Source organism: Paramylibacter kogurei (genome assembly GCF_002742285.1).
Lineage (GTDB): Bacteria > Pseudomonadota > Alphaproteobacteria > Rhodobacterales > Rhodobacteraceae > Amylibacter > Amylibacter kogurei.
The window spans coordinates 401,546-458,870 of the sequence record NZ_MDGM01000012.1; the positions used below are offsets into that span (position 1 = coordinate 401,546).

Annotated in this window: 62 protein-coding genes (2 of these 62 cut by a window edge); 34 read left to right on the forward strand and 28 right to left on the reverse strand. The window is 50.8% G+C overall.

Annotated features, from left to right (window positions below; translation table 11 throughout):
• Nucleotides 1-465 carry the 5' portion of an aminopeptidase N gene (gene pepN / locus BFP76_RS07410; RefSeq protein WP_099592519.1) on the reverse strand. 2,097 nt of this gene lie to the left of the window's left edge, so 465 of the gene's 2,562 nt are visible here — the first part of the coding sequence; its start codon is at nt 463-465; its stop codon lies beyond the left edge, outside the window.
• Nucleotides 466-662: 197 nt separating this feature from the next.
• On the opposite strand from pepN, the gene BFP76_RS07415 reads away from it, so the two are divergent.
• Nucleotides 663-2,801, forward strand: coding sequence for a malate synthase G (locus BFP76_RS07415; RefSeq protein WP_099592520.1), 2,139 nt, complete (start codon nt 663-665; stop codon nt 2,799-2,801).
• A gap of 31 nt (nt 2,802-2,832) precedes the next feature.
• Here BFP76_RS07415 and BFP76_RS07420 read toward each other — a convergent pair whose 3' ends face one another.
• Nucleotides 2,833-3,573, reverse strand: a complete 741-nt coding sequence (locus BFP76_RS07420; RefSeq protein WP_099592521.1) for a hypothetical protein — start codon at nt 3,571-3,573, stop codon at nt 2,833-2,835.
• A 191-nt stretch (nt 3,574-3,764) separates the two neighbouring features.
• Here BFP76_RS07420 and BFP76_RS07425 point away from each other — a divergent pair, with 191 nt between their 5' ends.
• Nucleotides 3,765-4,622, forward strand: a complete 858-nt coding sequence (locus BFP76_RS07425) for a bile acid:sodium symporter family protein (protein ID WP_099592522.1) — start codon at nt 3,765-3,767, stop codon at nt 4,620-4,622.
• Between the two features lie 16 nt (nt 4,623-4,638).
• Here BFP76_RS07425 and ureG read toward each other — a convergent pair whose 3' ends face one another.
• The 13 genes from ureG to urtA form a co-directional block, all read right to left on the reverse strand.
• Nucleotides 4,639-5,253: an urease accessory protein UreG gene (gene ureG / locus BFP76_RS07430; protein ID WP_099592523.1), complete on the reverse strand. Its 615-nt coding sequence runs from the start codon at nt 5,251-5,253 to the stop codon at nt 4,639-4,641.
• A complete protein-coding gene (locus BFP76_RS07435; protein WP_099592524.1) occupies nt 5,250-5,891 on the reverse strand; it encodes an urease accessory protein UreF in 642 nt (213 codons plus the stop codon). Before BFP76_RS07435 ends, ureG begins: the two co-directional genes overlap by 4 nt.
• Nucleotides 5,881-6,327 carry an urease accessory protein UreE gene (locus BFP76_RS07440; RefSeq protein ID WP_205661391.1) on the reverse strand — a complete coding sequence of 149 codons (447 nt, stop codon included), beginning with the start codon at nt 6,325-6,327 and terminating at the stop codon, nt 5,881-5,883. The genes BFP76_RS07435 and BFP76_RS07440 overlap by 11 nt, the downstream gene beginning before the upstream one ends.
• Before the next feature lies 1 nt (nt 6,328).
• Nucleotides 6,329-6,799 carry a DMP19 family protein gene (locus BFP76_RS07445; RefSeq protein WP_099592526.1) on the reverse strand — a complete coding sequence of 157 codons (471 nt, stop codon included), beginning with the start codon at nt 6,797-6,799 and terminating at the stop codon, nt 6,329-6,331.
• 9 nt (nt 6,800-6,808) lie between these two features.
• Entirely contained in the window at nt 6,809-8,518 is a 1,710-nt protein-coding gene (gene ureC / locus BFP76_RS07450; RefSeq protein WP_099592527.1) for an urease subunit alpha, read from the reverse strand.
• Nucleotides 8,518-8,823, reverse strand: coding sequence for an urease subunit beta (locus tag BFP76_RS07455; protein ID WP_099592529.1), 306 nt, complete (start codon nt 8,821-8,823; stop codon nt 8,518-8,520). Before BFP76_RS07455 ends, ureC begins: the two co-directional genes overlap by 1 nt.
• 65 nt (nt 8,824-8,888) lie before the next feature.
• Nucleotides 8,889-9,191 carry an urease subunit gamma gene (locus tag BFP76_RS07460; RefSeq protein WP_099592530.1) on the reverse strand — a complete coding sequence of 101 codons (303 nt, stop codon included), beginning with the start codon at nt 9,189-9,191 and terminating at the stop codon, nt 8,889-8,891.
• 10 nt (nt 9,192-9,201) lie between these two features.
• Complete coding sequence (locus tag BFP76_RS07465; protein WP_099592532.1) at nt 9,202-10,020, reverse strand: urease accessory protein UreD; 819 nt, start codon at nt 10,018-10,020, stop codon at nt 9,202-9,204.
• 9 nt (nt 10,021-10,029) lie between these two features.
• A complete protein-coding gene (urtE, locus tag BFP76_RS07470) occupies nt 10,030-10,725 on the reverse strand; it encodes an urea ABC transporter ATP-binding subunit UrtE (protein ID WP_099592534.1) in 696 nt (231 codons plus the stop codon).
• A 1-nt stretch (nt 10,726) separates the two neighbouring features.
• Entirely contained in the window at nt 10,727-11,470 is a 744-nt protein-coding gene (gene urtD / locus BFP76_RS07475) for an urea ABC transporter ATP-binding protein UrtD (RefSeq protein ID WP_099592536.1), read from the reverse strand.
• Nucleotides 11,467-12,645, reverse strand: a complete 1,179-nt coding sequence (urtC, locus tag BFP76_RS07480; RefSeq protein WP_099592537.1) for an urea ABC transporter permease subunit UrtC — start codon at nt 12,643-12,645, stop codon at nt 11,467-11,469. Before urtC ends, urtD begins: the two co-directional genes overlap by 4 nt.
• A gap of 3 nt (nt 12,646-12,648) precedes the next feature.
• Entirely contained in the window at nt 12,649-14,601 is a 1,953-nt protein-coding gene (gene urtB, locus BFP76_RS07485) for an urea ABC transporter permease subunit UrtB (RefSeq protein WP_099593984.1), read from the reverse strand.
• 61 nt (nt 14,602-14,662) lie between these two features.
• Entirely contained in the window at nt 14,663-15,928 is a 1,266-nt protein-coding gene (urtA, locus tag BFP76_RS07490) for an urea ABC transporter substrate-binding protein (RefSeq protein ID WP_229802204.1), read from the reverse strand.
• 180 nt (nt 15,929-16,108) lie between these two features.
• On the opposite strand from urtA, the gene BFP76_RS07495 reads away from it, so the two are divergent.
• The 10 genes from BFP76_RS07495 to BFP76_RS07540 all read left to right on the forward strand — a co-directional run bounded on the left by BFP76_RS07495 (nt 16,109) and on the right by BFP76_RS07540 (nt 25,249).
• Entirely contained in the window at nt 16,109-17,011 is a 903-nt protein-coding gene (locus BFP76_RS07495; protein ID WP_165775680.1) for a LysR family transcriptional regulator, read from the forward strand.
• Between the two features lie 109 nt (nt 17,012-17,120).
• Nucleotides 17,121-17,807, forward strand: a complete 687-nt coding sequence (locus tag BFP76_RS07500) for a MotA/TolQ/ExbB proton channel family protein (RefSeq protein WP_099592540.1) — start codon at nt 17,121-17,123, stop codon at nt 17,805-17,807.
• The gene (locus BFP76_RS07505) at nt 17,807-18,190 is read left to right on the forward strand and encodes an ExbD/TolR family protein (RefSeq protein WP_099592542.1); all 384 of its coding nucleotides are present in this window, start codon (nt 17,807-17,809) and stop codon (nt 18,188-18,190) included. Before BFP76_RS07500 ends, BFP76_RS07505 begins: the two co-directional genes overlap by 1 nt.
• The gene (locus tag BFP76_RS07510; RefSeq protein ID WP_099592544.1) at nt 18,191-18,574 is read left to right on the forward strand and encodes an ExbD/TolR family protein; all 384 of its coding nucleotides are present in this window, start codon (nt 18,191-18,193) and stop codon (nt 18,572-18,574) included. It abuts the gene before it with no gap.
• Nucleotides 18,571-19,407 (forward strand): TonB family protein, encoded by an 837-nt coding sequence (locus BFP76_RS07515; protein WP_099592545.1) that lies wholly within the window; start codon nt 18,571-18,573, stop codon nt 19,405-19,407. Before BFP76_RS07510 ends, BFP76_RS07515 begins: the two co-directional genes overlap by 4 nt.
• 101 nt (nt 19,408-19,508) lie before the next feature.
• Complete coding sequence (locus tag BFP76_RS07520; protein WP_165775681.1) at nt 19,509-21,500, forward strand: TonB-dependent receptor domain-containing protein; 1,992 nt, start codon at nt 19,509-19,511, stop codon at nt 21,498-21,500.
• A gap of 12 nt (nt 21,501-21,512) precedes the next feature.
• Nucleotides 21,513-22,568, forward strand: coding sequence for a hemin-degrading factor (locus tag BFP76_RS07525; RefSeq protein WP_099592548.1), 1,056 nt, complete (start codon nt 21,513-21,515; stop codon nt 22,566-22,568).
• Nucleotides 22,565-23,413, forward strand: a complete 849-nt coding sequence (locus BFP76_RS07530; RefSeq protein ID WP_099592549.1) for a heme/hemin ABC transporter substrate-binding protein — start codon at nt 22,565-22,567, stop codon at nt 23,411-23,413. The genes BFP76_RS07525 and BFP76_RS07530 overlap by 4 nt, the downstream gene beginning before the upstream one ends.
• 1 nt (nt 23,414) lies before the next feature.
• Complete coding sequence (locus BFP76_RS07535) at nt 23,415-24,464, forward strand: FecCD family ABC transporter permease (protein WP_099592551.1); 1,050 nt, start codon at nt 23,415-23,417, stop codon at nt 24,462-24,464.
• A complete protein-coding gene (locus BFP76_RS07540; protein WP_099592553.1) occupies nt 24,461-25,249 on the forward strand; it encodes an ATP-binding cassette domain-containing protein in 789 nt (262 codons plus the stop codon). Before BFP76_RS07535 ends, BFP76_RS07540 begins: the two co-directional genes overlap by 4 nt.
• Here the strand turns inward: BFP76_RS07540 and BFP76_RS07545 are convergent.
• The 3 genes from BFP76_RS07545 to BFP76_RS07555 are packed head-to-tail and all read right to left on the reverse strand — an operon-like array spanning nt 25,229 to nt 28,172.
• A complete protein-coding gene (locus BFP76_RS07545; protein WP_099592554.1) occupies nt 25,229-26,002 on the reverse strand; it encodes a maleate cis-trans isomerase family protein in 774 nt (257 codons plus the stop codon). The genes BFP76_RS07540 and BFP76_RS07545 overlap by 21 nt on opposite strands.
• Nucleotides 25,999-27,147 (reverse strand): M24 family metallopeptidase, encoded by a 1,149-nt coding sequence (locus tag BFP76_RS07550; protein ID WP_099592556.1) that lies wholly within the window; start codon nt 27,145-27,147, stop codon nt 25,999-26,001. Before BFP76_RS07550 ends, BFP76_RS07545 begins: the two co-directional genes overlap by 4 nt.
• Nucleotides 27,144-28,172, reverse strand: coding sequence for a pyridoxal-phosphate dependent enzyme (locus BFP76_RS07555; protein ID WP_099592558.1), 1,029 nt, complete (start codon nt 28,170-28,172; stop codon nt 27,144-27,146). Before BFP76_RS07555 ends, BFP76_RS07550 begins: the two co-directional genes overlap by 4 nt.
• 327 nt (nt 28,173-28,499) lie before the next feature.
• On the opposite strand from BFP76_RS07555, the gene BFP76_RS07560 reads away from it, so the two are divergent.
• The 8 genes from BFP76_RS07560 (at nt 28,500) to BFP76_RS07595 (ending at nt 36,603) form a co-directional block, all read left to right on the forward strand.
• Nucleotides 28,500-29,786 carry an ABC transporter substrate-binding protein gene (locus BFP76_RS07560; protein ID WP_099592560.1) on the forward strand — a complete coding sequence of 429 codons (1,287 nt, stop codon included), beginning with the start codon at nt 28,500-28,502 and terminating at the stop codon, nt 29,784-29,786.
• A gap of 109 nt (nt 29,787-29,895) precedes the next feature.
• Nucleotides 29,896-30,756, forward strand: a complete 861-nt coding sequence (locus BFP76_RS07565; protein ID WP_099592562.1) for a carbohydrate ABC transporter permease — start codon at nt 29,896-29,898, stop codon at nt 30,754-30,756.
• Nucleotides 30,757-30,758: 2 nt separating this feature from the next.
• Nucleotides 30,759-31,589 carry a carbohydrate ABC transporter permease gene (locus BFP76_RS07570; RefSeq protein ID WP_099592563.1) on the forward strand — a complete coding sequence of 277 codons (831 nt, stop codon included), beginning with the start codon at nt 30,759-30,761 and terminating at the stop codon, nt 31,587-31,589.
• Nucleotides 31,589-32,359 carry an SDR family oxidoreductase gene (locus BFP76_RS07575; protein ID WP_099592564.1) on the forward strand — a complete coding sequence of 257 codons (771 nt, stop codon included), beginning with the start codon at nt 31,589-31,591 and terminating at the stop codon, nt 32,357-32,359. Before BFP76_RS07570 ends, BFP76_RS07575 begins: the two co-directional genes overlap by 1 nt.
• Nucleotides 32,356-33,258, forward strand: a complete 903-nt coding sequence (locus tag BFP76_RS07580; RefSeq protein ID WP_099592566.1) for a helix-turn-helix domain-containing protein — start codon at nt 32,356-32,358, stop codon at nt 33,256-33,258. The genes BFP76_RS07575 and BFP76_RS07580 overlap by 4 nt, the downstream gene beginning before the upstream one ends.
• A complete protein-coding gene (locus BFP76_RS07585; RefSeq protein WP_099592567.1) occupies nt 33,255-34,676 on the forward strand; it encodes a mannitol dehydrogenase family protein in 1,422 nt (473 codons plus the stop codon). Before BFP76_RS07580 ends, BFP76_RS07585 begins: the two co-directional genes overlap by 4 nt.
• On the forward strand, nt 34,664-35,680 hold the full coding sequence (locus BFP76_RS07590; RefSeq protein WP_099592569.1) for an ABC transporter ATP-binding protein: 1,017 nt from the start codon (nt 34,664-34,666) through the stop codon (nt 35,678-35,680). The genes BFP76_RS07585 and BFP76_RS07590 overlap by 13 nt, the downstream gene beginning before the upstream one ends.
• Complete coding sequence (locus BFP76_RS07595; RefSeq protein ID WP_099592571.1) at nt 35,677-36,603, forward strand: carbohydrate kinase family protein; 927 nt, start codon at nt 35,677-35,679, stop codon at nt 36,601-36,603. The genes BFP76_RS07590 and BFP76_RS07595 overlap by 4 nt, the downstream gene beginning before the upstream one ends.
• Before the next feature lie 317 nt (nt 36,604-36,920).
• On the opposite strand, the gene BFP76_RS07600 is transcribed toward BFP76_RS07595, so the two are convergent.
• Nucleotides 36,921-37,742, reverse strand: a complete 822-nt coding sequence (locus tag BFP76_RS07600) for a sulfite exporter TauE/SafE family protein (protein ID WP_099592572.1) — start codon at nt 37,740-37,742, stop codon at nt 36,921-36,923.
• A gap of 14 nt (nt 37,743-37,756) precedes the next feature.
• A complete protein-coding gene (gene dusA / locus BFP76_RS07605; RefSeq protein WP_099592574.1) occupies nt 37,757-38,788 on the reverse strand; it encodes a tRNA dihydrouridine(20/20a) synthase DusA in 1,032 nt (343 codons plus the stop codon).
• Between the two features lie 182 nt (nt 38,789-38,970).
• Between dusA and BFP76_RS07610 the strand changes: the two genes are divergently transcribed.
• Entirely contained in the window at nt 38,971-39,372 is a 402-nt protein-coding gene (locus tag BFP76_RS07610; RefSeq protein WP_099592575.1) for an ArsR/SmtB family transcription factor, read from the forward strand.
• On the opposite strand, the gene BFP76_RS07615 is transcribed toward BFP76_RS07610, so the two are convergent.
• Nucleotides 39,369-39,599 carry a DUF1289 domain-containing protein gene (locus BFP76_RS07615; protein WP_099592577.1) on the reverse strand — a complete coding sequence of 77 codons (231 nt, stop codon included), beginning with the start codon at nt 39,597-39,599 and terminating at the stop codon, nt 39,369-39,371. The two genes, BFP76_RS07610 and BFP76_RS07615, sit on opposite strands and share 4 nt — an antisense overlap.
• Nucleotides 39,596-40,072, reverse strand: a complete 477-nt coding sequence (gene ruvX, locus BFP76_RS07620) for a Holliday junction resolvase RuvX (RefSeq protein WP_099592578.1) — start codon at nt 40,070-40,072, stop codon at nt 39,596-39,598. The genes BFP76_RS07615 and ruvX overlap by 4 nt, the downstream gene beginning before the upstream one ends.
• Nucleotides 40,073-40,223: 151 nt before the next feature.
• Between ruvX and BFP76_RS07625 the strand changes: the two genes are divergently transcribed.
• From BFP76_RS07625 to BFP76_RS07655, 7 genes are all read left to right on the forward strand, one after another.
• Nucleotides 40,224-41,471: a sarcosine oxidase subunit beta family protein gene (locus BFP76_RS07625; RefSeq protein ID WP_099593988.1), complete on the forward strand. Its 1,248-nt coding sequence runs from the start codon at nt 40,224-40,226 to the stop codon at nt 41,469-41,471.
• Between the two features lie 43 nt (nt 41,472-41,514).
• Entirely contained in the window at nt 41,515-41,841 is a 327-nt protein-coding gene (locus tag BFP76_RS07630) for a sarcosine oxidase subunit delta (RefSeq protein ID WP_099592579.1), read from the forward strand.
• Nucleotides 41,838-44,876, forward strand: a complete 3,039-nt coding sequence (locus BFP76_RS07635) for a sarcosine oxidase subunit alpha family protein (RefSeq protein WP_099592581.1) — start codon at nt 41,838-41,840, stop codon at nt 44,874-44,876. The genes BFP76_RS07630 and BFP76_RS07635 overlap by 4 nt, the downstream gene beginning before the upstream one ends.
• A complete protein-coding gene (locus BFP76_RS07640) occupies nt 44,869-45,447 on the forward strand; it encodes a sarcosine oxidase subunit gamma (protein WP_099592582.1) in 579 nt (192 codons plus the stop codon). Before BFP76_RS07635 ends, BFP76_RS07640 begins: the two co-directional genes overlap by 8 nt.
• 111 nt (nt 45,448-45,558) lie before the next feature.
• Complete coding sequence (locus tag BFP76_RS07645) at nt 45,559-45,738, forward strand: RSP_7527 family protein (RefSeq protein WP_099592583.1); 180 nt, start codon at nt 45,559-45,561, stop codon at nt 45,736-45,738.
• Nucleotides 45,739-45,817: 79 nt separating this feature from the next.
• On the forward strand, nt 45,818-47,014 hold the full coding sequence (locus BFP76_RS07650; protein WP_099592585.1) for an RSP_2647 family RNA methyltransferase: 1,197 nt from the start codon (nt 45,818-45,820) through the stop codon (nt 47,012-47,014).
• Complete coding sequence (locus BFP76_RS07655) at nt 47,014-47,565, forward strand: RSP_2648 family PIN domain-containing protein (RefSeq protein ID WP_099592586.1); 552 nt, start codon at nt 47,014-47,016, stop codon at nt 47,563-47,565. Before BFP76_RS07650 ends, BFP76_RS07655 begins: the two co-directional genes overlap by 1 nt.
• Here BFP76_RS07655 and BFP76_RS07660 read toward each other — a convergent pair.
• The 4 genes from BFP76_RS07660 to BFP76_RS07670 are packed head-to-tail and all read right to left on the reverse strand — an operon-like array spanning nt 47,558 to nt 50,297.
• Nucleotides 47,558-48,247 (reverse strand): M48 family metallopeptidase, encoded by a 690-nt coding sequence (locus BFP76_RS07660; RefSeq protein ID WP_099592588.1) that lies wholly within the window; start codon nt 48,245-48,247, stop codon nt 47,558-47,560. The genes BFP76_RS07655 and BFP76_RS07660 overlap by 8 nt on opposite strands.
• A gap of 57 nt (nt 48,248-48,304) precedes the next feature.
• The gene (locus BFP76_RS14655; protein ID WP_165775682.1) at nt 48,305-48,481 is read right to left on the reverse strand and encodes a hypothetical protein; all 177 of its coding nucleotides are present in this window, start codon (nt 48,479-48,481) and stop codon (nt 48,305-48,307) included.
• Between the two features lie 17 nt (nt 48,482-48,498).
• On the reverse strand, nt 48,499-49,827 hold the full coding sequence (locus BFP76_RS07665; protein ID WP_099592590.1) for a DUF2927 domain-containing protein: 1,329 nt from the start codon (nt 49,825-49,827) through the stop codon (nt 48,499-48,501).
• Nucleotides 49,824-50,297, reverse strand: coding sequence for a GNAT family N-acetyltransferase (locus BFP76_RS07670; RefSeq protein WP_240514004.1), 474 nt, complete (start codon nt 50,295-50,297; stop codon nt 49,824-49,826). Before BFP76_RS07670 ends, BFP76_RS07665 begins: the two co-directional genes overlap by 4 nt.
• A 160-nt stretch (nt 50,298-50,457) precedes the next feature.
• Between BFP76_RS07670 and dksA the strand changes: the two genes are divergently transcribed.
• Nucleotides 50,458-50,880: an RNA polymerase-binding protein DksA gene (dksA, locus tag BFP76_RS07675; RefSeq protein ID WP_099592592.1), complete on the forward strand. Its 423-nt coding sequence runs from the start codon at nt 50,458-50,460 to the stop codon at nt 50,878-50,880.
• A 139-nt stretch (nt 50,881-51,019) separates the two neighbouring features.
• Nucleotides 51,020-51,343 (forward strand): hypothetical protein, encoded by a 324-nt coding sequence (locus BFP76_RS07680; RefSeq protein ID WP_133117407.1) that lies wholly within the window; start codon nt 51,020-51,022, stop codon nt 51,341-51,343.
• Between the two features lie 76 nt (nt 51,344-51,419).
• Here the strand turns inward: BFP76_RS07680 and xth are convergent, their stop codons facing one another.
• Entirely contained in the window at nt 51,420-52,202 is a 783-nt protein-coding gene (gene xth / locus BFP76_RS07685; RefSeq protein ID WP_099592595.1) for an exodeoxyribonuclease III, read from the reverse strand.
• A 120-nt stretch (nt 52,203-52,322) separates the two neighbouring features.
• Here xth and BFP76_RS07690 point away from each other — a divergent pair, with 120 nt between their 5' ends.
• Nucleotides 52,323-53,237 (forward strand): hypothetical protein, encoded by a 915-nt coding sequence (locus tag BFP76_RS07690; RefSeq protein ID WP_099592596.1) that lies wholly within the window; start codon nt 52,323-52,325, stop codon nt 53,235-53,237.
• Here BFP76_RS07690 and BFP76_RS07695 read toward each other — a convergent pair.
• Complete coding sequence (locus BFP76_RS07695) at nt 53,202-53,534, reverse strand: HesB/IscA family protein (protein WP_099592598.1); 333 nt, start codon at nt 53,532-53,534, stop codon at nt 53,202-53,204. The genes BFP76_RS07690 and BFP76_RS07695 overlap by 36 nt on opposite strands.
• An 80-nt stretch (nt 53,535-53,614) precedes the next feature.
• Between BFP76_RS07695 and BFP76_RS07700 the strand changes: the two genes are divergently transcribed.
• From BFP76_RS07700 to BFP76_RS07710, 3 genes are all read left to right on the forward strand, one after another.
• Nucleotides 53,615-54,739, forward strand: coding sequence for a deoxyguanosinetriphosphate triphosphohydrolase (locus BFP76_RS07700; protein ID WP_099592599.1), 1,125 nt, complete (start codon nt 53,615-53,617; stop codon nt 54,737-54,739).
• 109 nt (nt 54,740-54,848) lie between these two features.
• Nucleotides 54,849-56,591: an arginine--tRNA ligase gene (argS, locus tag BFP76_RS07705; protein ID WP_099592600.1), complete on the forward strand. Its 1,743-nt coding sequence runs from the start codon at nt 54,849-54,851 to the stop codon at nt 56,589-56,591.
• A gap of 129 nt (nt 56,592-56,720) precedes the next feature.
• On the forward strand, nt 56,721-57,325 hold the 5' portion of the coding sequence (locus tag BFP76_RS07710; protein WP_099592601.1) for an SPOR domain-containing protein. 262 nt of this gene lie beyond the right edge of the window; 605 of the gene's 867 nt are visible here — the first part of the coding sequence; its start codon is at nt 56,721-56,723; its stop codon lies off the right edge, out of view.

The window sequence follows — 57,325 nt, forward strand, 5'->3', positions numbered from 1 at the left end:
TTTGATTTCAACATCAAATGTCGCCATCACATCGGGGCGGTCGGGGTAAAATGTGATTTTACGAAAACCCTGTGCCTCGCATTGGGTGCAATACATGCCGTTTGACATATACAAACCCTCTAGCGCGGTATTGGCGGATGGGTTGATTTCAACCTCTGCCACCCAAACGAACCCATCTTGGGGCACCAGATCGGATGGGATTGTTAATCCTTCGGCATCTTGCAAAATTGCATCCGCTGGAATGGCGTTGCCATTGATGGATGCTGTGATCAATTTCAAATTGCGCCCATCCAGTTTCAAATCATGTGGCCCATCGGCGCGTGTTTCATTTGCGCGAAAGGTGATTTTTGACGTCACACGCGTCGCCGTTGGATCCAGATCAAACGACAGCTTAACCGTATCCACCCAAAATGCGGGTTCTTGGTAATCGGACAGGCGAATCGTGGGGGCTTGGGTCGGGCGCATGATGTTCTCCGCAAAAATGATTTGGCACAAGATGATGGAAATTACGTCGGGACTTCAAGCGAATTAACGGCATACAATGGTATACAATGGTTGAACTTGCGCGGTTCCCACTGTATTGCATAGATAAGCAAAACATTTCACGTTGTTTGTTTGCAGGAGGTGTAAACAAACCGCGTTCCATCTTGAGGAGAATTCACATGTCGCGCAGCGAAAAATTTGGATTACAGATCGACGATCAAATGGTTGATTTCGTCGAAAACCAAGCCATCCCAGGAACGGGCATTACATCTGATACATTCTGGAAAGGTCTGTCCGATCTGGTGCACACGATGGGCCCCAAAAATCGTGATCTGTTGAATGACCGCACAGAGATGAAAGCACAGATTGATGCATGGCACGTTCAAAACCGTGGCAAGCCCCATGATTTTGACGCATATAAATCTTTCCTAACCGAAATTGGTTATCTGGTGCCACAGGGCGATGATTTCGCCATTGAAACCGCGAATGTTGATCCTGAGATTGCATCTGTACCGGGCGCACAATTGGTGGTTCCGATTATGAATGCGCGATATGCGCTGAATGCGGGCAATGCGCGTTGGGGTTCATTATATGATGCGCTCTATGGCACCAACGCCATGGGCAGCACGCCATCTGGCAAAGGATACGATGCAGCGCGCGGGGCAGAGGTGATCGCATGGGCAAAATCGTTCCTTGATGACGCATTCCCATTGGCTGCGGGTGGTCATGGCGACATTTCGGGATACCGCGTGAGCGGTGGTGCATTGCTCACCGATGATACGGGTCTTGCCGATCCATCACAATTTGCAGGCTATCGCGGGGATGCGGATGCGCCAACAGCGATCCTGTTGAAAAACAACGGGCTGCATGTGGAATTGCAAATCAATCGCGACCATCCCATTGGTGGCGCCGATGGGGCAGGGATTGCCGATATTTTGCTGGAATCCGCCATGTCTGCGATCATGGATTGCGAAGATTCCGTCGCCGCTGTGGATGCGGAGGACAAGGTTTTGGCCTATTCCAATTGGCTTGGCCTGATGAAGGGCGATTTGTCCGACAGTTTTGAAAAGGGTGGCAAAACCGTCACCCGTACGTTGAACCCTGATCGTGAATATACCGCCCCTGATGGTGGTAACATCACGCTCAAAGGGCGTTCATTGATGTTGGTACGCAACGTTGGGCATTTGATGACCAACCCTGCGATTTTGGACAAGGATGGTCTTGAAATCGGCGAAGGCTTGATGGATGCCATGGTCACAACCCTGATCGCCATTCACGATTTCAAACGCGAGTCTGGCAACTCGGTCATGGGATCGATGTATGTGGTGAAACCCAAAATGCACGGCCCAATCGAAGTGGCATTTGCGGATGAGATTTTCACGCATGTGGAATCTGCGCTGGGCTTGCCGCAATACACGGTAAAGCTGGGCATCATGGACGAAGAACGTCGCACCACTGTGAACCTGAAGGAATGTATTCGTGCGGCGAAAAACCGTGTGGCGTTTATCAACACAGGGTTTTTGGATCGCACGGGCGATGAAATTCATACATCCATGGAAATGGGGCCGTTTTTGCGCAAGGGCGACATTAAAAACGAACCTTGGATTGGTGCGTATGAGGATCAAAATGTTGATGTGGGGCTGGCCTGTGGTTTGCATGGTGTCGCACAGATCGGCAAGGGCATGTGGGCCATGCCCGATTTGATGGATGCGATGCTGGATCAAAAAATCGGCCACCCGCAATCAGGTGCAAACTGCGCATGGGTGCCAAGCCCAACAGCGGCCACATTGCACGCCACCCATTATCACAAGGTTGACGTGATGGCGCGCCAGGAAGAGTTGTTAAAACAAGGTGCACGCGCATCTGTGGATACGATTTTGCAGGTTCCCGTGGCACAGGGGCAAAACTGGTCAGACGATGAAATCACCGCAGAGGTGGAAAACAACGCCCAAGGGATTTTGGGCTATGTTGTGCGCTGGGTCGATGCGGGTGTTGGCTGTTCCAAAGTGCCCGATATTAACAATATCGGCCTGATGGAAGATCGCGCAACATGCCGCATTTCATCGCAACATATCGCCAACTGGCTCCACCACGGGGTGGTGAGCCAAGGTCAGGTGATGGACATCATGCAACGCATGGCCGTGGTGGTTGATGAACAAAACGCAGGCGATCCAACCTATGTGCCAATGGCGCCCGATTATACGGGCATCGCATTTCAGGCGGCATGTGATCTGGTGTTCTTGGGCACGGTTCAGCCCGCTGGATACACCGAGCCAATTTTGCATGCACGCCGATTAGAGCTAAAATCCAAAGCATAACATTTCAAACGCGCCATGAATTTGGCGCGTTTTACGTTTGCGCCCAAGGCGGTGCGGCAAGGATCAAATGTGTGAGTGTCGCATCAAACGCATAAAACCCCCAATGACAGCTAAACGCCCAGCGAAATCCATTGCGCAATCGTAAATACAGATACGGCAATAACGCCCCAAACGCCGTGGCACCGATTGTAAATCGTGCAACATAAAGCGGTGTAAAGCCATCAAGTGCCAGCAATAAATGAAACCCGCCAAAGGCCACTGCCATTGCAATCGCAATTGTGCGGATCGAAAATTTTGCACGCGCCGCAGTGAAGATCAACACCATCACAATGGCTTGTTGAAACAAAATATCCGCGGTTTTTGGTAAATAATACCATGCCGTTGCAAACATGAATTCGGGCGGGTTTTCGGGCGCGCGGATCACCGACACGGATGGCAGTACAGGTAAAAAATACACCACGAACAACCCAAACCCATCAAGAATTGGCAAAAGGTACAATGCCTCGCGGTGTAAAATTGTTTTGTTCACCACGCTTGATAACAGTCGCCAAAACAATGCCACCGTGGCGATGGCCCAGCCGACGTAAAATAACGCGAATAGTATCGGTGCATCGTTATAGCCGCTGTCCAACCCCAGCCAATCGACCAGATAATAATACAGTTGGCTTGAAACCACCCACAACACCGCCACGATGATCAATGCCTTGAAAACGGGCCAAACTTCGGCTTTGCGATCCATTGAATTTTGTGTGTTGTCAAATGTGTTGGTCATGCCAAATTCCAAAACTACGGCTGTTACCAACCCGAAACTGTCTTTTATCGCGCAAACAATGTCTTGAACAGTCTTGTTAGAATTCGGCCACGCGCCCATCGATGATCCATGACGCAACGTAGAAATTATTCTTGTTCCCACCGTGCAATCCGCATGCCAATATCCCTGAAATCGTGTTTTTGGGAGGATTCATGGATATTCTGGTCAAAGTATTTTTGCCGCTTTCGTTGGCAATTATTATGCTCAGCCTTGGTGTTGGACTGACACTTGGTGATTTTAAACGTGTTGCGCAACGCAAATGGGCATTTGCAATTGGTGCGGTGTTTCAAGTGTTGTTGGTGCCGCTTTGTGCTTTTGTTGCCATCAAGATTTTTGGCCTGACGGGTGAATTGGCAGCAGGGGTGATGTTATTGTCATTTTGCCCAGGGGGGTCCACATCAAATATCGTTACACGGTTGGCGCGTGGCGATGTTGCGCTGTCGGTTTCTTTGACGGCGGTGGTATCGTTATTATCGATCATTACAGTGCCAATGTTTATCGGCTGGGCGGTGGTGCATTTCATGGGTGAAGATGTTCCCGATGTTTCAATATCTTCGCTGGCTATCGCGCTGTTTTTGATCACCACACTGCCTGTGATTATCGGCATGTTGATCCGCAAATATGCACTTGATTTTGCCATTCGCGCAGAACCGATTTTGGTGAAAATCGCATCCGCTTTGTTTGGTGTGATCATCCTTGCCGCATTGGCCAGCAATTGGACGTTGTTCAAGGAAAACCTGCCCACGCTTGGCCCGGTATTGTTAACGATCCTGATTGTGATGATGTTCTCTGGCTTGGCCTTTTCGGCATTGGCTGGATTAACATGGGGCGAGCGCAAAACAATCGCAATTGAGGTGGGCATTCAAAACGGCACGCTTGGCATCACACTTGCCCCACTGATCGTTGGGGTAAGCGCGGGCATTCCAGCACTTGCGCTGCCATCAGCGGTGTATGGTATTTTGATGTATGTGGTGGCGTTCCCGTTCGTTTTGTGGATCCGCAACAAATAAAATCGGGATGGGGGTGTTATGCCCCCAACCCACCGATGCGTTTTAACGCATCAACAATTTCATCAACACCTGTGCCCGATTTTAGATCGGCAAAGAAAAATGGTTTGTCCCCGCGTTGTGCGGCGGCATCCGTGTTCATCACATCAAGTGATACATCCACATGGGGGGCAAGGCTGGTTTTATTGATTATCAAGATATCGGATCGGGTGATGCCCGGGCCACCCTTGCGCGGGATTTCTTCGCCCATGGCAACATCAATGACATAGATCGTGATATCGGCCAATTCGGGGCTAAACGTGGCGGCCAGATTATCGCCTCCACTTTCGATCAATACCAATTCCAAATCGGGAAATGCCGTGTTCAAATCGTCAATCGCGGCCAAGTTCATGGATGCATCTTCGCGAATGGCGGTATGGGGACAGCCCCCCGTTTCCACACCGCGAATACGTTCCAGTGGCAACACCTGTTTGCGCATCAGATATTCCGCATCCTCGGTGGTGTAGATATCATTGGTGATCGCCGCCATGGAACAATGCGGTGCCAAGGTTTTGCACAGCATTTCGGTTAATGTGGTTTTGCCCGCGCCAACGGGGCCACCAATGCCAACGCGCAATGGGCCATTATTATTCATGTGCGAAAAATCCTTGTGGTCATATTTTCATGTTTCATAGATGCGATATCGGACCAAAAGCAGGCCGATCCCAAATCATCAAGGCTTGCGGTTTCTGCCTGTTTTGCGATGTCATCAATTTGATCAAACAATGCGTGCAACACCCGTTGCCCATCGGTTTGGCCAAGCGGGATGAACCGCACACCAGCGGCGATGATATTGGCGGCAAAGCTGTGCAAATAAAGCGGGATTAGATCGTTCAATGGCACATCCTCGCGCCGCGCCGCCACACCCAATGCCACGGGCAGGGGCATCGCGGAAATATCATGGCCAGTGATTGCAGATGTAACCTTAGCAAAGGCCGCACCTTGGGCCGTGGTTTCCAAATGACGCTCGGCACTGGGGGATAGGGCAATCGCCAAATCGCACAGTTCCGTTAACGCATCACCATCCGCGCGATAAGCATGGGCCAGCAGGATCGCATCATTGCGCCCCGCGCCATATTGCAACACGTCTGACAGCCAGATTTGCAAGCTATGCGCATCATGCACATCGCCTGCATCAATCGCATATTCCAAACCGTGGCTGTAGGAATAAGCCCCAATGGGATAGCTGGGCGAAAGCCATGCCAACAATTTATGCGCAGAATTAGTGCTCATGGCTATGTGTGCGCCCATGCCCATATGCGCCGCCTTCTGGGTTAAACGGTGCGGTGATATCATCAACCGTTGCGCCCAGATGTTCCAACATATCGCGAATGGTGTGATCGACGCGCAGGATCAAATGATCCTCGTGAATTTCACAGGGCAGGTGGCGGTTGCCCACATGCCACGCAACGCGGATCAAATGATGAGGATCACTGGCCGTGGCCTTCATCAACGGTTCATTGGCTGCACACACGCGCACATGGCGCCCGTCCTCTAACAACAGGTCATTGCCATCGCGCAACTCCACCACCTTGGGCAGATCAAGCAGAAATTCAAACCCGTTATCACAGATCAGCGCAATACGACGACGAAACCGATCATCGTAATTCAGCGTGACCGTATCAACGGGGGCATCATGGGAATGGGTAACGGAGGTGGCGCGTATCATATCAATATCCCGCATATCTATCGGCAAAGGGTACGTATTTTGGCAATCGGCGAAACAATTGATCGGTATCCGCCAAAGCATCGAATTCTTTGTCAAGATCATCGAATGTGACCTTTGGATTTAATTGATCCAACAATGGTTCGCGTTCCAATTTATCAAACGGATAAGGATCGCCCATGCGTGCCATTGCGGTTGCAACCACATCTGCCACTTCGGGCATGCCAATGGCGGTGAAACCTTCAATTGCCTCTGGTACGGTGGTAGAGGTGGAATTGAAAAAATACTGATCAAAACCACCATTGACGAGTTCGATATGAAGCCAATGGATCGTATAAAGATGCACGGCCTTCACAGGGATTTTGCGAATGCTTTTCAACCACTTTTTACGCCCGTTGTAAAAATCAAACTGGTCGTAATATTCCATATAGAATTCAGGATATTTGCGTGGTGCGTGAAACAGGCTTCGAAACATTAACTTTCCTCAAAACATAAAATATCGCTGCGCCATGGGCAGCTCGCTTGCCGGCTCACAGGTGAGCAATTCACCGTCCGCGCGGACCTCGTATGTTTCGGGGTTCACCTCCACTTGTGGTTTTGCGCTGTTCATCACCATATCCGATTTGCCGATATTGCGGGTATTTTTGACCGCAACCGTGGATTTGGCAAGTCCCAGCGTGTTTCCAATATCATTGGCATGTGCTGCCTCGGACACAAACAGGACGGCGGAATTTTCCACCGCACGCCCCATCGCGCCAAACATTTGTCGCGTATAAACGGGTTGGGGTGTGGGGATGGATGCGTTTGGATCGCCCATTTGTGCCACCGCGATCATTCCACCAAGCAACACCATTTCAGGTTTCACCCCAAAAAACGCAGGGTCCCACAACACCAGATCGGCGCGTTTGCCAACGGCGATAGAACCAATATGTTGGCTGATCCCATGGGCAATCGCAGGGTTGATCGTGTATTTCGCGATATAGCGTTTCACGCGGAAATTATCATTATCCCCGGTTTCTTCGGGCAGACGCCCGCGTTGTACTTTCATCTTATGGGCGGTTTGCCATGTGCGAATGGCAACCTCGCCCACACGCCCCATGGCTTGGCTGTCTGATGCAATGATCGAAAACGCGCCCATATCATGGAGGATATCTTCCGCTGCAATGGTTTCCCTGCGGATGCGGGATTCGGCGAATGCGACATCCTCTGGGATGGATTTATCCAGATGGTGACAGACCATCAGCATATCCAAATGTTCCTCAAGCGTATTCACCGTATAAGGGCGCGTGGGGTTGGTGGATGATGGGATCACATGTTCTTCGCCGCATACTTTGATAATATCGGGGGCATGGCCGCCACCCGCACCCTCGGTATGGAACGCATGGATCGTGCGCCCTTTCATCGCCGCCACGGTGTTTTCAACAAACCCGCTTTCGTTCAACGTGTCTGTATGGATCATCACCTGAACATCCATGTCATCCGCCACGGACAGGCAGCAATCAATCGCGGCGGGCGTCGTGCCCCAATCCTCGTGCAGTTTCATCGCACAAGCGCCCGCATTAACCATTTCGACCAAGGCTTCAGGCTGGCTCGCGTTGCCCTTGGACGAAAGGCCAATGTTCATGGGCACAGCGTCCAGCGATTGTAACATCCGCCCGATATGCCAAGGCCCCGGTGTGCAGGTGGTGGCAAGGGTGCCATGTGCTGGCCCTGTGCCCCCGCCCAACATCGTCGTCATGCCAGAATGCAACGCATCCTCGATCTGTTGTGGACAGATAAAATGGATATGTGAATCAAACCCACCCGCGGTGAGGATTTTTCCCTCGCCCGCGATAATTTCGGTGCCCGGGCCAATGATGATATCCACACCCGATTGGGTGTCGGGATTACCCGCCTTGCCAATGCCTGCAATGCGCCCATCAAACAGGGCAACATCGGCCTTATAAATTCCCGTGCTATCCACGATCAGCGCATTGGTGATAACCGTATCTACCGCACCATTTGCACGTGTCACTTGCGATTGCCCCATGCCATCACGAATAACCTTGCCCCCACCAAATTTGACCTCTTCACCATAGGTCGTCAAATCGCGTTCAACCTCGATAAATAATTCTGTATCGGCTAGGCGAATTTTATCGCCCGTGGTGGGGCCATACATATCGGCATATGCACCGCGTGAAATTTTGCTTGGCATTATAAATCCCCCATCACATCGCTGTTAAATCCAAAAACGCGCCGCGCCCCGCCAAGTGGAACCAGCGTCACCTCTCGCGTTTGCCCCGGTTCAAACCGCACCGCCGTACCCGCCGCAATATCGAGCCGCATACCGCGTGCCGCCGTGCGATCAAAATCAAGTGCGGCGTTGGTTTCGCCAAAATGATAATGGCTGCCCACTTGCACAGGGCGATCGCCCGTATTGGCGACGGTGAGCGTGATTGCATCGGCACCCTTGTTCAATTCAATCTCGCCGCTTTGTGTGAAAACTTCGCCCGGTATCATTGCGCGACCCCTCTCTCCAAATGTTCTAAATATCCAAAAATCCAACCCTGCATCATCACGCGTCCCTATCGGATTGGATGATGGACGGTGACCAGCTTGGTGCCATCGGGAAATGTTGCTTCGACTTGAACGTCGTGGATCATTTCTGCGATACCATCCATACATTGATCGGCACGAATGACCTTGCCGCCCAGCTCCATCAATTGCGCCACGGATTTACCGTCGCGTGCTCCCTCGACCACGAAATCGGTGATGATCGCGATGGCCTCTGGGTGGTTCAATTTCACACCCCGTTCAAGGCGACCACGCGCAACCATTGCGGCAAGGCTAATCAACAGTTTGTCTTTCTCTCTGGGGGTCAGTTGCATATTCTTTTCCTTACATATGCCAAACGCGCGGCAAGGGCGCGTTGCGAAATTGGGTGAGGGTGGCGATCAAGGCTTTGCGCAGCGGTTGCGCATCACGTGCGATGAACCGTGTAACAAGGCATCCATTCCACGCTGATACGCCCGTTTTCACGTCATCAAAATTCAACATCTGTTGCATTTGATTGCGTCGTGCTTCTGCATCTGGTGCGATATAAACCAATGTGGTGAATGCGCGATTGCCGCCCAGTGTGGCAGGGGTGTTCAATGCGTTTGGATCGCTGATGCGCAATGCATCGGCGTAGGCCATTTTGCCAGATCGCATCACCCGCCATTGGTCGGATAAAAAGCAACTGTTCAGGGTTTCGCCCATGGCACGCCGCCCCAATACAATGCTTTCCATTAACATCACGGATGATGAGGCATCCATCGTGACGGTCATGTTGCGTTTTAATGCGGATTGATTGAACAGGATGGTTTCTTGGGGGATCCAATCGAATGTCGCATTTGCACCAACAGAAAAATCGGTTTTAATCGTACCATGCCCACTGCTTGATTGATAAATCCGCTCGGCGGTTTGAGTTGTTAGACACAGCGTCGTATCATCGCCCAATGTGGCACTGTATTGCAATTGATCGCCACCCGTCACACCGCCCGCTGTGTTGATTAACACGCCGTCCATCACGGGGGCGTGGTTGCGTGGCAACATCGCCTTTACACAGCCTGATTGGTGTAAATCCATCAGCGTGGTTTTGCCAGCGCGGGCCACAAATCCCAAATGCGCACGCCCTTTGGCGCGTTGCATGTTTGGCGATGTGGTTTGATCCAGCATAGGTGTTTCCTAAACACTTAATGTGGCAAGCACATCTGATTTTTTCACATCCCGCTTGGTACCGTCCAGAATGATTTCACCACGGCGCATAGAATAGAAATGATCGGCCAGCCCATAGGCAAATTCGAAATATTGTTCGACCAACAAAATTGCCATATCGCCTTGGTCTTTCAAAAATGAAATGACGCGCCCGATTTGTTGGATGATGTTGGGCTGAATGCCCTCGGTTGGTTCATCCAATAACAAGAGTTTTGGTTTCGTAATCAAGGCACGCGCAATCGCCAGTTGTTGTTGCTGTCCACCCGACAAATCACCACCACGGCGATGCTGCATTTCTTTGAGCACGGGGAAAAGTTCAAACATTTCTTCGGGCAGTTTATGTTCTGATTTATCCAGACAGGCGAAACCAATTTCCATGTTTTCGCGCACAGACATCAGCGGGAAAATATCGCGCCCTTGGGGCACATAACCAATGCCGCGTTTGGCCAGAACATGGGCGGGTTGCACACCCTGTTCCACACCATCCAATGTGAATGTCCCGCCCGAATGATTATGGGTACCTGATATAACCTTTAGCAGGCTGGTTTTACCCACACCATTTGTCCCCATTAAACAGGTGATTTTGCCCGTGTCAGCGGCCAAATCAACGCCGTTTAAAATCTTGCTTTGACCATAATGTAATGTGATGTTTTTCAGATCCAGCATGTTAGCGCCCCAAATATACGTCGATGACGTCTTGATTTTGTGTGACATGATCAAGGCTACCTTCGGCAAGAACGGAACCTTCGTGTAATACGGTCACTTTGCAATCCAGATTGCGGATGAATTCCATGTCATGTTCGACCACCACAACCGCGCGTGTTTCTGCCGCGCGGCGCAGCAATGTGACCGTGTGGTTGCGTTCATCCACCGTCATGCCCGCGGCGGGTTCATCGACCAACAACAGGCGGGGTTCTTGGGCCAGCAACATGCCAATTTCCAACCATTGTTTTTGTCCATGGCTCAGATCACCGGCACGACGATCCAGATGATCCGACAGGCCGATTTCATCGGCAATGTCGTCAACCTTGGCACGGTCATCCGCATTGGAATGATAAAACAGAACCGCCCAAGGTTTGCGTTTGTTTTTCAATGCCATGGTTAAATTATCGCGCGTTGTTTGATCCTCGAACACGGTGGGTTTTTGGAATTTGCGCCCGATGCCCATATTGGCGATATCGCTTTCGGATTTTTTGATCAGGCTGACGTTTTCTTCGCCCCAAATTACCTTGCCACTATCAGGGCGGGTTTTGCCGGTGATGATATCCATAAACGTGGTTTTTCCCGCGCCATTTGGCCCGATGATTGCCCGCAATTCGCCGCTGTCGATGTTAAAGGACAGATTGTTAATCGCCTTGAACCCATCGAATGATACGCTGATGCCATCGACCTCTAATAATGCGCCGCTCATTGTTCTGCCCCTTTGGTGAATTTATCAAACAACCCGCCGATACCTTTGGGCACGTAAAGGGTGACAATGACAAAGCTGATGCCAAGCAGAACCAACCACCAATCAACCCATTTGATCGTATAAAATCCAAGCGAAATATCGGGGGCTTGGCCACCTGTGAACCAGCTCGATAACAATGACACAACCGCCGCACCAATCACCGCGCCATAAATGCGCCCACGCCCGCCAATCGCCACCCAAACGGCCAGATAGATCGACGCAATGGGCGCAATTTCAGCGGGGTTAATGATGCCCGCCTGTGGATAGTAAAGCGCACCTGCGATGGCCGCGATCACAGCGGTGAGGGTAAAGATGAACAGCTTGTAAACTTCGACATTATAGCCCAAAAACCGCACCCGTGCCTCGTCATCGCGAATGGCACGCACGACATTGCCAAGTTTGCTTTCGACAATCAATTTCACCAGCAAATAGCCAAGGCCAAGCGCGAATGCGGATGCCCAGAAAAACCACATTGAAATCAGCGATTGATCGGTGCTTTCCAGACCGGGCAGGTTTTGCAAACCAGACAGGCCGTTATTGCCACGAAGCCCGCTATCGTTTTGAAACAGATAAAGTGCCAGCGCCAATGTCATCGCTTGGGTCAGGATCGACAGGTAAACGCCTGTAACACGCGAGCGAAAGGCGAGCCAGCCAAAGATAAGTGCAAGGATGCCCGGCACCAACACCACCAGTGCGAGCTGTACCCAGAACAGGTGCGAAAATGCCCAGACCAGCGGGAAATCAGACCCGCCAACAACGCCAAAAATCTGGGTGCCAATCGCGTCTTGGATTTCCTGATGGGTCATGGGGATTTGTGCGTTTTCTGCCGCGTTCACCACGATCAAACGTGTGCGTTCATACATCAACCACATGCCGATCATATATCCGCCAAGGCCAAAGAACGCAAAATGGCCAAGTGACAGGATACCGCAATACCCCCAAACCAAATCCATCGCGATTGCGATCAGACAGAAACACAATGTTTTGCCCAAGGTTTTGACAAATGAGGTGGAGACGAAACCGTAGCCAAATGCCTCGCTCCCGATGGTGACGATGATGGTGAATAGCGACAGTAAGCCCAAGAATACCAGCGTGCTGGGGTGTTTGAGCATGAATTTTCCAAGTGGACCTTGCATGGTTTAATCCCCCGCTGCGCGACCCTTGAGGGCGATAATACCCCGTGGTCGGAATTGAATGAAAATGATGATGAAAATGATCATGAATGTTTGCGCGGCCAGCGTGTTGGATGGGTTCATCCATTCGATGCCTTTTTGCAAAAATCCGATCATTGCCGCCCCTGCGAGCGTGCCCCAGATGTTCCCGACGCCACCCACAACCACGGTCATGAAGGATTGTACGATATAATCGCTGCCAAGCTCAGACGTGACTTTGGCAAACAGGCCGATTGCAACACCTGCAATCCCCGCGATGCCAGAGCCAAGACCAAAGGTCAGCATGTTGATTTTATCAGGGTTTATACCCATGGATGCCGCCATGCGCGGGTTTTGCGTGACCGCGCGAGTTTCAAGGCCAAGGCGGGTTTTATTGAGTGTAAACCACAGCATCAGGAAAAACAGGATCGACAGGACAAAGATTGCGACGCGAATCCAGCTGATTGCGATCACATCGTTGATCTGCCATGCGCCACCCAACCAATCGGGTGATGTTAATGGCCGTGCCTGTGTGCCAAAGATGTTTTTGGCCAATTGTTGCAATGCAATCGACACACCAAATGTCGCGAGCAACGTTTCCAACGGGCGGTGATACAGGTGGCGAATGATCAGGCGTTCCATGGCGACACCTGCGGCGAAGGTGACGGCAAATGCGGCGGGGATCGCGATGATGATCGACAGGGTGTAATTGGTGATGACTTGTTGCACCACGAACCCCGTATAGGCCCCCATCATGATAAATTCGCCATGCGCCATGTTAATCACGCGCATCACGCCAAAGGTGATAGCCAAGCCAATCGCGGCGAGGAAAAAGATCGACGCGAGCGACAATCCATCCAAAAACAGATCAACCGTTTGGGAAATGGCAACCTTGGTATTGATCCGTTTCAGCGCGGTTTGCGCGGCGGCAATAACGGCGGGGGATTGTTCGATATATGTGTCGTAAAAATAGGCGGTTTCAACGGCGCTGACAATGTCCGCGTCGCTGACATCAATGGGTGCGATGCCTGCATCAACCAATGCCGCATAGGCAACATCACGGTTTTCATCGGTGTTCAGATCGGCGATATCAACGCCACCAACCGTTCCGTTTTCAATATTGACAATCAATGTTTTGCGTTTGTCATCGGATGAAATATCCGCGCTTGCCCAACCTTTGGCAACCAGCATGGCATAGGCATCTGTTACTGAAAGCGTTTCATCATTTGCCGGGGTAATCATGCGGGCAAATGTGCCTGCCGCCGGTGGGGTTTGGGACAGCTGCAATCGCGTATCAAGCAACGGGTTTAACCGTGCGCGCACATCAAGGCCAAGATCACCTGCAAACCCGTTGATCGCCGCAACACGTTCATCGGTGTCCGTGTCATATTGCAGGGTAAGCAATCGTTCCAAGCGCAACATTTTTGCGCGTAAATCCGCATCGGTTTCCGCATTCAATGCCGCGCGCAGTGGCGCCAGATGTTCAGGAGCGGGATCACGCGCAAGGCTTTCAAGGCTTGATCGGCGCGTGGTCAGATCATCACTGGCAAGCTGTGCGCCGACAAGGGCGGTGCCAAGCAATCCGCGAAGCCCAGAATTGGGTTTGATTTGTTTAATCTCTGATTTTTGCGCTGTGCCAATCACGGACTGATCCGCCAAGCCCAGCAATGTATAGGTTTTATTGTCATCTGTTGTGACCGTCACAATCAAATCATCCGCGCGGCGATACCATAGATCCTTGGACTGCCAGTTTTGCAAAAACGTGGTGGCGGCGGGTGATTTGGTGGCTTGGATATCGGCGATCACGGCAGGGGCTGTTTTGACCGATCCTTTGATGATTTGTGGTGCGTGAGTTTGCACCAAATCTTGGAAAGCGTTTTGCCCATATGCAGGTGCGATGAAAAACAGTGCAAGCAACAGGGCGCAGATGACGCGCAACATATTATTATCCTTTGGGGGTGTTATGGGGGCGAGCGCCGCCCCCATGGAATTTCAGGGTTGATTAGTAGTTTGATTTCACCTGAACACAGCTGTTGGTTTCTGTGTTGTACATCCCACAATCCAAATCTTTCCAATCGGATTTCAACACCGCAGATTCAGGCAAGAAATCTGTCCATGCATCGCCTGGAACCTCTGCTGTTTGGCTGATGATGTCGAATTGGCCGTTGTCTTGGATTTCACCGATCAACACGGGTTTAGCCAAGTGATGGTTTGGCAACATTTCCGCCATGCCACCGGTCAGGTTCGGGAATTTTTGACCATACATTTTTTCGCGCACCGCATCGACATCGGTTGTGCCTGCTTCCGTTGCCGCATTCACCCACATGTTAAAGCCGATGTAATGTGCCTCCATCGGGTCGTTGGTGACACGATCTTCGCCCATTTTTGCCTTCCATGTTTTGATGAATTCCGCGTTTGCTTCACCTTCGGCAGATTGGAAATAGTTCCACGCAGCCAAATGCCCAACCAAGTTGGTTGTGTCCAAGCCGGCCAATTCTTCTTCGCCAACGGAAAATGCGACAACAGGGATATCATCGGCGGATACGCCAGCGGCGGCCAGCTCTTTGTAAAAGCCGATATTCGCATCACCATTGATGGTTGAAATCACGCCAACCTTTTTGCCATCCGCGCCCAATGCAACAACGTCCGATACGATTTTTGACCAATCGGAATGACCAAAAGGTGTGTAGTTTACAAAGATATCTTCTGATGCGATGCCCTTGTCTTGCAGGTATTGTTCAAGGATTTTGTTGGTTGTGCGCGGGTAAACATAATCGGTGCCAAGCAATGCGAATTTTTCAACACCCAATTCTTCGAGAAAATAATCCGTGGCTGGGATCGCTTGTTGGTTTGGTGCAGCACCTGTGTAAAACACGTTTTTAGAAGACTCTTCGCCCTCGTATTGTACAGGGTAAAACAACAGGCCGTTCAATTCTTCGATCACGGGCAGGACGGATTTGCGAGATACAGATGTCCAGTTGCCAAAGATCACATCGACATTTTCAACGCTGATCAATTCGCGTGCTTTTTCTGCGAACAGCGGCCAATCGGATGCAGGATCAACCACAACGGGCACCAACATTTCACCATTCACGCCGCCCTTGGCGTTTTGCTGTTCAATCAGCATCAGCATGGTGTCTTTCAATGTGGTTTCAGAAATCGCCATCGTCCCAGAAAGCGAATGTAGGATGCCCACCTTGATTTCAGCCATCGCAGATGTGGCCGCAACGGATGTCAGCGCGGATGCAAGTAGTAATTTTTTCATCATTTTGTCCCCTAAGGTTTTGACGCGGGAGGATGCGTCAGGTTTCACAATCACCACCTGTGTTAGGGCAGTGATTCTGACCAAAGGTTAGGAAATCCATACGGTGCAGTCTGCGTCAAAATTATGGCAACTGTGTTGCGTTTTTTGCACCACTTGCCTAAAACCCCTGTAAAAGAGGGTGAAATGCGGCACTTACAATCGTTCAAATATGTGAAAATGATCGCTGAAAGCGGATCAATTCGCGGCGCTGCCGAGAGTTTGACCATATCGCCATCGGCATTGAATCGTCATATTCAGGCGCTGGAACAGGATTTGGATATCCAGATTTTCGAGCGATTAACCAAGGGTGTGCGCCTGTCCACCGAGGGGGAATTGTTTTATCAATTTGCCCTGCGCCAGATGGCAGGATTTGAACAGTTACAATCACAGATCAACGATATTAAGGGCCTGCGTGCGGGGGTGGTGCGCATCGGGGTGAGCGCGGATTTGGGGCTGTCATTCATTCACAAAGAAATCGCAGATTATCAGAATGATTTTCCAGAGGTTTCCTTTGCGTTGAAAACTGTGAACCAAGATGATTTGGAAACCATGATCAACCGAAGTCAGCTTGACATGGCATTGTTTTATCAACCGATGTTGGGGCGCAATTTGCAAGTGTTGCATGCCAGTGAAATAAAGGTTCATGTGGCCCTGCCAAATGGTGCACCTGTCAAGGATAAGGCGGGGATCAAGCTTTATGAATTGATGGATCATGCGATTTTGATGCCTGCGCAGGATACAGAGCTGCGCAATAAAATTGATGGGGCGTGCGAAAAAACGGGCATTCAATTGACCACCAAAATGGAATGTAGTGATCCATTACCCCATCTGAGCGCCACAGTAAAATCGCGCATCGCATTTTGTTTACCCTTTGATATTGATGCCAAGGAATATCAAACGCGTGGGTATAAATTGGTGCCTGTTGCATCACGTGAATTGACCACGGGGTTTGTGAATTTGGTGGCCTCGACCCATAATTTGATGCCAATTGCGGCGCAAAAATTTGTGGAAAAACTGATCTTACGGCTTGAAAATATGGCGGATTGATCGTGATATTTTGTTAGTTGACAAAAATAGTCAAGAAAGGTTATCCAGCCCCAAACGCCAGCATTAAAACCCGCCAGCCGTGAACCTGAAACGTAATTTGCGGTGTGTTATGCTGGATATTTCCATTTTCTCTTGGTCGGATCAATTCGAAAACCTAATGAAATTTTTGATGGATGGCGGCCCATCGATCTGGGCGATTGCGGCTGTGTCGGTTGTGGCAATGGCGATAATCTTGTGGAAATTATGGCGATTGGCGTTGATGGGTGCATGGGCGCGGCGCGGGGCAAGGCGTGCGTTGATTGCACTGCGTGCGGGTGATTTTGATCAGGCACTTGATAATGCCAAAACACGGCGGGGCTTGCGCGGGCGTTTCACGGCGGCGACCATTCAACACGCCAAAGATTTGCCCATCGATCAGGCACGCGAGGCAACCACGCGCATTGCAAAACTGGAATTGGCCAAAGCGGGGCGGGGGCTTCGCGGGTTGGAATTGATCGCAAATATTGCGCCACTGTTGGGATTGCTGGGCACGGTGTTGGGCATGATCGCCGCATTCCAAGCATTACAAGACAGCGGGAGCCGCGCCGATCCTGCGATCCTTGCAGGCGGGATATGGGAGGCGTTGTTAACAACCGCGGCGGGGATGGCGGTGGCGATCCCTGCGACGGTTGCGCTGACGTGGTTTGAAAGCGTTGTTGATAATATACGCCAAGATTTTGAAGACATCGCGACACAGATTTTTCTGGCACAGCAAAATGAGCCATCGACACAGATTTTGCGCGTGGCGGCGGAGTGATGGAATTTGCACAACCATTGCGGCGCAGGCGTCGCCCCAGCCTGACTCCCATGATTGATGTGGTGTTTTTGCTGTTGGTGTTTTTCATGCTGGCATCACAATTTGGCAAGGATCAGGCCGTGACACTGCCGATATTGGGGGGCGATGCGGGTGCGAAATACACCGGCCCCCCGCGTTTGATCACGGTGATGCGGGATCAAATCCAATTAAACGGGGCCACGATGGGATTAACCAGCGTCATTGAACAATTGCAAACCCTGACTACAGGCCCTGATGATATCATCGTGCTGCGCGGTGGCGATGATGCGAACGCCCAAGACATGCTGGATATATTTAACGCGTTGCAAGGGGCAGGGTTTTCAACCGTTGTGATGGTGGAGTGAATGGATTTTTCAACGAAAGTGCCACGGCAAAGATCGGAATCCATTGTGCCAATGATCAATGTGGTGTTCCTGTTGTTGATATTTTTCCTGATGACGTCGGTGATTAAACAACCCGCGCCGTTTGAATTAACACCACCAAACGCGGATCAGTTGCGCATGAGTGAGGGCGAAATGGCCGTGTATGTTTCCAATGATGGCATGGTGCGGTTTGATACGTTTGAAAACGATATCGCATGGCAACGGCTCAAGGGGCGGATTGATGCAAAAACCAATGTAAAATTGCATGTTGATGCCAGTTTGCCCGCCCCAATTTTAGCGCAGGTCATGGCGCAGTTTCGCACGGTGGGTGCGGCCAATGTCGAAATTATCACAACGGCAAAATGATCAAACTGTTTGAAACTCTTGGTTTTGGCGCAATTGCCGTGGCGGTGCATCTGGTGATGATGTTTGGCTTGCCAAATCGCGGCAGCCAAGCGGGCGGCGAAGCGGGTGAACATCTGTTATCGCTGCAAGGATCAACGCCACAGATTGAACAATTGGTGGCGGAATGGACCGCGCCGCCAGAAACCGTTGTTACGATGGCAGAGGAACCTGTCGTTGCGCCAACCCTGCCAACACCCCCCGTGATTATACCAAGCGCGCCCGCGCCAAACGCAACGCCCGCCTTACCAATCAAGGATGTGGTTGAAACACCCAAAGTCGTGGCGCCATCGGATCAGATGTCAATTAAACCAAAGGCGCGACCAAAGCGTGTGAAGCCGATTGAAACGGCAAAGCCCAAAGTTGCAAAAACGCCCAAGCCACAGGCAAAAGCAAAGAATTCATCGACCGCCAGCAAAGCACAGAAAAAGCAAAAATCGGCAGGTAGCGGTGGTGGAAAATCCGCGGGGAACGCGGGCAAGGCGGCGGTGAAATCTGGCAAATCTGCCAATTCCGCCAAGGCGTTGGAAGTGTGGGGCGCACAGGTTCGCCGCGCAATTGAACGGCGCAAAGGATCGGTGCGCGGCATGAAACGGCGCGTAACTGTCACCATCCGCGTGAATGTTGCCGCCAATGGTCAGGTGCTGAGCTTTCAAATTGTGAAATCATCAGGCAACGCCAAGGCGGATAATGCCGCGCTGAAAACCTTGAACGGGATTAAATCCATGCCAAAGGCGGTAAAGGGCGTGAGCAAATCAAAACATAGTTTTGTGATCCCAATGATTTACCAACCGTGAAAATAATAATTGACAAAATTTGTCAGATATAAGATGAACCCATAAAGTAACCACCCGACTCGCGTCTGGCAGTGAAGATGAAAACGCGAGAAGGACGGGAAATGACCCCCAATAGATTTATCGTTGCAACCGTTGCAACATTCGCGGCCCAAGCTGCCGTAGCACAAGATTCCACCACCGTGGACCCCATCGTTATCAACGCTGGCCAAGACAAGGTTGCATCCGATGTGGCGCAATCGGTGAGCGTGGTAAACCAAGAAAAATTGGATGAAATTCAGGCCGCCAATATCGGTGATATCCTGAACCAAGTGCCCGGTGTTTCTGGTATTGGATCAAGCAGCCCGCTTGGCCAATCATTCAACATTCGCGGCGTTGGTGCAGGTGTGACATCGGCGGCGTCATCAATCCTGACACTGGTGGATGGTGAAGAGCTTTATTACGAAAGCTATCGCCAAGGGTCGATTTTTGTGGAACCCGAATTGTTAAAACGGGTCGAGGTTTTGCGCGGCCCTGGTTCATCAACGCTTTATGGTTCTGGTGCGATGGGTGGCGTGGTTTTGATGGAAACCAAAGATGCCCGCGATTTTCTGACCGACGGCGATACATTCGCGGTGCGTCAAAAGCTAACGTTTGAAAGCAACGAGGATAAATCCCAATCCACCACGATTTTGGCATTTGCACCTGATGACAATTTCGATGCGTTATTTGCACTGTCATATTCCGATATTGGTACAAGCGAGGACGGCGATGGCAACACATTGATCCGCACCAATGCCGATATCGCCAATGTTTTGGCCAAGGCGAATTACACCAAGGGTGATCATCGTTTTGGCGTGTCCTATCAACATCTGTATTCCGATGGCACCAACCAAGATTTCAATCAGTTGGACGGAAGTGCAACATTCCCGTGGGGCGTGGGCAATATCACGACACAGTCGCAGGTTGCAAAGCTGGAACATAATTACAGCCCAACCGACAACCCGTTTATCGATTTGACCACCAGCCTGTCATACACCAATTCACAGATTGACGTGGCACAGGGCACAATCGCCAGCGAACCGGTTTTTGCGTCATTAATCGGCGAGCGATCCTATGAATTGTGGAAGCTGAAAACAGAAAACACCGCCGATATTTCAGGTGCTGCGGGTGAGCATTATTTGACGTTTGGTGCGGCGGTTTCACGCAAAGATCGCACATCGAACCCCGCGTCAGGTTCCCACCCAGAAGCCACAACAGATACGTTTGAGATTTATGCGCTAAGCGAATTTTCCCCAACTGATCGTTTGACGATCAACACAGGGTTACGCATCGATCATCAACGTGTTGAACCCGCAGACAGCGTGACCGTGACCAGTGATTCAACAACAGGCACCGCGATCGAGCCGCAAATTTCAGCGATCTATAAATTGAACGAAAACTGGAATGTGTTGGGATCGCTTGCGCGTGTAAACAGACTACCCACGGATGATGAAATCTTTGATGCATTTAGCGGGGGTGCGGCCAATTTGGATTTGGATCCTGAAAAGGGGACGAACACAGAAATTGGTGTGTCCTATGTGGGATCAAACCTGTTCACCGCAAATGACGAGATCGATTTAAAATTCACCGCATTTTACAATGATATCAAAGACAAAATTGTGCGCACCAATGCGGGCGCGGGGCAGCCTGGGTTTGATAATATTGATCGTGCAATCATCAAAGGTGCGGAAATCGAAGGGCGCTATGTCGTGGGCAAATTTGCAGCATCCATGGGCGTGACCCTGATTGACGGGCAGGGTCCAAATGGCAGCAAGCTGAATTCAATTGCGAATAATTCAATCATGCTTGGCCTGTCATATCAATTCACACCTGAATTCAAGATGGGCATCAACAGCACATTCGCCGCTGACCGCACACAGGATCGTGGTGAATTTGATGGCTATAACGTGCACAACGTTTACGCCACTTACAGCCCTGATCGGGGTGTGTTGAAGGGCACAGAAATCCATCTGGGCATCGATAATATCGCCGATACAACCTATCAGCCCGCGACATATCTGTCGCAAGCGGCCAAGGGGCGAAACATCAAACTGTCTTTGGCAAAAACATTCTAAGCGGAGAGCGAAATGTTAGATCATTCAATCGCAGATAATTACGAACGGTTCGAAAACCTGATCCAAGAAAAAGGATCAATGCGTGCAGTGGACGCTGCCAAGTCATTGGGCATCAGCGAGGCAGAGCTGGTCGAGGCGAAACAAATTTCAGGTGCGGCGAAACGATTGCGCCGCGATCCTGAACGTGGGTTCGCACCCTTGATCGAGGGTATGGTTGGCCTTGGCGAAGTGATGTGTTTAACGCGCAATGAACATGCGGTGCACGAACGTTACGGCGAATTTGACAACGTTAACATCGGCCCTGTGATGGGGCTGGTTTTGAACAAAACCATTGATCTGCGCATTTTCATGAACCGTTGGGCCTTTGGCTTTGTCATCGAAGAACAGGTGAAATCTGGCCTGCGGATCAGCCTGCAATTTTTTGATAAATCGGGTACGGCGGTGCATAAAATTTACCCAACAGATCAAACCGATCGTGCGGGGTTTGATGCGCTGGTTGCGGATTGGATTGACACGAGCGCCGATCAAATCATCACGCAACCAATGCCCCCAATTGCCGCGGATCGCCCTGATCACGATGTTGATGTTGCCGCATTGCGCAAAGATTGGGATGCCATGAGCGATGTGCATCAATTCCACGGCATGTTGAAAAAACACAATGTCGGGCGGATGCAGGCATTGCGATTGGTTGGCGAAGATGTGGCATGGCAGGTTCCACCCGAGGCGATCACATGGGCGTTGGAACGCGCGGTTGATGCGCAATTGCCGATCATGGTTTTCATTGGCAATAATGGTTGTATCCAAATCCATACGGGTGCCATTGAAAATGTAAAACCAATGGGGCCGTGGATTAACATCCTTGATCCCAAATTCCATATGCATCTGCGTCAAGATCACGTGGCCCATGCATGGATCGTGCGCAAACCATCCAAAGATGGGTTTGTCACATCGCTTGAGGCATTCGATGAAAACGGCCAGAACTTTTTCTTGATGTTTGGTGAACGCCACGAAGGGAACCCAGAATTGGAAGCATGGCGTGATTTGCTTGCTGGGTTGGGTAAGAAATGAAATTGCTTACACATTTCATGTTGATCGGCGCGCTCGCAATTGCGGGCGCATCCCACGCACAGGACTATAAACGCATCGCATCGGCGGGCGGGGATATCACCGAAATTATCTATGGGCTTGGCGCAGGTGATCGCGTGATCGCAGTTGATAGCACCTCTGGTTACCCAGCCGCAGTGAAAGACAAGGCGCAAATCGGTTATGTGCGCGGCCTGTCCGCCGAAGGCGTGTTATCCATCGCACCCGATCTGTTGATTGGTGCGGATGATATGGGCCCACCCAATGTGATCGACAATCTACGCGCTGCCAATTTGGATGTTGCCATCGCACCCCTTGGTCAAGGTGGGGATCGTGTTGTGACCAAGATCAAATTCGTTGGCGAAACATTGGGATTGCAAACACGCGCCGATGAATTGATCGCTGATTACAGCGCCAAGATGGCAGCACTTGCCGATCAGGTTGATGCGCTAAAAACCAAGCCACGGGTGTTGTTTATCCTGTCCATGCGCGATGGTGCCCCGATTGTGGGGGGGGCGGAAACCTCGGCCAATGATATCATTGAACTGGCAGGTGGCGTGAATGTCGGCGAGGGTTTTTCGGGCTGGAAGCCGATGAATTCAGAGGCATTGATCGCCGCCAACCCCGATGTGATCGTGATGTCTGCGAGCCATGCGGAAAATATGGGCGATGATGGCGCGGTTTTGGATCGTGCGGACATCAAATTAACCAATGCTGGCAAAGCCGAAAATCTGGTCAAGATGGACGCGATGTTATTGCTGGGCTTTGGTCCGCGCACACCAACTGCGGTGGCAGAGTTGATGCATCATATCCATCCGCATTCACATTAAAATGGCACTGTTGGAAATAACACAAATTCGCGGGCGCAGACTGCCGTTTCACACGATGGTGTTTGTCGTTCTGTTGGCCACGCTGTTGATCGTGGCCATTGGCGAATTGGTTTTGGGGCCTGTGCGATTAAACCTATCGCAGATTTATGATGCAATTGTGGGTAATGGCGAACCAATGCCCGCCGCAATTGTCACCCAAATCCGTGCACCGCGCATGGTATTGGGGCTTGGCATTGGGATGTCGCTGGCGATTTGTGGTGCGGTTTTACAAGGGTTGTTACGCAACCCATTGGCCGATCCGGGATTGATCGGGATATCGGGTGGCGCATCGGCGGCGGTGGTTGTGGTGATTGTGTTGGGGGATATGTTTCTGGGTGAAATCCCAGTCGGAATCCGCCCCTATGTTTTGCCCATTGCGGCGTTTTGCGGCGCATTGTTGGTGACGGCGTTGATCCTTGGCTTTGCCCAAAAAAACGGGGAAATGTCGATTGGGCGCCTTATCCTTGTTGGGGTTGCGATCAATGCGATTGCAGGGGCCGGCATCGGGTTTTTGACCTATATTTCCAACGATACGCAATTGCGTGACCTCACATTTTGGTCAATGGGCAGTTTGGCCAAAACCGGTTGGTTTGGGGTTGGGATCAGCGTGACGATCATGATGATTTCAAACGTGGTTTTGCTGCGCTATGCGCGTGCACTTGATCTGTTTCAACTGGGGGAACGTGCCGCATTTCACAGCGGTCTTGCGATCACCAAAATCAAATTCAGCGCCTGTGCGATTTGCGCCGTGGCGGTGGGGGCAGGGGTATCCATCGCAGGCCCGATTGGATTTATCGGATTGGTATCCCCCCATATCGCACGCATGATTATCGGCAGTGCGCATCATTTGTTATTGCCAGCATCGGCATTGTTGGGCGGTGTATTATTGCTCTGTGCTGATTTGATCGTGCGCAATGTGATCCCACCCCAAGAATTGCCCATTGGTTTGGCCACATCATTGATCGGCGGGCCATTCTTTTTATTCCTTTTGCTGCGGGAAAAACGGCTATGATTACGGGGCGCAATTTATCGCTGGCATTTGGCAATACACAGGTGTTGCGCGGGGCGAATATTGATGTGCCATTGGGCAGATTGGTTGCGATCTGTGGCCCCAATGGTGCGGGTAAATCCACGGTGCTTTCTGTTTTGGCGGGTGAGCAGAAACATTATCAGGGTGACGTTTATTTTGGCGATGAAGCATTGGCGGATTTAACCTCGCGTGATCTGTCGCGCCGCCGCGCAGTGTTGGAACAAAGCCCAAGTCTATCTGCGAATTTTTGCGTTGATGAATTGGTGCGTTTGTCGATCCCAATGGAATTACCCCCGCGTGATACCGATGTGATGGTGTGCAATATTTTGGATCAACTGGGATTATCGGAATTTGCCAAACGCCGTGTTGATAACCTGTCAGGGGGGCAACGTCACCGCGCACATTTGGCGCGTGTCTTGGCACAGGTTTATGCCAATCAAACGCTGTTTGGGGCGGGGTATCTGTTTTTGGATGAACCCACGGCCAGTTTGGATATTTTGCACCAGATTGCAGTGATGAAAATCGCAAGGGCGGCGGCGCAAAACGGGGTTGGTGTTTTGGTGGTGTTGCATGATTTGAACCTTGCCGCCGCATTTGCCGATGACGTGGTAATGGTAAATCGTGGTGAAACAGTCGCGGCAGGCCCCGTGGGACAAGTATTCGCCAGCAAGCTTTTGTCCCAGATTTACGAAACCCCGATCAACGTTGATAAACACAGCTCTGGTCGGTTGGTGATTTACCCTGAATTACAGGATTTGGCGGGGTGATTTCCGATTGGATTGATCATGAAACAACCGCCCGGGGCGAAATGCACCAAGGCCAGTGTTGGTCAGTTTCGCCATATGCCAGGCCAAGGCTTGGTTGCTGGAGATCACGGGTTTGTTTCCCGCTCGCTCGATCACATCAATTACGTCAAGCGTATCCAAATTCGTACAGGACAAAAACACACCGTCACAGGCTGGATCCGCGCCGATATCAATCGCTGCACGGGCGATATCATCGGGGGAAATCCGTGCGACATTTTCATCGAGCGATTCATTAAAGCTTGCGAATTTTGCGGTGGTGATCCCACTGTTTGACAGCGCGGATTGCAAGGTTGCATTTATCGCCGCGATATAGGGGGACACGAGTGCCAGATTGGTCATGTTCAAATGCCGACAGGCGGCAATCACCGCCGAGAGCGGATTGGTCACATGTTCGGTGCTACACCCCGATTTGATCGCATCCGCCACACCATCCGTCCCAATTACCGAACTGGCAGAGGTACAGCCATATCCAACCGCACCAAATCGTGTTGCGCGGGGAAACATGGCCGCGGATTTTGGCAACCCTGCCTTCATCGCGTTGAGCGTATCGCGGGTGATCGTATCGGCATTGGAAATACGGCTGACCATGATTTTTGTGGTGTCGGGCGAAAACAGGCGCTGGAAATCATGTTCGACCCGTTCATCGGTTTGCAAAACGATCAGGCCAAGGGTTGAGTGGGGCGGTTCCCTGCGTGTGTATGAATAATTATTCATATCACCACCATATTCGCAGGCGCACGCGGGGATAACATTTCGGCACCCGTTTCGCGAATGACGATGTTTTCCTCGTGTACCAAGATGCGCCCCTGTGTGGTTTCAATGGATGGTTCCAAGGTTAACACCATTCCGTCCACCAGTGGTAAATTTTCCGCCGCGATCAACGATGGCCATTCCGTAAGCTGTAGCCCAAGCCCATGGCCAAAACGCCCCGCCTGTGCCGCCTTGCCCCCGCCCGTTACCTTAACCATGGCATGGAATACATCGGCGCAGGTGGCGCCGATACGTGCGGTTGCCAGCCCTGCATCCACCGCGTCTTGCAATCTGGAAAATGCGTCGCTGGTTTTGGGGTCGGGTTTTCCAACACTATAATTGCGATCAAAATCGGCGAAATATCCATCCCAAGTCACCCCAGTATCCAGCATCAAAATATCACCATCTGATAATTCACGCGCACTGGGTAGGGATATCACATCGCTGTATCCCGATGGGCCAAGCCCGCTGGCAAGATAGGGCACGCAATCCGCACCCTCGGCCAAACACAGCCTTTGAAATTCACGACAGACCATATCGTGTGATCGTCCCCTGTGGGCGATTTCAGGAACGCGGGCAAATGCACGCCCTGCAATATCGCAGGCGGTTTTGATTTTGGCAATTTCGGCGTCTGATTTCACCATACGCAAGGATCGGGTGATATTGGCGTCATCGCCAAACCGATCCGCACCGATGGATGCGATCATGCGGTGATAATCATTGAGCGGCATACGCAAATGGGATTCATGCCCTGATGGAATCGCGATACGCCCAGATGGTGCAAATTCGCGCAAAGTTTCACACAGCAATGAAATGCCATCATCATTCAGATCGGGGGATACCCATGTGCGAATATCATCCACCCAAGTTTGCGCCATCAATTCATGACCAATGCTTGGGATCACCGCCACGGGTTTGCCGCTGGCAGGGATAATCATAAACCATGGGCGCGATGGGCTTTCCCAGAAACGGGTTTGATACCCGCTGAAATAGGCAAACTCTGGCGCGGTGGTCAGCAATATCGCGGATATACCGTGATCCGCCATGGCGCGCTGGGCGCGTTTGGTGCGCGATTGATATTCCGAAATGGCAAACCCGCATTGGTTCATATATCGCTACCTTCGCTCAGGATACATAAAACCCGCGCGGTTTCATCCAAGCCATATTGTCCGATTAATTGCGTTAGCCCCGCATATCCCGCACCCCCTGATGGTGACGTTTCCAAATCATGGGCGGGCAAATCTGCGATGGCGTTTACACATTCATCATCTGTGATGGTCATGAAATAATCCGCGTCCAATGACAGACCTTTTAATGCGATCAAGGATGGTTCCTTGCAATCCAATCGGCCCATATTTGATTCTGCACCTTGGGTTAGCACGCATTTACCTGCGCGGATGCTGTTGATCAGGGCAGGGGCGCGATCGGGTTCAACCACAATGATGGTTGGGTCATCCCCCCAGATGCGACGCGCATATCGCGCAATTGCCCCTGCCAAGCCACCAACGCCAGCTTGCAGGAATATATGTGTGGGTGGTGCTGGGATTTGTGCCACGGTTTCCTGTGCCAAAACCGTATATCCCTGCATCAAGCGATGGGGCGCATCGACATAGCCATTCCAAGAGCTGTCGGATAATAAAAACCAGTTGTTTTTTTGCGCAGCATCCTGTGCGGCGTCCATGCTAGCCTGATATGTATCCCCTGCACGCACAACCTGTGCGCCCAGATCAGACAGGCGTTTGGCAAATGATTCTGGAACAGCGTTGGAAATATAGACCACCGATTTTGCACCAAAAATACCTGCACCCGCCGCCACCGATAACCCGTGATTGCCCGCGCTGGCGGTGACAAACACATGATCGGATATATCGCCAGTGGCCGCCATATGGGCGATGACATAGGCCGCGCCCAATGCCTTAAAACTGCCCAGCCCCATGCGGGTGCGCTCGTCTTTGATATAAATCGCGCCAAGCCCGTGTCGTTGCGCCAAGGTTGTGCAATCACACAGCGGGGTTTCGCGATAATCAGGACAGCGTTTTAACAATGCCATTGGGGCGGTGGCATCATCGCTTGGCATTGGAATTTCATCCATTTGGATGCCATCGCCGCGCCATTTGTTGGGTAATATTTCCACGTGTTGATCCTTTTCTGTGCTAGGCTAAAACCCAATTTATGATCTGGCGAGGAAAATCGCGACATGGGGCAGAGTTTTTGAAAATCGAACCGTGTTTTCATCAAATCACCACAAAAACAAAACCAATATCTGATACGATTTGCACATAATTGTTTTGACAAAAAACGCGTAATACATACTTTTAGAACCAATGTAGCGGCGAAAATTGATATTCTTTGTCAAAAAAGTATCAGTTGTTAGCGCTAAAATACTGGCTGAATCTCTGATTTAGCTGCAGCCTGTTCGAACACGTTGGTAATCCAACTATGATTTCTGGGAGGAATAAATATGAAATCTCTACGTAACACTGCTGTGGGCATGACGCTTGCTGCTACAGCAGCATCATTCGCCACTGCTGGTGAATTAACAATCGCGACCGTGAACAACGGTCACATGATTGAAATGCAAAAATTGACTCCAAAATTCGAAGAAGCCAACCCTGGCATCACCGTAAAATGGGTCACTTTGGACGAGGGCACATTGCGTAGCCGCGTCACAACAGACATCACAACCAAAGGTGGTCAGTTCGACGTGATGACAATCGGCATGTACGAAGCGCCGATTTGGGGTTCACGCAACTGGTTGGAAGCGTTGGAATTTGGCGCTGACTATGATGTTGATGACATTCTGCCAGCAATGCGCGGCGGTCTAAGCCACGAAGGCAATCTGTATGCTGCGCCATTTTATGGTGAATCATCAATGATTATGTATCGCAAGGATCTTTTGGATGCTGCGGGCATGACAATGCCAGATCACCCAAGCTGGGGCCATGTTCAAGACGCGGCTGCGGCAATGACAGATAAAGACGCTGGTCAATATGGTATCTGTTTGCGCGGTAAACCAGGTTGGGGCGACAACATGGCGTTCTTGACAACAATGGCAAACAGCTTTGGTGGCCAATGGTTCAACGAAGACTGGACACCAGCATTGGATAGCGCTGCATGGAAACACGCCGTGACATTCTACAAAGATTTGTTGGATAACTATGGACCTCCCGGTTCATCAGCGAATTCATTCAACGAAATCTTGGCGTTGATGAACGAAGGCAAATGCGGCATGTGGATCGACGCCACAATCGCGGCATCATTCCTGACCAACGAAAACATGGCTTATGCACAAGCACCACAAGCAATCACAACACGTGGTTCAAACTGGTTGTGGGCATGGTCATTGGCTGTACCAGCTGGCACAAAGCAAAAAGAAGATGCGATGAAGTTCATCGAATGGGCGACATCTAAAGAGTACATCGAACTTGTTGCTGAAACAAACGGTTGGGGCGCTGTTCCAACAGGCACACGTCAGTCAACATATGACAATGCTGAGTTCCAAGCGGCCGCTGGTTTTGCATCTGCTGAATTGACAGCGATCTTGTCTGCAAATCCTGAAAACTCTTCGCAAAACCCATCACCATATGTTGGTGTACAGTTTGCTGCGATCCCAGAATTCCAAGCAATCGGGACAGCAGTTGGTCAGCAAATGACAGCCGTATTGGCGGGTGACATTTCTGTCGAAGAAGGTCTTGCAGCAGCACAAGAAGCAGCAGACCGCGAAATGCGCAAAGCGGGTTACTACTAAACCCACCGCGCTTATCTAAACGTTTTTACGCATATTCTGGGGCGGCGATCTGATCGCCCCAGAACCCCAATACCCACTTATATCCATTCCAACTTGACAGGTGACGGCGATGAACGCGACGCTTACACGATGGCTCCAGGCACCTTCAATTATCCTTCTGTTTATCTGGATGATTGTCCCGCTGAGCCTGACAGTTTATTTTTCAACCATCCGATACAATCTTTTGTATCCAGAGCGCACAGGCTTTATCGGGCTTGATAACTATCGTTTTTTCTGGACCGATCCGGCGTTTATGCCCGCATTGCTCAACACACTTGTTTTGGTTGGCTCTGTTTTATTTATCACGGTTATTTTGGGCCTGACCATTGCCGTGCTGATTGATCGCCCGTTTCGTGGCCGCAGTATTGCACGTGTTATGTTGATCTCGCCGTTTTTCATCATGCCAACGGTTTCGGCCTTGGTTTGGAAAAACATGCTGATGGATCCAAACAACGGGTTATTCGCCGCATTAGCCAATGCGCTGGGTGGTACACCGATTGAATGGCTTCAGGATTTTCCGCTCTTGTCGATTATCATCATGGTCAGCTGGCAATGGACGCCATTTGCGATCCTGATTTTCATGACATCCCTGCAATCCCAAGACCAAGAACAAAAAGAAGCGGCAACGCTTGATGGTGCGGGTTTCTGGGCACAGTTTCGCAATCTAACCTTGCCGCATCTGGCGCGTCCAATTGCGATTGTGATCCTGATCCAGATGATTTTCCATCTTGCGATTTTCGCAGAAATTTTCGTGACAACCAGCGGTGGTCCAGGGGTTCAATCCACAAACCTGACCTACCTGATTTATATCCAGTCTCAACAGGCATTTGATGTCGGTGTTGCGTCTGCTGGTGGTGTCTTTGCAATCATCCTCGCCAATATTGTTGCGATCTTCTTGATCCGTGCAATTGGCAAAACGCTGACGGTGTAATCATGACAGATAAACAAAGAGATATCCTTAAGAACCGTATCGCAGTTTTCTTTGCTTGGGTTGCCGCATTGGCGTTCTTTTTCCCAATCTTCTGGATGGTACTGACAGGGTTTAAAACCGAAAATCAGGCGATTGCCATTCCGCCATTGTTGTTCTTTGAACCGACACTGGAAAATTACACGGAAATTCAATCGCGCATGAACTACACGCATTTTGCGATGAACTCGATCATCACATCCTTTGGCGGAACACTTTTGGCATTGTTGATCGCAATCCCATCCGCATATTCCATGGCGTTTAACACGGGCCGCTGGACCAAGGATATTTTGATGTGGATGCTTTCCACCAAAATGTTGCCTGCGGTGGGTGTGTTGATGCCGATCTATCTGATTTGTCAAAAATTCGGCCTGTTGGATTCGCGCATTGCGCTGGTGGTTATCTATGCGATGATGAACCTTCCGATCGTGATGTTGATCTTGTTCAACTATTTTCGCGAAATTCCCAAGGAAATTTTGGAAGCATCGCGCATGGATGGCACATCCACATTGAATGAAATCCGCCAAGTGGTGATGCCGCTTGCATGGGGTGGCATTGCGTCCACCGCGCTGTTGTCGATCATTCTGTGCTGGAACGAAGCATTCTGGTCGATCGTTTTGACCACAACAGAAGCAAGCACATTGACCGCATTCGTGGCATCATTCCAAGCACCCGAAGGGTTGTTCTGGGCCAAAGTATCCGCCGTATCAACACTGGCCTGTGCGCCGATTGTGGTATTCGGTTGGTTGGCACAAAAACAATTGGTGCAGGGTCTAACCTTTGGTGCGGTGAAGTAATGTTAAACGCTGCCCCCACAGATTTGTCAGGGAAAACCTGTATCGTGACGGGTGCCAATGGTGGCATCGGACAGAGCACGGTTGAACATTTTCTGGCAAGCGGTGCATCGGTCTGTGCAACAGATATCGGTGACACCTATGCGGGGGCAGCGCATGCATCACTTTCGTATCAACCGTTTAATTTGCTGGATGACCAAGGATTGCAAGATTGCATTGCATGGACAGCATCCATCAAACCCGACGTGTTTTTCAACAATGCCGCAATTTTCGATATGGGTTCGGTGTTAGACGCGGATCTAAATCAATTTGATCGCCTGTTTGGTCTGAATGTCCGCGCATTATATGCGTTGATGCAGGCCGGCGCGCAATCAATGGTAAAGCATGGCCAAAAAGGTGCAATTATTAACATGGCCAGCCAAGCTGGGCATCGTGGCGAAGCCTTGGTTGCGCATTACTGCGCCACCAAAGCCGCGGTGATCAGCTATACACAATCCGCCGCATTGGCATTGGCGCCACATCATATCCGTGTGAATGCAATTTCACCGGGGGTGATTGACACACCCATGTGGGGCCATGTGGATGCGTTATTTGCGAAATTTGAAAACAAAAAATTGGGACAAAAGAAACAAGAGGTCGGCGATGCCGTACCGCTTGGCTATATGGGAACACCGCGCGATGTGGCGCGTGTGGCGTTGTTTTTGGCAAGCGAACAATCCAATTACATGACCGCACAAACAATATCTGTGGATGGGGGGAATGTATTGCGATGACACGTTCACCGATCCTTGTACCCGAACTGGAAATCATTCCAGAACAGGACGATAGCCTGATTTATCTTGAACATGGCTGGCCCAACCCGTTGTGCCGCTGGCACAGCCACCAAGAATGCGAATTGCATTTGATCTTGGCAACAACAGGGCGGGCATATGTTGGCGATTACATCGGCGATTTTGCCCCCGGTGGTTTGTTCCTAACAGGCCCCCATCTGCCCCATAACTGGATCACGGATGAGGTCTGGACAGAACCCGTTCCTGAACGCGATATGGTGATTCAATTTGACCAAGACCGCTTGTTGCGATTGATCAAAGCATTCCCTGAATTTGCTGGGGTTAATCAGGTGTTGAAAGAGGCTGAATCAGGATTGGAATGGTTCGGGCTTCGCGTCGAAGATATGCAAAAACGCTTTGCCTATATCCGCGATACGACGGGGCCAAATCAAATCATGGCTTTCCTTGATTTCATGTTGGAAATTTCACGCAACAAGGATCGCAAAACCTTGTCTGTGGCAAAGCTTTACCATGAAAATCGCAACCCGCGTCAGATGAAAATCTGCGAAGTGGTCGATTACATCGTGGAACGATTTGCCGAAGATATTTCCGTCGAAAAAGCAGCGGATATTGCGGGCATGTCACCCACAACATTTTCACGCAATTTTCGCGCGGTCACCGGAAACCGCTTTGTGGAATTCGTAAACCGCGTGCGCATTGGTCAGGCTTGTAGCTTGCTTTATGCGACCGACGAACAAGTCTCGAGCATCTGTTTTGACGTTGGTTATCAAAACCTTGCCAATTTTAACCGCCACTTTCAAAAAATGAAAAATATGACCCCTTCAGAATATCGCGAATTGGCTCAGGACGAGCTGTTGAATACGGAAAGGAGCGCGTCATGAACCGACAAGCAACCCCCCGTTTATATGAAACAAAATATGATCACACCGCGGTTACAACAGGTGCGGTTCATCTGGGATTTGGTGCGTTTCACCGTGCGCATCAGGCGATTTATATCGATGATTACATGGAAAAAACCGGCGATTTGGCGTGGGGTATTACCGCGGTTAATCTGCGCCGTGAAGAAACCGTAAATTTTGCGAAAAACCGCGCGGATGGAAATGGTTACATCGTCAAAAGCATGGCCCCAGACGGAAGCCAGGAATTTCGCCGCGTGCGATCACACAACGCATTTGTTGATTGGCATACCCAAACCGAAGAAGCGGAAAATTTACTGGCACAGGCATCCCTGCATTTTGTGACAATCACCGTCACCGAAAGCGGATATTATTTGGATGCAAATGGTGTGTTGGATGCGCATGACCCGATTATCGCCAATGAATTATCTGGCCATGGGCGTGCGACGGTTTATGGATATTTGCAACAGGGATTGCAGCGTCGCAAAGACGCGGACAACGGTGGTTTAACCGTCATGTGTTGCGATAACATTCGCCAAAATGGCAAAATGTTACGTGCCAATTTCCTGCGCTATTTGGAACTGGCAGGGGCGGGTGATCTGCGCAACTGGGTCGAACAAAACTGCACATTCCCTTGTTCGATGGTGGATCGTATCACACCGCGCAGCTCGCAAATCTTGATTGATGAAATTCAATCCCTGTTTGGCGATAACCCCATCGCACCCGTGATGGGCGAAGATTTCACACAATGGGTGATCGAAGATAACTTTGCCGCACAAATGCCCGATCTGGGTCTGGTGGATGCAACAATCACCCGAGATGTTGCCCCATACGAAGAAGCGAAAATTCGCATTTTGAATGGTGGGCATACATGCCTGACCTATCTTGGCGCGTTAAAGGGGCATGAAACCTTTGACAGTGCGATGAATGATGCAGAATTATTCGAACATTTCTGGGGCTACACCCACGGCGAAGTTTTACCTGCTCTGACGATTGATCTGCCGTTCGACAAAGAACAATATCTGCAGAAAATCATTGCACGGTTTAAAAATGCATCCATCGGGGACACGGTTGAACGTATCTGTGCCGATGGATTTTTGAAATTCCCCATTTTCATTTTGCCCACTTTGCGTGGCTGTTTGAAACAAGGGGTTTTCCCAACACATGGCGTGCGTGCCATTGCCAGCTGGTATGTGTTTGCAAAACATATCGACGCTGGAAAAATGAATATCCAATACGCAGAGCCAAATTGGGATCGCCTGCAACCGATGTTATCGGACACAGGTTTGGATGCGTTTATCAACGCCACAGAATTATGGGACAATTTGCCAAAGGACTATCCCGAATTTAGCACGCAGCTATCCGCTGCAATAAAGGAAATGGAGCTGACATGGCCGGTGTAACAATAGAAAACTTGCGAAAATCATATGGTGATATCGAAGTCATGCATGGCGTCGATCTTAATATCGAAGACGGCGAATTCGTTGTGTTCGTGGGGCCATCTGGCTGTGGTAAATCAACGCTTTTGCGTATGATTGCGGGGCTGGAAGAGGTCACATCAGGCACGGTTGCCATTGGTGATCAGGTGGTCAACGATGTTGCCCCATCCAAACGCGGTGTGGCGATGGTGTTCCAAACCTATGCGCTTTATCCCCATATGACCGTGTTTAAAAACATGGCCTTTGGTTTGATGCAGGCAAAAACACCAGAAGACGAAATCAACCGTCGCGTGACGCAAGCCGCTGAAATTTTGCAGATCACAGATTATCTGGATCGCAGCCCGCGCAACCTGTCAGGTGGTCAACGCCAACGTGTGGCCATCGGCCGTGCGATTGTTCGCGACCCAGAAGTGTTCTTGTTTGACGAACCTTTGTCCAATCTTGATGCGGCCTTGCGCGTGCAAACACGCCTTGAAATCAAACGTCTGCACGAGCGTCTGCAATCCACGATGATTTACGTGACACACGATCAGGTCGAAGCGATGACACTGGCCGATAAAATCGTGGTGCTGCGCGATGGGTATATCGAACAGGTCGGCTCGCCGATCGAATTGTATACACGCCCTGCAAATCAGTTTGTGGCCGGTTTCATCGGCAGCCCGCAAATGAATTTCTTTGATGCGGATGATTGCAACAATGCGAACGCAAGCGGCAATATCACTGGCGTGCGTCCCGAACACCTGACACAGGTGAAATCAAAAGGATTGATTTCGGGCAAATTGGAATTGGTTGAACAAATGGGCGAATTTGCTCTGGTTCACTTGTCCACGCCAAAGGGTGCGATGTTCTCTGCTAAAATGCCATTGCCGCCGACGGAAAAATTGGGTGAAACACTTGAATTTAATGCAAATTCTGACGATTTGATCCATCTGTTTGATCCGCAATCAGGACTACGTATTTCAGAATGAAACCAGCGGAATTTCTCGTCTTTGGCGAGGCATTGTTCGACCTTTTCGTAACATCTACCGATAATCCCGCCGTGCCAAATGTAGTGGCGCGTGCGGGTGGTTCGCCGATGAACGTGGCGATTGGATTGTCGCGATTGGGCTGTGCGTCTGCGCTGTTATCCCAGATTTCAAATGATAATCTGGGCAACGGCTTGATGGAGCTTTTGGCGAAAGAAGGTGTCGATCTGAATTACCTGGCACGCACAGATTGTGAATCAACGCTCAGCGTGATCGCAACCGATGCCACAGGTCAGCCAAGTTACAGTTTTTATACCCAAGGTGCGGATGGCACATTGTCGGTGGATGAATTGCCGCAATTACCAGATTCAATCCACGCGCTCCATTTTGGATCATATGCGCTTGTGCTGGGTGAAACCGCAAATACGGCATATGTTTTGGCGCAACGCGAAAAACATCGCCTGATCACGCTTGATCCCAATATTCGCCCAACGATTGAACCTGACCCGGCCGTCTGGATCAAACGCATTGATGCCTTGATGCCATATGTGGATGTGGTGAAAATCAGCGACGAAGATATTCGTGTGCTTTATGGCGAAGATTGCGATGTGGAACACCACGCGCGCGCATTTTTGGACCAAGGTGCCAAGCTGGTGTTTTTAACCCGTGGCGGTGATGGTGGTCAGGTGTTTAGCACAGATCACAATTTCCAAGGGAAACCACCCAAAATTACCGTGGCTGATACGGTTGGGGCAGGGGACACTTTCATGGCGATGCTGCTTTGTGAATTGGCAAAAACAGACGATATCACTGATGCTGATTTTATGGCGACAACGCTTGAAAAATGTCTCTATGCGGCGGCGATTACCTGTACGCGTGTGGGGGCGGATCTGCCCTATTTGGCTGATCTAGATATCTCGCTTTAATCCCATCATATTTTGGCGCGATTGGGAACATATCGCGCCAAAATTCAGGTCAAATTTTACGGCTATTTCGATAAAACTAGTTATATCATTTACGATGCGCCCATGCCGTTTAAAAACTGGCAAGGCAACGCGTCAGTACGATGCGAATTTGTAGCTAAATCAGCTTCCGTCACGGACACAATTCGATAAATCTAGTTATATCGAACACACCAAAATTCCGTGGGCATCAGATACCTAGTTACCTAAATTTGACGGTAAATTATCATTTAAATTGAATGGCTTGCCTGCGATGTTTTGCGATATATGCGCAAGGCGTTTTACACAAAGATCACTTTGCGAAGCATATTCAGCGCCACCAAAATCAAAAATATCGCGAAAACACGTTTTAACGGTTTGGGGTTCAATCGATGCGCCAAATTTGCCCCAATCGGTGCCGTTAATGTGGTCATACAGATCACCACAAAAAACGCAGCATAATTGACATATCCCAATGTGAATGGCGGCAATCCATTTTCAGGTGGCTGGCGCAGCAAAAATAACAAAACAGAGGGCAGCGCAATAATCACACCAAAACCAGATGCGGTTGCAACCGCGCGGTGAATGGGAATGCCGTGCAATGTCATCAAGGGCACGCCAAAACTGCCCCCGCCAATGCCCATCAGAACGGATAAAAACCCCACCACGGGGCTAAACACTGATCGCCACAATAGCCCAGGCATTTCATCACCCAAGCGCCATTTTGCATTGCCAAATGCCATATAAAGCCCGATGCAAATGCCCAAAATCCCAAACAGCATGACCAGTGTATCTGATCGTAACTTTGCCGCGATCAATACACCGATCAATGCACCGATCACGATGCCCGGTGCCCAATTGCGCAAAACCGACCATTCTACCGCACCCTTTTTATGATGGCTTGATAATGATCGCAGCGACGTGAAGATGATCGTGGCCAATGATGTCGCCAAACAGATCTGCATGATCTGGGGATTGTCATATCCCAACCCATTAAATGCGTAATAAAATGCAGGCACCAAAACGATGCCACCACCCACGCCCAGCAATCCCGCAAGCACCCCCGCAACCGCACCAATGGCCAGCAATAATGCCAAGACGGGTAGCAACGTTAACAAATCCATCTCACCACTTTCTGTTATGCGTCCAATGCCGCCGTTTGAATGTTTAAAACGCGGTCCAATGCGTCCTTGACCACCTGCGCATCCGCACCAGTTTTATGTGCGTTTTCAGACAGATGGCGTTTCCAATGGCGTGCTCCCGCTTGTCCTGCGAACAATCCCAACATATGGCGTGTGATCTGATGCAGCTTGCCACCATTTTCAATGTGATTGGTGATATAGGGGATCATTTCACCCACAATTTGGGGCGCAGTTTTGCCCAATGGATCATTGAAAATGACATCATCCGCACGCCCCAAAATCGCCAGTGGATTATGGTACGCCTCGCGCCCGATCATCGCGCCATCCAGCCCGCGATCAATATGCGATTTCGCCTCTGCCAAGGTTTTAAGCCCACCATTCAAAACGATTTCCAAATGGGGATTGTCCGCCTTTATCTGATGCACCAAATCGTAATTCAAGGGCGGAATATCGCGGTTTTCCTTGGGGCTTAACCCATCAAGCCAAGCCATGCGCGCATGAATAGCAAAGCTATTGATACCTGCCGCCGAAACACGGGCGATAAAATCGGGTAACACGTCTTCGGGGATTTGATCATCCACACCGATGCGGCATTTGACGGTAATCTTGGTGCCACCACTTGCGCCGATCATCGCATGCACACAATCGGCAACCAGATCGGGTTGTTTCATCAACACCGCACCAAACGCGCCCGATTGCACACGATCCGACGGGCAACCAACGTTTAAATTCACCTCGACGTATCCCGCATCAACACCCATTTTTGTTGCCTGCGCCAATTGATCTGGGTCTGATCCCCCGATTTGTAGCGCAACGGGCTGTTCCGCCGTATCAAACGCCAACAGACGTGGTGCATCGCCGTGGATCAACGCAGGTGCCGTGACCATTTCGGTATAAAGCAGTGCGTGGCGCGACATCAGGCGATGAAAATAACGACAGTGTCGATCCGTCCAATCCATCATCGGCGCCACAGACAGGCGCGCAGCGGGGTGTTGATTGCTGGATTTTGATATTTCGGTTGTCAACATTTTACCTATTTGGCGTGCTTGAAGTTCAATCTGAAATTTGCGCCACTTTATTCGCAATGATGCGTTTCATTAACACTCATTCGGGGGGCGATTCCACCGTGAATATTTTGCAAAAGTGATTATCAATCATTGCCCCATACAAGTTTAGCTTTCGTTTACCAATTCGCGCTAAACTAATTCAGATGGAAAGTATTGATAAAACCGCACAGGTATTTCACGCACTGTCACATCCGCGCCGCGTAATGATTTTGCGCTGTTTGATGGGGCGGAACAATGAACAGATTGCGGTTGGGGCGTTGCAGCGTGAAACGAAAATTCCAGCGGCGTCATTGACCCATCATTTGCAAATTATGGAACGATCGGGCGTTTTGGCGCAACGCACCAAGGGGCGGTTTACGTTCTATACGCTTGATTCGAAAATCTTGGCGCGGGTTTTGGGGCAGGTGCAAAACCTGATTGATATGGGCATCGGCACAGATCACATTGAACCGGCAGCGCGACATCAAGATACCCCAAAACCAAAGATACCAATGCCAATGGCGCCACCACCACCGACAAAACGGTTTTTGGGGTTGCGTGGTTAACGATTGCGGCCGCGTCGTTTGCCTTTGATGGCGCTGGCGCGGGTTGGCAGGGTTTCCTTTAACGCAATCCGCGCATCATCATCCATGCGTGACCAGCCCGCGATTTCATGTCGTGTGCGATAACAGCCCATGCAATAACCTGATGCTTCGTGAATAACGCAGAGTTTCACGCAGGGGCTTTCAACCTCGTCGCGTTTCCACACTTCACCCAGATCGTTTTCGCTCATGTGGCACGCAAATGTGCCAGACGATCCAGCACCCCTTGTAAAATATACCCTGCCGCCACGTGATCGATAATTTCGGCGCGTTTGGCGCGGGACATATCCGCCTCTAACATCGCGCGTTCTGCGGCGACGGATGACAGGCGTTCATCCCAAAACCCAATGGGCAAATCACAGCGTGCGGACAGGTTGCGGGCAAATGCACGGGTTTTTTGGCAACGCGGCCCTTCGGACCCGTCCATATTGCGCGGCAATCCCAAAATCAAACCGCCCGCATTGGTGGATTTGATAATCACATCCAATGCATCCGCATCCAGCCCGAATTTCTTGCGCTTGATCGTTTCGCGCGGTGTTGCCACCGACCACAATGTATCGGACACAGAAACGCCCAGCGTTTTATCCCCCAGATCAAGCCCCAACAGGGCGCGATGCGCAGGGATCGCGGTTGCAAATTCTTCGATTGAGTCAAATACGGCCATTCCCCTGACATAGTGGCAATTGTACAATTGCGAAACCCCAAAGACGACGGCGTTATGTCGGAAAATTCACAGTTTATGCCGCTGTGCAGAATTGCCAAAACGCCAGTGATTTGGCACAAGGGTGGCTGAATTCACGCCACAGGTTGATCACATGAAACGATATTCCGCATTTGCAATCGCACGCGAGGCCGCGCGTTATCACACGGGCTGGGAACGCGCATGGCGATCACCCGAACCAAAATCACATTATGATGTGATTATTATTGGCGCGGGTGGGCATGGTTTGGCCACGGCGTATTACCTTGGCAAAAACTATGGCATCACCAATGTTGCGGTGATTGAAAAAGGTTGGCTTGGCGGGGGCAATACGGGGCGCAACACCACGATTATTCGCTCGAATTATTTACAAGATCCATCCGCGGCGATTTATGAAAAAGCACGCTCATTATACGAAACCATGAGCCAAGATTTGAATTACAACGTGATGTTTAGCCCACGTGGCGTGATCATGTTGGCGCAAACCGAACATGAAATTCGCGGCTATCAACGCACCGCACATGCCAATGCGTTGCAAGGTGTGAAAACCGAATGGATTGGCCCCGAACGTGTAAAACAACTGGTGCCGATCATCGAATTATCTGGCCCGCGTTACCCTGTTTTGGGTGGCCTTTGGCAATCACGCGGGGGCACGGCGCGCCACGATGCGGTGGCATGGGGCTATGCGCGCGCATGTTCGGATATGGGCATGGATATTATCCAACAATGCGAGGTCACGGGCATTGATAAATCAGGTGGCAATGTCACGGGCATTCAAACCACCAAAGGTGCGATTAAATGCAACAAATTGGGCATGGTTGTTGCGGGTAATTCGGGGCATCTGGCCGATATGGCAGGGTTCCGTTTGCCGCTGGAATCTGTGGCATTACAAGCGCTCGTATCTGAACCGATCAAACCTTGCATGGATGTGGTGGTCATGGCCAACACGGTGCATGGTTACATGTCCCAATCGGACAAGGGTGAAATGGTGATCGGTGGTGGCACCGATGGGTTTAACAATTACACCCAGCGCGGATCGTTTCACCATCTGGAAGAAACCGTTCGTGCATTGATCGAAACATTTCCGATGATTTCACGCCTGAAAATGCTGCGCCATTGGGGCGGGATTGTGGATGTGACGGGGGATCGTTCCCCGATCATTGGTACAACACCCGTTGGCAATTGTTATATCAACTGTGGCTGGGGTACAGGCGGGTTCAAGGCAATCCCCGGATCAGGCTGGGCCATGGCAGAGGTGATCGCCACGGGCGAACCACAAGGGCTGGCTGCTGAATTTGGCCTCAACCGTTTTCAAGAAGGACGCTTTATCGACGAAAGCGTGGCCGCAGGGGTGGCGCATTGATGATAAATTTCGCCCCGTTCCAAACAAATAAAACAGGTGCAACATGCTAATCCTAACCTGCCCAAATTGCGGTATCGCCGCGGATGAAACCGAACTTCACGCCGATGGTCAGGCGCATATCACGCGCCATGGCGCAGGGGCATCTGATGATGATCTGGAAGAATATCTGTTCATGCGCAACAACCCAAAAGGTGTGCATTTTGAACGTTGGCGCCATGTTTATGGCTGTGGCAAATGGTTTCACGCCGCACGTTGCACCATGACGCTAGAGGTGTTTGGCACATACCCCGCGCAAACCTTGGAACCACCCAAAGATTTGGTTGCCAAGATCAAGAAAAAACGCCCCGATTGGGAAGGGTTTGTAAAATGAGCACACGCATTCAAACAGGTGGCCGCCATCTGGATCGTTCCAAACAGGTGCATTTTAATTGGGCTGGCAAACAGCTTACGGGATATGGCGGTGATACATTGGCATCGGCGCTGCTCGCCAATGGTGAATTGCTGGTCGGGCGTAGCTTTAAATACCACCGCGCACGTGGATTGATCGCATCAGGTGCAGAGGAACCAAATGCGCTGGTCGGTCTGGGAACGGGTGCAAAATTTGAACCCAACCAACGCGCCACCACGACCGAGCTGTTTGATGGGTTGGTCGCAAAACCCCAAAATGCATGGCCAAGCCTTGCGTTTGATGTGGGTGCGATCAACAAAATGATGTCGCGGTTTTTTCCTGCTGGATTTTATTACAAAACCTTCATCCATCCGCGATTTGCGTGGAAACATCTGTTTGAACCGATCATCCGCAAGGCGGCGGGGCTGGGTGCGGCACCTACCGAAAAAGATGTGGATCGATACGAATATTTCTACGCCCATGTTGATGTTTTAATCATCGGTGGCGGCATTGCGGGGCTGGCATCTGCATTGGCGGCGGGGCAGGCGGGTGCGTCTGTTTTGCTGGTGGAACAAACCGCGCATTTTGGTGGTCGCGCCGTGGTGGATGGCGTTGATATTGATGATGAACCCGCCGAAATCTGGGTTGAAGAAACCCTTGCAGCCTTGCGCGAAATGCCCAATGTCACCATCCGAAATCGCACGATGGGTGCGGGTGTTTACGATCATGGCTATGCAACCGTTTATGAACGGATCAATGATCATTTGCCCGAAATGATCACTGATCATGCGCCAAACATGGATGCACCGCGCCATCGTTTGTGGCGGGTGCGTGCGGGGCGTATTGTTACCGCAACAGGTGCGATTGAACGCCCGCTGTCATTTGCGGGAAATGATATTCCCGGTGTGATGTTGGCGGGGGCTGTGCGTGATTATCTGGTGAATTATGGCGCATCCGTTGGTGATCGTGTGGTGATTGCCACCAATAATGACGATGCCTATCGCAGCGCGATTGCGCTGGTCGAGGCGGGATTGGACGTGCCCGTGATTTTGGATGCACGCACAACAGCGGATGGCGAATTACCAACGCTAGCGCGCGAAATCGGCATTCGTGTGGAAACCGGCAAGGCGATTTCATCGGTGAAGGGCAACAAACACGTCACGGGCGTTGGCATCTGTTCGCAAGCGGGTGAGGGTGCAGAGCTAGAAGAAATCAAATGCGACGCGGTTGCCATGTCGGGTGGTTGGTCGCCCGTGGTGCATCTGTGGTCACATTGCGGTGGCAAGTTGAATTGGGACGCGGATCAATCCATGTTCCGCCCCGATCCAAACCGTCCACCGCTTGGCTATGATGGCGCTGGGTTTGTGCATGTTGCAGGCACGGCGAATGGGTATCTTGATGCGGCCGGCGTGATGGAAGATGCAATCAAAATCGGCAAACTGGCCGCCAAGGAAACAGGGCATAAACCCAAGGCAACCAAAGTGCCAAGCACCTTTAGCGCGCCTGAAAACCCGATTGAACCCATCTGGCAAATGCCCCAAGGCATGAGCCGCAAATTACAGATGAAAACCTTCCTTGATTATCAGAATGATGTGAAAGTGTCCGATGTACGCTTGGCCGCGCAAGAGGGTTATCAATCTGTGGAACACACCAAACGATACACGACACTTGGCATGGCAACGGATCAGGGAAAATTGTCCAATATCAACGGCTTGGCGATTTTGGCGGATAGTTTAAACGCCGAAATTCCCGCCGTGGGCACCACCACATTCCGCCCACCGTATCAGCCCATTTCAATGGGTGCGATTGCAGGGGATGCACGTGGCGAATTGTTCAAACCCATCCGCCAGAGCCCGATGCATCATTGGATCGATACCAATGGTGGATTCTGGGAACCCGTCGCCGATTGGCGCCGCCCGTATTGTTTCCAACAGAACGGCGAAAGCGTTGGTGATGCGGTCACACGCGAAATTCTGAACACGCGCCAAAATGTTGGCCTGTTGGATGCATCCACCCTTGGCAAAATCATTGTGAAGGGTCCCGATGCGGGTAAATTCTTGGACATGATGTACACAAATATGATGTCCACGCTCAAGGTCGGGCGCTGTCGTTATGGATTGATGTGCACCGAAAACGGATTTTTGTCTGATGACGGCGTGGTTGCACGCATTGATGATGAAACATTCCTGTGTCACACCACATCTGGCGGGTCTGATCGCATTCATGCCTGGATGGAAGAATGGCTTCAAACCGAATGGTGGGATTGGAACGTTTACACCGCCAATGTCACCGAACAATACGCACAAATCGCCGTTGTTGGCCCCAATGCGCGCAAAGTGTTGGAAAAAATTGGCGGTATGGATGTCAGCGCGGATGCATTGCCATTCATGGCGTTTAAGGATGGCGAGTTGGGTGGGATCAAGGCTCGCCCATACCGCATCTCTTTCTCTGGTGAATTGTCATACGAAATCGCCGTACCCGCATCACAGGGACAGGCATTTTGGGATATGTGCATGGAGGCGGGCGCCGAATTTGGCATTCAGCCATACGGCACCGAATGTTTGCACGTGATGCGTGCAGAAAAAGGGTTCATTATGATTGGCGATGAAACCGATGGCACGGTGATCCCACAGGATTTAGGGCTGTCATGGGCCGTATCCAAGAAAAAGGATGATTTCCTTGGCAAACGCGCCCAACAGCGCAGCCATATGGTTGATCCAAAACGCTGGCGTTTGGTCGGATTGAAATCGGTGGAGCCAAATGAAGTGATCCCCGATGGGGCCTATGCCATTGATGGCACGGTGCGCGACAATGGAGTGAAACATATGATCGGGCGTATCACATCCAGCTATTTTTCACCCACGTTGAACCATGCAATCGCGATGGGGCTGGTCGAAAACGGGCCAGAGCGCATGGGCGATATCATTGATTTCCCCACCACCGATGGGCGGGTGATAAAGGCGGAAATCTGTGATCCAGTTTTCCTTGATCCAGAAGGGACACGTCAAAATGTCTAATGCAGTAACGGCGCTGAATGGCGCGAAATATAGCGGCTTGATCGACATTGCCGATGCCGGGTTGATGGGCATGATTACCCTGCGCGGTGATCTGGCGTCCGCTGCAATGGCCAAAGTTGTGAAATCCATCACGGGTGCAAAAATGCCCAAACCACGCGGTGTTGAAATCGCGGGTAAGGGTTCGGTTGCATGGATGTCACCTGATGAATTGCTGATCATGATTGATTACGCCTATGCAGACAGCGCTGTGGCAAAGATTTCATCGGCACTGGCAGGTGAACATCATCTGGCGGTGAATGTATCCGATGCGCGCGCGGTGTTTGATCTGTCGGGCGATGAATTGCGCGACGTTTTGGCCAAAGGCAGCCCAAGCAATCTAAACCCCGATTCATTACCAATTGGTGAAATGCGCCGCACACGTTTGGGGCAATTGGCGGTGGCATTCTGGTTCACAGATGATTCATCTGCAAAACTGGTGTGTTTTCGTTCTGTGGGCGATCATGTCTTTAAATGGCTGTCAAATGCAGCAAAACCCGAAAGTTCGCCTAATTTCTATTCTGCTATGCGTTGAAGTGACGCTAGGTTATGCGCCTGATGCATAGCGGTTTTGAATATTTATCGGATGTAAACGGCGTCAAAGGCTTCTAAGTTTGTACCAAGCAGACAGAAAGGAGCCTTTGAAATGGCACAGTCTTTGACAAAAATCGATAGTTCAGATCTTGAATATATGGACATCTTTGCGATTGAACGCGCAGCGGCGGAAATGCGTGCTGACGCTGTTCGCAACGGTTTTGTTGCAATGAAAACATGGTTGAAAAGCTTTGACCTGTCTTTCTTGCCAACATCGCGCAACGCACATTAATCACGCGTTAAGCTGATTATTTGAAAGGGGCGCATCAACGCCCCTTTTTCTTTGGCTGCGAACAGGCTAAAGCGGGCGCATGACAGATATTTCATTGCCGATTGTGCGTATGCGCCCCAACAAATCGCCCCAGCGGGTGCGGTTTGGTTTCCCGTGGATTTATAATGACGAGCTGGTCTTGGATCGCCGTGCCAAAAACATCCCAGCGGGTGAATTGGTTTTGGTTCAGGATAATGATCGTCGCCCCGTTGCGATTTGTGCGTTTAACGCCAATTCCAAAATCACCGCGCGTGTTTTGGCGCTGGGCGATACGCTCACGCTCGATCAAGACTGGTTTGCGCAAAAAATGCGATACGCCGCCGCATATCGCGATCGGATGTTTGATAAACCGTTTTATCGCCTGTTCCATGCGGAATCTGACGGTATGCCCGGAGTGATTATTGATCGTTTTGGCGATGCATTCGTGGTGCAACCCAATGCGGCGTGGGCAGATATGCGCATGGATATGATTGCCGCTGCGTTGCGCGATGTGTTTGATGCCGCCGTGATCGTGAAAAACGCCACAGGGCGCGCGCGTGGATTAGAAGGGCTGAACGAAGATTCCGCTCTGTTACACGGCGCAATTGATGCACCTATCCCAACCCCGATGAACAACGCCACCTATATGGCCGATCTGTTGGGCGGGCAAAAAACCGGCTTGTTTTACGACCAACGCCCCAATCATGCATTTGCGGCAAACCTTGCCAAAGATTGCGATGTTTTGGATGTGTTTAGCCATGTTGGCGGGTTTTCATTGGCCGCCTTGGCCGCGGGTGCAAAATCCGCATTGGCGGTCGATGCATCCACGCCTGCGTTGGAATTGGCAACTGCGGGTGCGAATGCATCAGGGCATGGTGATCGATTTTCGACAGAGCGCGGCGATGCATTTGATGTGATGGACGGTTTGGCCAAGGATGGGCGCCAATTTGATGTGGTGGTTTGTGATCCCCCTGCATTTGCGCCTGCGAAACCGGCACTAGACAAAGGTTTGCGTGCCTATGAACGCGTTGCGCGGATGGGTGCAGCCTTGGTCAAACCGGGTGGTTTTTTGGTGCTGTGTTCCTGTTCACACGCGGCTGATTTGGCCAAATTTCGCACCGCCAGTTTGCGCGGCATGGGCAAATCAGGGCGCAGCGGTCAGATCATTCACACCGGCGGGGCAGGAGCCGATCATCCCGTTCATCCCCATCTGGCAGAAAGCAGCTATCTTAAATCCCTATTCCTGCGGTTAAACTGATGCGGATGGTGTTGGATGCTTGTGTTTTGTATCCAACGGTGATGCGCGAGGTGTTGTTGGGCGCGGCATCAGCGGGTTTATTCACCCCGCTCTGGTCGCGTCGTATCATTGGCGAATGGAATCGTGCAGCGGTGCGAAATGGGGATGACATCGGCGCATCTGCGGGTGTTGAAATCGCGCTGTTGGGTGCAAATTGGCCCGATGCCAGTGTGGCGATTGATGAAATTGCACCCGATGATATCTGGCTGCCTGATCCAAATGATGTGCATGTGTTACAAGCGGCCATTGCGGGTGGGGCAGATGCCATCATCACCGCCAATATCAAGGATTTTCCAACGCGGGTTTTATCAAACCACGGCATTTTGCGCCGTGATCCCGATGGGTTTTTGTTGGAACTGGCACAGGATCACCCAACGAAAATGGATGGGGTCGTGCGCGAAGTTTTGGCACGTGCCAATACAATTTCTGGCGAAGATCAGGATTTGCGCAAATTATTGAAACGCACGCGATTGCCACGGCTGGCCAAATATATGGCGGCGCGGATCAGCTAATCCCGTTTTCCCACGACGCTTCGTTTTTTTCGATGGCGGCGATACGCTCGGATGTTTTGGGATGGCTTGCCATCCAAGCCAAGGGTCGCCCACCCGCGCCCGTCAATTTATCCAACTTTAAAAACAGGCTTTTTTGTCCCGCCGTGCCAATGCCCGCCTTGGTGAGCAGGGCAGATGCATATTGATCCGCCTCATATTCATCACTGCGCGACAGGCGTGCGGCCAACAGAGCCGTGAGCATATTTGCGATATAAACACCGATCCCTGGTAAAAACCGCCCCAGCACCATGATAATCACCATGCGCAGCGCATTTTGCCCCGAAAAATCAATCATACGGCGGCGTGAATGGCCCAATGCCACATGGCCCAGTTCATGGGCGATCACACTGGCAAGCTCATCCGCGCTGACCTCGCCATCTTTGTATTTTTGGAAAAAACCACGGGTGATGAAAATACGCCCATCGGGGGCCGCCAGCCCATTGATCGGATCGATTTCATAGATATGCACCTTGATGCGATGCAGACCAATCGCATCGGCCATGCGTTTGGTCATATCGCTCAATTCTGGATCATCCAACAGCGTTGAATGTTCATCCAAATCGGCACGCAATCGGCGCGACGAAAAGAAATACATCAATAGACCATACAGCACGGCCAATAATATCGGTGTGAATTTTATCATGCTATGAATATGGGGTGGCGTGTGGTGCGGAGCAAGATGTTTGCGAACACTTGCGCGTTATGTGCGCACGGCCAACCAGCCCAAAATAATCGCAATCGCCAATCCGATCAGACCAAATGCAATGGCATGACCCGCGGCATATTGCAATTTATCCAAATTGTTCCCGCCGCGTTTGCCTGCACGAACCCAGCCAAGGATCACCCCGATGATGGCCGCAATGATTGCTGTGTACATTGAATTGATCCCTTTTGTTATTGCGCTGCTGTTTTGGACAAATCAGCGGCCAAGCGCAATAGGTTTGATGCATCCGTACGATTGCCAAATGCATATTGCCCCCATGCGTTCACCCCTGCGCGTGCATTACGTGCCGCCGCGAAATTACCCGTCGCATCGCCCAATGATGCGCGCAGCGCCAAAAGTTGCACCAACAGTGTTGCATTTTCATGGCGGCGTGCAGATGCAATTGCGGGTGTCAAAACCGCATCCGCCAGCGTATATTTTTGCGCAGATAATGCCAGTGATGCCATTTGCACGCTTGCATGTGCCGTGTGGATGTCATTCTGACCAAATGCGGATTTAAACAGATCATAGGTTTGCGCAAAACCTTGTGCTGCACCCGATTGTTGATGATCTGCCAGAATATCCGCACGCAGATATTGCGCAAATCCTTGGCGGGTGGGGCCATAACCGAATGAAACGCTGGCGTTGACCGCGCTGTTCGCGCTGCGCAAACGCCGCGCCAAATCATTGTTGGGGTTTTGCGCCGTGCGGATATCATTTGCCCATGATTGCGAAGTGGCAGGGCGTGGATTGCTCATCGCGCTGCGCCCACGTGGGTTAAGCGCCGCCAAGATATTTGGCAAACGCGCTGCAACCTGTGGCAAGGTCATGCCCGATTGCAATTCATCGCTATAAAGTGCGCGCAGCACCAACATATCAAACGGGGTTAGGATCAGATGGAAATCATCATCGTTAAACACCGAATCCGACAGGTGATATAAATCATTGAGCGGCCCCAATGCCTGTGCCAATTCTTCGTGCAGGCAATCGCGCATCACTTGTGGTGTGGCATCATCGGGGATCACGATTAACACTTGGTTACGCGTGGTTTGATTTTCCCAGCGCAAGGCCGGATCGGATCGGCGTTTGCGATATTGTGCGAAACTTTCAACATTGGGTGCGATGAAACACACCTTGTTTTCTACTCCGCGCATTTGATTGCCGTTGACGATATCAATGTTGATATTTGCACCCGTGGAAACGGCGGCAATATCTATGCCTGCTTCATTACGGATGCGCGCAATCAGATTCTGCAAATCTTGGCGCAAAACGCGTGGTGCACTGTTGACAAATCCAACCCGCACGGGCGTTTCGAACCGGGTAAAAACAGGCAAGCGTTGCCCGTTTTCCAAAGCAAATGACAGATCGATAATATCCGCTGCGATATCAACATTTGATCGCGCAACACCACGGGAATAATTTTGCGCAGCAAAGGATTGCATCCCTGCGGGTGTGCGCGGCGATGAAACGTTGGCACAGCCCGCCAAAGCCAAGGCCAATATGATGAAAAGCCGTGTCATAAATGAATATCGTATTTCAAAAACGGTGATAGATGCGCAACCTTGTCATAAAGGGCGCGCGCATTTGTATTATCCTTCGCGGTGAGCCAATAAACCTGTTTCAACTGATCCGATTTGGCCTGTTCCACAACCGCGTTAATCATGGTGCGCCCAACGCCCAAATTGCGCCCATCTGGATGCACATAAAGGTCATTCAGATAACAACGTTTTTCAATGTCCCAAAAGCTGTGATGATACAGATAATTCACCAAACCAACGGCGCGATCACCATCATATGCAAGCAGGGCAAACATGTCTGTTTCAGGGTTCAAAATCCGCGCCCAAGTGGTGTCAAAAACCACGTCATCACGCTTGGTTTTGTAAAACATCAAATAATCGCGCCAAAGCCGACGCCAATCTGATTCCACCTCTGGTTGTGCGGGCGTTAAGGTGACGGTCATTTCCTGTCCAATCCAAAGTTTAATTTGCATTTCAATTGTTTAGCATATGCAAATCAAATTTCACCAAATTCTGCAATCTTTCTGCTTCACATTAAAATGTAGAGGCGGATTCAGGGGTGACAATTCTAAAATTTTCCGTTACGTAGCGACCAATTGAAATGGGTTCTACCCATAATTGTGGGTGACAAGAATGAAAGTTAATGCAGTGTTAGATAAAAGCTATCAACCGACTGACGACGAAGAATTCATGAATGACCGTCAGGTCGAATATTTCCGCGAAAAGCTTATCCAGTGGAAGGCATCTTTGCTGTCTGATTCCAAAGAAACAATCGAAGGTATGCAAGAAGGCACACGCAATATTCCAGACGTGGCTGATCGTGCATCAGAAGAAACCGATCGCGCGCTTGAATTGCGCACCCGTGATCGCCAACGCAAATTGGTTGCGAAAATCGATTCAGCGCTGCGCCGTATCGAAGATGGATCATATGGTTATTGCGAAGCAACAGGCGAGCCGATTTCATTGAAACGCCTTGATGCACGCCCAATCGCGACACTCAGCCTTGAGGCGCAAGAGCGTCACGAGCGCAAAGAAAAAGTACACCGCGACGATTAATTTTCGCGCGATGTGAATATTTAAAACACCGACGTTCGCGCGTCGGTGTTTTTTTATGTCTGATCGTTACATTGCATCACACGCATTCGCCGCGCTATGATCTGGGTGACACACAAAATAACCATCGGAGTGCGCCATCATGTCGGGAATTGCAATGCTTGTGATTATCCTTGTTCCCGCCTGTATTTTTGCGCTAATTTTAAGCAGAAAACCCATTAAATCCGCACTGTCTCGTGTTCCTCTGAACGCCAAGGGATGGGTTATCTTTGGCGCTGGTGTTGTGATTTCTCTGGTGGCGCTTTTATGGTGGGCTTTTCTAAATTCGCTGGCTTGTGGTTATTCCCTGTCGGGGAATTGTTCTACAAATTGGTTCGTCGCAGGTGCGATTTTCAATTTCTGGGTGCCATTTTTGATCGGGATCGCAACATGTGGTGCTGCGTTTTACACAAGCAAGAAACCGTGATGATTTTCGCATCCTAAATGCTTGAAATTTAACAACCTTTGAGCCATCCAATCGAAACCGATCAAGCGGACATACCCTAAATATCCAACTCAACCCAGATCGGCACGTGATCGGATGGTTTTTCGCGTCCACGCGTGTCGCGATCAATTTGGCAATCGGTCATCAGATCGGCGCAAAAAGGTGACAGCAAAAAATGATCGATGCGGATGCCGTTGTTTTTCTGCCATGCGCCTGCTTGGTAATCCCAGAACGTGTAATTCATCGGGGCGGCGTCACGGGCGCGAAAGGCTTCGGTAAATCCAAGGTTAAGGATTTTGCGAAATGCGGCACGGCTTTGGGGTAAAAACAGCGCGTCATCAAGCCATGGTTTGGTGTCCCAGCAATCCTCTGGCTGTGGGATGATATTGTAATCACCCGCCATCAAAAACGGTTCCTCGCCCGCAAGCAGCTCTTGCGCGCGCGCATATAATCGTTCCATCCACGCCAATTTATAATCATATTTTGGCCCTGGGGTTGGATTGCCATTGGGCAGGTATAACCCACAAACACGCACGGCATTTTTATCGCCAATCACCGTCGCCTCGATATAGCGTGCCTGTTCATCGGTATCATCACCGGGCAGGCCGCGCATGATATCTTCGAGTGGGAATTTGGACAGAATCGCCACACCGTTAAAGCTTTTCTGGCCATGGGTTTCCACGCGATAGCCGAGGTTTTCAATTTCCTCGCGCGGGAAATTTTCGTCGATAGATTTGATTTCCTGCAACAGCGCCACATCGGGTGCGGATTCTTTCAGCCAGTGTAATAACGCGGGCAAGCGCGCCTTGATGCCATTGATGTTAAAGCTGGCGATTTTCATAAGCGGCCTCCGAACGGTTGTTCCCTTGGTATATCCAAGCTGGCGATTTGTGCAAGTTGCACATCGGCGTTCACGATCAATTAACCATGTTTGGGCAGATTGAATACAACGGAGGGTGTCATGGATAAATCGCGGGTGAAAATATTTGGCGAACGCAATACGGGCACGCGGGCGTTAAAACAAATGTTGCGCCGTGGGCGGCATGTGGCATTGGCCATGCCAAATGCACCTGCGCCGCCGTGCAATATGGCTTGGGTTGATCTGCAATCGAGCATTGATCAATATTATAGCTCTGAATGGCGGCGTTTATATCACGATGCGCTGCGCGATAATGCCCGCCATCGGTTTGCACCACTTCATATGTGGAAACACGCAGCCCCCGAATGGCATTCTGATTTCGCCGCACATAGTGTGCATGTGATTTTTTTGGTGCGCAACCCATATTCATGGGCGCTGTCCATGGCGCGAAAACCATATCATATGAAGGCACCGCGTGTGGGCAATTTTGAAACCTTTTTGGCGCGTCCTTGGTTGACCGAACGGCGGGACAATTGTGCAATTGTGCTACGATCTGTCATGCATTTGTGGAATGAAAAACTGGCCGCATATCGTGCATTTGAACAGGGGGCCTCCGGTTTGGGATGCGCAGTGCAATTTTTGAATTTTGAAAATTTTATCGCAAATCCTGCGCAATCGGCGTGTGATGTGCTGATAGGATTTGGGATTGCCACGGATGGTGTGCAAAACGTTGAACATTCCACCAAAGACGATGCGCAATCATTGCGGGATATTCAGGATTATTACGCAGATGAGCGTTGGCGCACACGTTTAACATCGGGGGCGGTTGCGTTGATCAATCAATTCATCGATTGGGATGTTGCGGGGGCGATGGGATACGCCCCGTTGAACCCTGTTGATTTCCCGTCAGAGCTGGAAAATTTCGAGCGGATTCAATTTGCCTATGACATGATGAATATGGATTTACGCAGCGAAGTGGATTTAGATCGAAAAGCTGGTGCCACAGCCACAGCTTGACGTGGCATTGGGGTTTTCGATTACAAACCGCGCACCGATCAATTCTTGGGTAAAATCAATCACGGCATTTTCCAAGAATGGCAGTGATACCTTGTCGATCAGAACCTTTTGCCCGTCTTGTTCCAAAACCAAATCATCCGCATCGGGTGCATCTTCCAATTTGATGTCATATTGGAAACCGGAACACCCACCGCCCTCAACGGCGATACGCAATGCGCGTGCGCTGCCTTCTGCGTTGATTTCGGCCAATCGTTCAAAGGCGCGATTGGTGACTTTGGGTGGTAAGGATAACTGCATCTTTCAGCTTCTTTCAAACTGCGTTAACAACGTCAATATAGGCGGGGCGCGTCCCCATCACAAGCAAAAGGCGATCACAAATGCGCAAGCCATACAGATGCAAACCATCACAAAGCCGTGGTCGCCTTGTGGATGAAGGGTCCAGCGCACATCGATCCCCGTTTCAGCGTGATCGCGATCGCATCATCCATTCCACCGCTTTTCGCCGCCTGAAACACAAAACCCAAGTTTTCGTCGCCCATGAAGGCGATCATTTTCGCACCCGTTTGACCCACACGATAGAGGTGGCGCAAGTGGCGCGTACCATGGCCAAGGCTTTAGGATTAAACATCGAATTATCCGAGGCTGTCGCCTTGGCACATGATTTGGGCCACACCCCGTTTGGGCATGTGGGCGAGGATGCGCTGTCGGCGAAAATGGCACCATATGGCGGGTTTGATCACAATGCGCAGGCGTTGAAAATCGTAACATCGCTTGAACGTAACTACGCCGAATTTGATGGGCTAAATTTAACGTGGGAGGCATTGGAGGGCATCGCCAAACACAACGGCCCTGTTGTGGGTGATCTGCCCTATGCGCTGGCTGCGTATAATGCCCGTCATGATTTGGAATTACACACCCACGCCAGCGCCGAGGCACAGATTGCAGCACTGTCAGATGATATTGCCTATAACAATCACGATCTGGATGATGGGCTGCGAGCGGGTCTGTTTGAAATTGCGGATATCCATCATTTGCCGATTGTGGGTGATTGTTTTGATGCGGTGGATCACAAATATCCCAATATCGATCAGAACCGGCGCCACCACGAGGCATTGCGCCGTGTCTTTGGCATTATGGTCGAGGATGTATTGTCCGAATCCTCCAAACGGCTGGATGCGCTTGGGGCGACATCTGCTGGCGAGATTCGCGCAGCGGGTGCACCCGTTATTCAGTTTTCAAAATCGCTTTGGTCGGATTTACAGATCATTCGCAAGTTCTTGTTTGAAAATATGTATCGCTCTAGCCGCGTGAATGTGATGCGCGAAACATCTGTTGTGGTGGTGAACGGATTGTTCGATGCATTTATGAATGATGCGGCATTGATGCCCAGCGAATGGGCAAAGGGGGGCGATGAAACCACCCATGCCCGCCAAGTCGCCGATTACATCGCAGGCATGACCGATGGTTATGCACAGCGCCGATTTGATGAAATCACCCCGTGATACGTTTGCAAATTGCAACACTTGTCAGATTATGCGATAGGGGCGCAAACGCGTTGAACCGCGCCAAATCCATGATAAAACCGCACCGACAGAACCCATAGGAAATGTGATGAATCTTTTTGCCGATATTAAAGCCCTTGTTCTGGACAGTTTGGCACAAATGCAGGCCGCTGGCACTTTGCCCGCCGATCTTGATTTTGCCAATGTCACGGTGGAACCACCGCGTGATGCGCTGCATGGTGATATGGCGACAAATGCGGCGATGGTTCTGGCGAAAATCGCCAAGAAAAACCCACGCGAAATTGCCGATGCATTGGCCGAAATTTTACGCCGCGATGATCGCGTGCAATCGGCGGATGTGGCGGGCCCCGGGTTTTTGAACCTGCGTCTTGAAAACACTGTTTGGGCATCTGTGATCCCAGCAGCATTGGCGGCGGGTGCGGATTTTGGGCGTTCCAAAATGGGTGCAAATAAACGTGTGAATGTGGAATATGTTTCCGCCAATCCAACGGGCCCATTGCATGTGGGGCACACGCGTGGTGCGGTGTTTGGCGATGCGCTTGCCAGCTTGCTTGATTTTGCGGGTTACGATGTGACGCGCGAATATTACATCAATGATGGTGGTGCTCAGGTCGATGTTTTGGCGCGTTCGGTTTATTTGCGCTATCTTGAGGCAAACGGCCAAGAGGTGAGCTTTGCCGATGGGACATACCCCGGTGATTACCTGATCGCCGTTGGCGAAGCGGTGAAAGAAAAATACGGCGATACTTTGGTGGGGCAACCTGAATCAGAATGGCTCGCTGAATTGCGCCAGTTTTCCACGGATGCAATGATGGATATGATCCGCGAAGATCTGGCGCAATTGGGCGTGAAGATGGATCATTTCTATTCTGAAAAATCGCTTTATGGCACAGGTCGGATCGAGGCTGCGATCAAGGCATTGGATGACAAAGGTTTGATTTACGAAGGCACGCTTGACCCACCCAAAGGCAAATTGCCAGAGGATTGGGAAGCACGCGAACAAACCCTGTTTAAATCCACCGCACACGGTGATGACGTTGATCGCCCCGTGAAAAAATCCGACGGAAGCTGGACATATTTCGCACCTGATATTGCCTATCACTATGATAAGGTTGAACGTGGCTTTGATCTGTTGATCGATGTGTTTGGCGCGGATCACGGTGGTTATGTCAAACGGATGAAAGCGGCGGTATCGGCATTGTCCGATGGGGCCGTTCCGCTTGATATCAAGCTGACGCAATTGGTGAAGCTGTTTAAAAACGGCGAACCGTTCAAAATGTCAAAACGGGCAGGCACGTTTATTACCCTTCGCGATTTGGTCGATCAGGTTGGCCCTGATGTGACGCGTTTTGTGATGCTGACACGTAAAAACGATGCGCCACTTGATTTTGATTTTGACAAGGTAATGGAACAATCCAAAGACAACCCTGTGTTTTATGTTCAATACGCCCATGCGCGGATCAACTCCGTTTATGGCAAGGCACGCGATGCGGGCATTGATCTGGACAGCGCGATCAAAGGTGCGGACATTTCCACACTGACCCATACATCCGAATTGGCAGTGATGAAAAAGGTCGGCGAATGGCCGCGTCTGTTGGAATTGGCGGCAAAACATAACGAACCACATCGCGTTGCGTTTTATTTATATGAGCTGGCATCCGATTTTCATTCGCTTTGGAATGCGGGCAAAGATGTGCATGAATTGCGCTTTTTGCAGGACGATAACGCCGATGCAACCGCATCCAAGCTGGCATTGATTAGCAGCGTAAAGGTCACACTTGCCGCTGGATTGCAAATTTTAGGGGTGACACCGATTGACGAAATGCGTTGATCGGCGCTAACAATTAAGAATAAATAGACGCGTTTGTGCAAAATGAACGCGTTACAGGCAGATTAATAAAGGTCGCTAAACGGCCAAAAACAATAGCTAAAGAGGCGCAAAAGCGCCCTGGGGTATGATATGAGCAGGATTTTACAAACCGCCGCGGCGGTCGCGTCCCTTGGTACAGTATGCGCTGTGGTTTATTGGGGTGTAACGTTAAGCCAACTTGACCCAAACACAGTTCCCGTCATTCGAAAGGCCGCAGGCCCCGCACGTATCGCACCCGAAGACCCAGGTGGGTTAAAGGCCGATCACCAAGGTTTGGCCGTAAATGCGGTGCAAGCCCAAGGAAGCGTTGAAATCCCAACCGAACGCGTTGTTCTGGCCCCGCGCACGGGTGTGTTGCTGGACGAAGATTTATCAGGTGCGATGTTGGTCGCAGCGCGCGCAACAAATGACGCCCCGATTAGCGCGGCATTTGAAACAGGCGCACAAACCATCAGCGTGCCACATGCCCAAGCAAATGTTGATGACAGCCAAATTGATCTGGAAATTCCGGAGGTCAGCGCAACACCAACACCCACCGCCGCTGAACCAGTCAAAGAATTGGCCAAGGTGGTTGAACCATTGCCCGCCGATTTGATCCGCCCAAAATCACGCCCGCGTGGTTTGGTGCAATTGGCATCATTGGAAAAGGGTATCACGCCAAAACCAGTGACCACAAAAATCGGCGAACCATTGGA

Coding starts and splice junctions, on each gene's coding strand:
- BFP76_RS07700 (WP_099592599.1), top strand. CDS start 53,615: ATGCGCAAGCCATACAGATGCAAACCATCACAAAGCCGTGGTCGCCTT.
- xth (WP_099592595.1), bottom strand. CDS start 52,202: ATGAAAATCGCCAGCTTTAACATCAATGGCATCAAGGCGCGCTTGCCC.
- ureC (WP_099592527.1), bottom strand. CDS start 8,518: ATGCCAAGCAAAATTTCACGCGGTGCATATGCCGATATGTATGGCCCC.
- ureG (WP_099592523.1), bottom strand. CDS start 5,253: ATGAATAATAATGGCCCATTGCGCGTTGGCATTGGTGGCCCCGTTGGC.
- BFP76_RS07460 (WP_099592530.1), bottom strand. CDS start 9,191: ATGCAACTGACCCCCAGAGAGAAAGACAAACTGTTGATTAGCCTTGCC.
- BFP76_RS07615 (WP_099592577.1), bottom strand. CDS start 39,599: ATGAGCGAAAACGATCTGGGTGAAGTGTGGAAACGCGACGAGGTTGAA.
- BFP76_RS07440 (WP_205661391.1), bottom strand. CDS start 6,327: ATGATACGCGCCACCTCCGTTACCCATTCCCATGATGCCCCCGTTGAT.
- urtD (WP_099592536.1), bottom strand. CDS start 11,470: ATGAGCGGCGCATTATTAGAGGTCGATGGCATCAGCGTATCATTCGAT.
- BFP76_RS07420 (WP_099592521.1), bottom strand. CDS start 3,573: ATGACCAACACATTTGACAACACACAAAATTCAATGGATCGCAAAGCC.
- BFP76_RS07590 (WP_099592569.1), top strand. CDS start 34,664: ATGGCCGGTGTAACAATAGAAAACTTGCGAAAATCATATGGTGATATC.
- urtB (WP_099593984.1), bottom strand. CDS start 14,601: ATGTTGCGCGTCATCTGCGCCCTGTTGCTTGCACTGTTTTTCATCGCA.
- urtC (WP_099592537.1), bottom strand. CDS start 12,645: ATGCAAGGTCCACTTGGAAAATTCATGCTCAAACACCCCAGCACGCTG.
- BFP76_RS07635 (WP_099592581.1), top strand. CDS start 41,838: ATGAGCACACGCATTCAAACAGGTGGCCGCCATCTGGATCGTTCCAAA.
- BFP76_RS07415 (WP_099592520.1), top strand. CDS start 663: ATGTCGCGCAGCGAAAAATTTGGATTACAGATCGACGATCAAATGGTT.
- BFP76_RS07610 (WP_099592575.1), top strand. CDS start 38,971: ATGGAAAGTATTGATAAAACCGCACAGGTATTTCACGCACTGTCACAT.
- BFP76_RS07510 (WP_099592544.1), top strand. CDS start 18,191: ATGGATTTTTCAACGAAAGTGCCACGGCAAAGATCGGAATCCATTGTG.
- BFP76_RS07525 (WP_099592548.1), top strand. CDS start 21,513: ATGTTAGATCATTCAATCGCAGATAATTACGAACGGTTCGAAAACCTG.
- BFP76_RS07445 (WP_099592526.1), bottom strand. CDS start 6,799: ATGTTTCGAAGCCTGTTTCACGCACCACGCAAATATCCTGAATTCTAT.
- BFP76_RS07425 (WP_099592522.1), top strand. CDS start 3,765: ATGGATATTCTGGTCAAAGTATTTTTGCCGCTTTCGTTGGCAATTATT.
- BFP76_RS07600 (WP_099592572.1), bottom strand. CDS start 37,742: ATGGATTTGTTAACGTTGCTACCCGTCTTGGCATTATTGCTGGCCATT.
- BFP76_RS07665 (WP_099592590.1), bottom strand. CDS start 49,827: ATGACACGGCTTTTCATCATATTGGCCTTGGCTTTGGCGGGCTGTGCC.
- BFP76_RS07515 (WP_099592545.1), top strand. CDS start 18,571: ATGATCAAACTGTTTGAAACTCTTGGTTTTGGCGCAATTGCCGTGGCG.
- BFP76_RS07570 (WP_099592563.1), top strand. CDS start 30,759: ATGACAGATAAACAAAGAGATATCCTTAAGAACCGTATCGCAGTTTTC.
- BFP76_RS07455 (WP_099592529.1), bottom strand. CDS start 8,823: ATGATACCGGGCGAAGTTTTCACACAAAGCGGCGAGATTGAATTGAAC.
- BFP76_RS07520 (WP_165775681.1), top strand. CDS start 19,509: ATGACCCCCAATAGATTTATCGTTGCAACCGTTGCAACATTCGCGGCC.
- BFP76_RS07575 (WP_099592564.1), top strand. CDS start 31,589: ATGTTAAACGCTGCCCCCACAGATTTGTCAGGGAAAACCTGTATCGTG.
- ruvX (WP_099592578.1), bottom strand. CDS start 40,072: ATGGCCGTATTTGACTCAATCGAAGAATTTGCAACCGCGATCCCTGCG.
- dusA (WP_099592574.1), bottom strand. CDS start 38,788: ATGTTGACAACCGAAATATCAAAATCCAGCAATCAACACCCCGCTGCG.
- BFP76_RS07545 (WP_099592554.1), bottom strand. CDS start 26,002: ATGAATAATTATTCATACACACGCAGGGAACCGCCCCACTCAACCCTT.
- BFP76_RS07505 (WP_099592542.1), top strand. CDS start 17,807: ATGGAATTTGCACAACCATTGCGGCGCAGGCGTCGCCCCAGCCTGACT.
- BFP76_RS07495 (WP_165775680.1), top strand. CDS start 16,109: ATGCGGCACTTACAATCGTTCAAATATGTGAAAATGATCGCTGAAAGC.
- BFP76_RS07565 (WP_099592562.1), top strand. CDS start 29,896: ATGAACGCGACGCTTACACGATGGCTCCAGGCACCTTCAATTATCCTT.
- BFP76_RS07625 (WP_099593988.1), top strand. CDS start 40,224: ATGAAACGATATTCCGCATTTGCAATCGCACGCGAGGCCGCGCGTTAT.
- BFP76_RS07500 (WP_099592540.1), top strand. CDS start 17,121: ATGCTGGATATTTCCATTTTCTCTTGGTCGGATCAATTCGAAAACCTA.
- BFP76_RS07695 (WP_099592598.1), bottom strand. CDS start 53,534: ATGCAGTTATCCTTACCACCCAAAGTCACCAATCGCGCCTTTGAACGA.
- BFP76_RS07580 (WP_099592566.1), top strand. CDS start 32,356: ATGACACGTTCACCGATCCTTGTACCCGAACTGGAAATCATTCCAGAA.
- BFP76_RS07550 (WP_099592556.1), bottom strand. CDS start 27,147: ATGAACCAATGCGGGTTTGCCATTTCGGAATATCAATCGCGCACCAAA.
- BFP76_RS07690 (WP_099592596.1), top strand. CDS start 52,323: ATGGATAAATCGCGGGTGAAAATATTTGGCGAACGCAATACGGGCACG.
- BFP76_RS07535 (WP_099592551.1), top strand. CDS start 23,415: ATGGCACTGTTGGAAATAACACAAATTCGCGGGCGCAGACTGCCGTTT.
- BFP76_RS07640 (WP_099592582.1), top strand. CDS start 44,869: ATGTCTAATGCAGTAACGGCGCTGAATGGCGCGAAATATAGCGGCTTG.
- BFP76_RS07595 (WP_099592571.1), top strand. CDS start 35,677: ATGAAACCAGCGGAATTTCTCGTCTTTGGCGAGGCATTGTTCGACCTT.
- BFP76_RS07435 (WP_099592524.1), bottom strand. CDS start 5,891: ATGAGCACTAATTCTGCGCATAAATTGTTGGCATGGCTTTCGCCCAGC.
- BFP76_RS07655 (WP_099592586.1), top strand. CDS start 47,014: ATGCGGATGGTGTTGGATGCTTGTGTTTTGTATCCAACGGTGATGCGC.
- BFP76_RS14655 (WP_165775682.1), bottom strand. CDS start 48,481: ATGTACACAGCAATCATTGCGGCCATCATCGGGGTGATCCTTGGCTGG.
- BFP76_RS07645 (WP_099592583.1), top strand. CDS start 45,559: ATGGCACAGTCTTTGACAAAAATCGATAGTTCAGATCTTGAATATATG.
- BFP76_RS07680 (WP_133117407.1), top strand. CDS start 51,020: ATGTCGGGAATTGCAATGCTTGTGATTATCCTTGTTCCCGCCTGTATT.
- BFP76_RS07585 (WP_099592567.1), top strand. CDS start 33,255: ATGAACCGACAAGCAACCCCCCGTTTATATGAAACAAAATATGATCAC.
- BFP76_RS07650 (WP_099592585.1), top strand. CDS start 45,818: ATGACAGATATTTCATTGCCGATTGTGCGTATGCGCCCCAACAAATCG.
- BFP76_RS07540 (WP_099592553.1), top strand. CDS start 24,461: ATGATTACGGGGCGCAATTTATCGCTGGCATTTGGCAATACACAGGTG.
- BFP76_RS07630 (WP_099592579.1), top strand. CDS start 41,515: ATGCTAATCCTAACCTGCCCAAATTGCGGTATCGCCGCGGATGAAACC.
- BFP76_RS07465 (WP_099592532.1), bottom strand. CDS start 10,020: ATGCTGGATCAAACCACATCGCCAAACATGCAACGCGCCAAAGGGCGT.
- urtE (WP_099592534.1), bottom strand. CDS start 10,725: ATGCTGGATCTGAAAAACATCACATTACATTATGGTCAAAGCAAGATT.
- BFP76_RS07670 (WP_240514004.1), bottom strand. CDS start 50,297: ATGCAAATTAAACTTTGGATTGGACAGGAAATGACCGTCACCTTAACG.
- dksA (WP_099592592.1), top strand. CDS start 50,458: ATGAAAGTTAATGCAGTGTTAGATAAAAGCTATCAACCGACTGACGAC.
- argS (WP_099592600.1), top strand. CDS start 54,849: ATGAATCTTTTTGCCGATATTAAAGCCCTTGTTCTGGACAGTTTGGCA.
- BFP76_RS07660 (WP_099592588.1), bottom strand. CDS start 48,247: ATGATAAAATTCACACCGATATTATTGGCCGTGCTGTATGGTCTATTG.
- BFP76_RS07530 (WP_099592549.1), top strand. CDS start 22,565: ATGAAATTGCTTACACATTTCATGTTGATCGGCGCGCTCGCAATTGCG.
- BFP76_RS07560 (WP_099592560.1), top strand. CDS start 28,500: ATGAAATCTCTACGTAACACTGCTGTGGGCATGACGCTTGCTGCTACA.
- urtA (WP_229802204.1), bottom strand. CDS start 15,928: ATGATGAAAAAATTACTACTTGCATCCGCGCTGACATCCGTTGCGGCC.